This window comes from Mycolicibacterium neoaurum ATCC 25795, from assembly GCF_000691525.1.
GTDB lineage: Bacteria > Actinomycetota > Actinomycetes > Mycobacteriales > Mycobacteriaceae > Mycobacterium > Mycobacterium neoaurum.
Map to the genome: position 1 here is coordinate 737,062 of NZ_JMDW01000008.1, position 56,212 is coordinate 793,273.

Consider the following 56,212-nt stretch of genomic DNA (forward strand, 5'->3'; position numbering starts at 1 on the left):
CCCGATGCCTGGAGTTCGACGACCCGCTCAGCGGTGCATCCCGCCGGTTCGTCAGCCTGCGGGAGTTGTCAGTTCGCTAGACGGGTGAACTGGGCGATACCGCCGTAGTGCTCCAGCGAGTGGGTCTGCGCGAGCGGGTTCTCGTCGAAGAGGTACTCGACGTAGAGCTTCTTGATCTTCGCCGCGACATCGACCGGGATGTTGTCGATGACGGCCGCTTCCAGTCCTTCGATATCGATCTTCAGGATGTCGATGTGCCCGTGCTTGTCGATGACATCGCGAAGCACCTGTTGTGATTCCACACAGGTCACGGTCAGCGAGTTGCCGAAGTGGGCGTTGACGCCGCCGTAGCGCCCGGTCTCCTCGAACCCGAACTCGACCTCGCCTGCGGCCGCTCCCACCGCGACCTGCTGCAGGGTGTACCGATCCTCGAAGGGGCGCAGGTTCTCCTGTAGGCGCGTGACGTTCCGCGGCAGCGGCTCGAACAGATAGGTGTAGGCGTCCTTGCTGCGGGAAAGGAAGTATGCCGCCGAGATGCCGATATTGGAGCCGTAGTCGACGATGACGCGGTCGTCGGCATCGGCGTGGTAGTCCGACCGGCAGAAGATCTCGTTGACGGTGAGCAGGTCGTGCGACGAGTAAAGGCGTAGCTCGAGCCAGCCCATCGGGCTGCGCAGGCGCATCGTGGTGGGGTAGCTCCCGCCGCCGGTCAGATACTGCTTGAAGACCGCGATCGGATGCTCGTAGACGCGGAACATGTTCCGGGCTGCGATGTAGTTCCGGCGATGCAGCACAGAACTGGCAATCTTGCCGGCCCCGCGTCCAGCGATCTGCATTACACCTCCAGGTTCGCGGGCCCGCCCGATCGGCGCGGCACCCGGTTCGGATCGAGATTAGCTGCCGAAACAGATGTTCACAGCCTAGGTGCGCCCCTCGAAGGGGTCCGCGTAGAGCGTAGGCGACCGGTCCGAGGGGCGCGCGGTCGGTTGCTGGGGTCCAGTTTCCCGCACGTCAGCGGGGCGATCTGATCTACTACTGGCGTGGATCGCGCAGCTTTTGACCGATTGTTCGACATGACTGATCGCACCGTGATTGTGACCGGGGGCACCCGCGGAATCGGTCTTGCGCTGGCCGAGGGGTTCGTGCTGGCCGGTGCCAGGGTGGTCGTCGCCAGCCGTAAACCGGAGGCCTGCGCGGCCGCTGCGGAGCATCTGCGCGGCCTCGGTGGGCAGGCCATCGGGGTGCCGACGCACATGGGTGACGTGGACGACCTGGGCGCCCTGGTGGAGGCGACGGTTGCCGAGTTCGGCGGCATCGATGTGGTGGTCAACAATGCCGCCAACGCGCTGGCCCAGCCGATCGGCCAGATGACGCCGGAGGCGTGGCAGAAGTCGTATGCGGTCAATCTGCAGGGACCGGTGTTCCTGGTGCAGCACGCACTGCCGCATCTGCAGCGCAGTACGGCCGCGGCCGTCCTGAACATGGTCTCGGTCGGCGCGTTCATGTTCGCGCCGGCGTTGTCCATCTACGCATCGGGCAAGGCCGCGTTGATGTCGATGACCCGATCGATGGCCGCCGAGCTGGTGTCGGCCGGTATCCGGGTCAATGCCATCGCGCCCGGACCTGTGGACACCGACATGATGCGCAACAACCCGCAGGAGGCCATCGATGCGATGACCAACGGGACCTTGTTGGGCAGGCTGGCATCCCCTGACGAGATGGTGGGGGCTGCGCTGCTGTTGTGTTCGGCGGCCGGCAGTTACATCACCGGGCAGGTCGTGATCGTCGACGGCGGCGGGACGCCCCGCTAACCCTGCTTGCGGGCGGCGAATGCATCGGTGAAAGCCTGCATCGCGCCGCTGCCGGCGGCCAGGATCTGGCTGCGGTTCTCGACCTGCAGCGCGGTTTCCAGGCAGCCCGCGTCGAGATTGGCCCATAGCACCTGTTTGGTCGATTCGAGGCCGAATGTGCCGAATCCGCACATGGTTTCGGCGATGTCGAGTGCTTCGGCCAGCGGGTCCGTCGCGATCCGGGACACCATGCCCAGGCGCAGCGCCTCGGCGGCGTCGACGGTGCGCGCGGTCAGGATCAGGTCGAAGGCGGGGCCCGCACCGATGATGCGCGGCAACGTGTAACTGACCCCGATATCGCAGCCGCCGAGGCCGAGCTTGATGAATTGGGTGCAAAAGCGCGCGGCCTCCGAGGCGACGCGGATGTCACTGGCCATGGCGAGGGCGAACCCGCCGCCGTAGGCCGCGCCGTTGACCGCGGCGATCACGGGCTGGCGCAGCCGGTGCAGTTTGACCGTCAACGCGGCAATACGTTCCTGCCAGCGCATCCCCGCCCGCGGCTTCTCCAGTCCGTCCGAGACCGGTGGCGTGCTGCTGTCGGTGAGGTCCAGCCCCGAGCAGAATCCGCGACCGGCGCCGGTGAGCACCACCACCCGGCAGTCGTTGTCCGCTGCGATCGTGTCCAGGGTGGCGTGCAGATCCTCGACGAGTTCGGGGGACAGCGCGTTGAGCTTGTCCGGCCTGTTCAGGGTCATGACGGCGATCTCGGGGCGTGGACGGGAGAGCTCGAGGGTCGGCATGAGCCGACTCTAGGTGGTCGCGCTGTTCCAGCCCCGGACCCCGATGGTGATCATCGACATCTGTTTGATGGCGGTCCGTTTGATCTCATCGAGCGCGGTCTGGTCGGCGGCGTCCTCGGCCAGTTCGGCGACCGAGATCATGGCGTTGACGAACAGGCTGGCCAGGATGTTGAGATCCTCGCTGCTCCAGCCCTTGAGGCCGGGGAAGCGGGCCAGGTCGATGGCGAGCTCAGAGGTGAGCAGTCGGAGCTCGGTGCGAATGGCGTACCGCAGCACCGAGACTCCGCTCGAGCGTTCGCGGGTGATGAACCGCCAGTGCTCACGGCGTTCGCTGATGCTCGCGATCAGGATCTCGGCCGACGAGTCGATGACGTGGTTGGGGTCGAGCTTGCCGGCCCGCGCGCCGCGCAGCATATCGCGCAGTGAGCGGAAGGACTCGTCGATGAGCACCAGCCCGAGCGCTTCCATGGATTCGAAATGCCGGTAGAAGGCGGCGGGCACGATCCCGGCTTCGCGGGTCACCTCGCGCAGGCTCAGTGCGGTGAAGCTGTCCTGCTCCAGCAGGTGCAGGGCGGCGGCGACGATGGCTCGGCGGGTGACCTCTTTGCGCTCTTCGCGCGACAAGGTGTCCTTTGCCGGCCGGCTGGACCGGCTCCGGCCGGAGCGGCCCGACCGGGACCTTGGCGTGTCGCTTTCCACAACCATCGAGCCTACAACTGTGCTCATCGGGCCGTGCCCGTCATTGCGTCTCCACTTGTTAGTGATTTGGGAGTACATGTGTTCACCGTGTTATGGCCATCACAACCTGCAGATATTGGTTGACGGGACCGGCGGTACTGTTTCAGAGTGTACATATGTTCACCGAAACGTTGACGCACAGGCTGCGGGACCGGGTGCTCCGCTCGCCGCTGCTGGATCTGTTGACCGGACCGCATGGTGTGGACCGGTACACCGAGATCGTCGATCCGGTGTGGATCAAGGGCAATGCCCGCGCAAAGGTGGTGGCGGTACGCCGCCAGACGACCCGCAGCGTCACGCTGACGCTGGAACCCAACCAGGCCTTCACCGGCTTTCGGGCGGGGCAGCACATCAACCTGTCGGTGGAGATCGACGGCCGCCGCCGGACCAGGCCGTACTCGCCGGCCAGCGCCGAGGGCAGCCGGCTCATCGAGCTGACCGTCGGCCTGCACGACGGCGGGCTGGTGTCGACCTACCTGTACGAGAACGCCAAGCCGGGCATGGTGGTCGGACTGGACTCCGTCGGCGGTGACTTCACCATGCCGGCCCAGCGTCCCGAGCGCATCCTGTTCGTCTCCGGCGGCAGCGGTATCACCCCGGTGTTGTCGATGCTGCGCACCCTGAAGGCCGAAGGGTTCACCGGTGAGGCGGCCTTCATCCACTATGCGCGCTGCGAGCAGGACGCCTGCTATCGCGATGAGCTCGATCGGATGCCCGGTGTGCGGGTACTGCACGGCTACACCCGAGACGATCAGGGCGCTGACCTCGACGGCCACTTCGCCGCCCACCACCTGTCGGCGGCTATGGCCGAACCCGATGCCGTCTACGTGTGCGGTCCACCGGCGCTGGTCGAGGCCGTCCGGGAACTGCGTCCGGATGCGCGGTCCGAGAGTTTCGTCCCGCCGGTGTTCGCCGTTCCTGCCGAATCGACGGGCGGCACCATCAGTTTCACGACCAGCGGCGTCGAGGTCGCCGACAGCGGCCAGACGCTGCTCGAGCAGGCCGAGGCCGCCGGGCTGAACCCCGAGAGCGGCTGCCGGATGGGCATCTGCTTCAGCTGCACTCGACCCAAAACCCGCGGCGCGGTGCGCAATCTGCTCAACGGAACGGTATCCACCGACGATTGTGAAGACATCCGGATCTGCGTCAGCGCCCCGGTCGGCGATGTCGCCATCGACCTCTGAACACCTGAATCCCTGAAGTTTTCGAGAAACGAAAGGCAATGTCATGACGACCTTGGATTTGCCCCGTAGCTCCACCCCGACCCCCGCCAAGCCCCGCAGCTCGGCAAAGTACAGGCTCACCCCGGAACAGTTCGAGGCCTTCGGCGCCGAACTCGACGCCATCCGTGAGCGCCAGCTGGCCGATCTCGGCGAGCGCGACGCCAACTACATCCGACAGATCATCAAGTGGCAGCGCGGTCTCGAGTTCGGCGGCCGGGTGCTGCTGTTCCTGCCGCCGGCCTGGCCGGTCGGGACCGTGATGTTGGGTCTGTCGAAGATCCTCGACAACATGGAGATCGGCCACAACGTCATGCACGGCCAGTACGACTGGATGGGCGATCCGGCGTTGCGCGGGCAGAACTTCGAATGGGATTCGGCCTGCCCGTCCAACCAGTGGCGGCACTCGCACAACTACATGCACCACACCTACACCAACATCGTGGACCTGGACCGTGATATCGGCTACGGCATCCTGCGGATGAGCGAGGACCAGAAGTGGCATCCGTACTACCTGGGTAACCCGGTCTACGCCTTCCTGCTGATGGTGTTCTTCCAGTACGGCGTCGCGCTGCACGAGTTGGAGACCGAGCGCATCCGCGCCGGTGAGATCAAACTGCGCGACAAGAAAGAGATGCTCACCGAGATGTGGGCGAAGGTCAAGAAGCAGACCGTCAAGGATTACGTGGCCTTCCCGCTGCTGGCCGGACCGTTCGCACCGTTCGTGTTCGCCGGCAACATGACGGCCAACCTGATGCGCAACGTGTGGTCCTACGCCATCATCTTCTGCGGTCACTTCCCCGAGGGCACCCACGAGTTCACCGTCGAGGAGACCAAGAGCGAGACCCGCGGCCAGTGGTATTACCGGCAGCTGCTGGGTTCGGCGAATCTGAGTGGCGGCAAGTGGTTCCACATCTTCAGTGGCAACCTGTCCTTCCAGATCGAGCACCACTTGTTCCCGGACATCCCGGCCCACCGCTACGCGGAGATCTCCGGTGAGGTCCGCGAGATCTGCCAGCGTTACGGCCTGCCCTACAACAGTGGACCGCTGCCCAAGCAGTTCTTCTCGGTGGTCAAGAAGATCTGGCGGCTGGCGCTGCCGAATCGCAAACCCGCCGAGGAGTCGCAGGCCAGGGCCGCTGCCTGACGCGCTCAGCGTTGGCAGTTGGGGCACCAATACCGGATACGGTCGCCGCTGTCGTCCCTCCTGATGGGGGTTCGGCAGCGGCGACACGGTTCTGCGGCCCTGCCGTACACCCAGAACTGTTGGCCCCTGCGGGTATTGCCGGTGATGATGCGATTGGCACGGTTGCGGTTGAGCCACAACATGTCCCGCGCGCGCTGGACGACGCGTAGCGGATCGGCAACCTCGCCGACGGGGGAGTCGGGTCGCTTACCGAGCACGAAGCACAGTTCGTTGGCGTACACGTTGCCCACACCGGCCATGACCCGTTGGTCCAACAGCACATCGGCGAGTTCACGATCCGGCTCGGCCATCAGGTTCTGCCTGGCCAGTTGCGGATCCCAGTCCGGGCCGAGCAGGTCGGGGCCCAGATGGGCGACGGCGTCCTGGTCGGCGGCGCGCTCGAGCACTTCCAGCACGCCCAGGTCGATGCCGAAGGCCACGGTGTCGGCGGTGCCCAGCACGATCCTGATCCGATGCTGGGGACCACGGAACGAGCCGATCACCCAGCTGCCGTCCATCTTGAGGTGGGAGTGGATGCTGGCCGCGCCGACGCGGATGAACAGGTGCTTGCCGCGGCTGAGCACCTCGTCGACGTGCTCACCGGTCAGGTCGACCGCCGCATACCGTGGGACTCGGACGTCGCAACGGGTCAGGGTGCGGCCGACGAGCGCTTCCCGCAGTTTCGTGGCGGTGCGATAGACCGTGTCACCCTCGGGCATGAGTTCAGTATCGTGCGCTCAGCGAAGTCGCAGGCCACGGGGGGTGCGGGCGAAGCCTGACTCCAGCAGCGCGTCCTGGACGGCGGTGAGGGTCGCGTCGCCGGCGAGTTCCAGCACGCTTGTGCCGTTGATCTTCTCGACCAACAATGATGGCACCCGGCCTGTGCTCACCAGGCCGGACAGGGCCGCGGCGGCGGCCTGTTGGGTGCCGGGGTCATCGGTGAAACTGAGTAGGGTTCGCCCGCCGCGTTCGACGAACCAGACCAGGGCGCCGTCGACCAGGACGACCAGCGCGCCGGCCTTGCGGCCGGGCCGATGCGTCAGCTCGGTGTCATCGGGCCACGGCAGCGCCACACCATAGGGGTTGGCCGGATCGGTGGCCGCCAACGCCACGGCGTGGAGTTCGGGGCGCTGCGGGTCCACCCCGTCGAGATAGGAGCGCAGCCGGTCCACCGTCGAGGCGGCCGCGAACTGCGCCCCGCCAAGGGATTCCACGAAGTAGCCACGCTGGCAGCGACCGGCGTCCTCGAAGGCGGTCAGCACCTTGTACAACATCGCGAACCCGCCGGGTATCCCGTCTGCGGCACCGCGGGTGAGTACGCCATAGCGGTTCAGCAGCAACTCGGCCTGGAAGTGTGCGCGCACCGTGGAATCCGGTGTCGCCGTGGGTAGGGCAGACCAGCGGCCGGCCACCATCGGGTCGGCTCGCTGCTGGCCCTGGGTCAGGCTGTAGCGACTCAACCGGGGCGGACGTTGACGCTGCCGATGCGCGGGCGCGCCAGAGCGTCGCGAGCCGGCCAGCACAGCACGCACCGGGGCGAACGTGTCACCGGTGACCCAGCCCGCCCAGATCAGATCCCAGAGGGCAGTTTTGAATTCGGTCCCGGTCGAGCCGTCGGTGAGCTGGCGGAAAAAGAATGCGCCACCGTGCCCGAGGGCATCCAGGATGGCTCGGTGTGTGTCGGTGAAGTCGATATCGATCGGCGCTGCCAGTGTCAGTGCCGCCGTCTCACCGAGGTGGAACGCGATCCACCCGTCGCTGCCGCCGATCTGCCCGGCGCCCGACCAGGTGACCTCACCGGAGGCCAGTAGCTCGTCCAGCATGGCCGGCTGGTAATCGGCGACGCGTTGGCCGAATATCAGCGGTTCGATCGCCGACGCGGGAAGTGGGTGTCCGGCCAGCTGCTCGATGACCGCGGCCACGCCATCCACGCCGCGCACCTGCTCTGATCCCAGGTGCTGCCAGGCGGGCAGGAAGCGTCCGTATGCGGCGGTGCTCACGGGCTCGACCGCGGCCCGCAACGCTGCCAGTGACCGACGGCGCAGGATTTTCAGAACGGTGGCGTCACACCATTGTTCGGAGGGACCCGGCGCGGCGGTGAACTCGCCGCGGATCAACCTGCCGTCAGCAGCCAGGCGGCCGAGCACATCGGAGGTCACCCGGATGCCCAGACCGAACCTGGCCGCCGCCTCGTCGGTGCTGAAGGGACCGTGGGTGCGCGCGTATCGGCCCAGCAGATCGGAAAGCGGATCCTTGACCGACTCGCTGAGGCTTGCCGGCACCCACACCGGGACCGCGACGCCAACACCGTCACGCAGCAATCCGATGTCCTCGACCGCCGCCCACCACGTCCGGCCGGCGAAGGAGACGGTCAGCGCCCGGCGTGCTTGCCGCAGCCCCTCCAGCCAGCCGCCGATATCGGGTGTCGTTGCCCGAGCGGCGATTTCCTCCTGGGTGAGCGGTCCCAGCAATCGCAGCAGGTCCGCGACGCCCTCCGCATCGCGGGCGGCGCGATCGGGCTCGAGGTGCTGGAGTTGGCGGGCGGTGGTGGCCACCACATCCGGATCGAGCAGATCGTGCAGTTCGACACGGCCGAGCAGCTCGGCGAGCAACACCGTGTCCAGCGACAGGGCAGCCGCACGGCGCTCCGCGAGCGGGCTGTCACCCTCGTACATGAACGCGCCGACATAGCCGAACAGGGCGGCGGCGGCGAAGGGCGACGGGGTGGCGGTCTCGACCTCGACGAGCCGGACGCGGCGCTGAGCGACCTTGCTCATCAGGTCGGTCAGCGCGGGGACGTCATAGACATCCTGGAGGCATTCCCGGACGGCCTCCAGCACGATCGGGAACTCCGGATACTTGCGGGCCACGTCGAGCAGCTGTGAGGCCCGCTGCCGCTGGTGCCACAGCGGGGAGCGTTTACCCGGGTGGCGCCGCGGCAGCAGCAGCGCCCGAGCGGCGCACTCGCGGAACCGCGAGGCAAACAGTGCCGAACCGCCGACCTCCGCGGTGACGATGGCATCCAGTTCGTCGGGCTCGAAGACGAAGAGGTCGGCCCCCGGCGGATCTTCCCCACCGTCGGGAAGGCGCACGATGATGCCGTCGTCGGAGGCAGTGGGTTTCTCGTCGATACCGTAACGCTCGCGCAGCCGGCGTCCCACGGCCAATGCCAGCGGACCGTGGACGCGCAAACCATAGGGGGAGTGCAGGATCACGCGCCAGTCACCGAGTTCGTCGTGAAACCGCTCCACCACCAGCGTGCTGTCACTGGGGACCGCGCCCGTGGCCTGACGCTGCTCGTCGATGAGGTGCCACAGATTGTCGGTGGCGTAATCATCGAAGCCGACATCGCGGCAACGCTGCCGGAAACCCTCGGAATCCATCTTGGCGAGTTCACCGGTGAAGGCGCCGACCGCGGCGCCGAGTTCGGCGGGCCTGCCCACGCTGTCCCCCCGCCAGAACGGCAGCCGTGCAGGCAATCCCGGCGCGGGTATCACCAGCACCCGGTCATGGGTGATCTCGGTGATCCGCCAGCTGGTGGCACCCAGTGAGATGACGTCACCCGGGCGGGATTCGTAGACCATCTCCTCGTCGAGCTCACCGACCCGGGACGGCTTCTCGTCTTCGGAGGCCAGATACACGGTGAACATGCCGCGATCGGGGATCGCACCGCCGGAGGTGACGGCAAGCCGCTGCGCACCAGGGCGCGCGGTCAATGAGCCGGCGTCGCGGTCATAGACGAGGCGTGGGCGCAATTCGGCGAACTCGGTGGACGGGTACTTGCCGGACAGCAAGTCCAGCGTGGCCTCGAAGGCCGTGCGCGGCAATGTCGCGAAGGGCGCGCTGCGCCGCACGGTGTCGAACCAGGCGTCGGCGTCCAGCGGCTCCAGCGCCGCCGCGGCGACGGTGTGCTGAGCCAGCACATCGAGCGGATTGGTGGGCACCCGCATGGTCTCGATCTGGCCCGCCCGCATCCGTTGGACGGTGACCGCGCAGTCGATGAGATCGGTGCGATGTTTCGGGAACAGCACACCCTGGGAGATCTCACCGACCTGGTGTCCGGCACGGCCGATGCGCTGCAGACCGCTGGCCACCGATGGCGGCGCGGAGACCTGGATGACCAGGTCGACCGCGCCCATGTCGATGCCGAGCTCGAGGCTGGAGGTGGCCACGACCGCCTTGAGGCGTCCGCTTTTCAGGTCATCCTCGACGAGCGCGCGCTGCTCCTTGCTCACCGAACCGTGGTGTGCCTTCGCCAGTTCGGTGGGAGCGCCGAAGCTCTGCCCGCTGGCCATCACGTACGCCGGGGCACCACCGGCCACCTTCTTGTTCGCACCACCATCGTCGGCCGAGCCTGGCAACTCCACACCGTTGCGTTCGGCATGGATCTCGTTGAGCCGCGAGGTGAGTCGTTCTGCGAGGCGCCGGGAATTGGCGAAGACGATGCAGGACCGGTGCGTCTCGATCAGGTCGACGATGCGTTCCTCGACATCGGGCCAGATCGATCCCTCGGCCAGATTGGTCATATCCGGCACCGGGACCTGTACCTGCAACTCGAAGGTCTTGTCCGCGGGCGGGCAGACGATGGTCGCGCCGCTGCCGGTGAGGAAACGGGCCACTTCTTCGGCCGGACGCACGGTGGCCGACAGGCCGATCCGCTGGGCGGGGCGGTCCAGCAACGCGTCGAGCCGCTCAAGCGAAACGGCCAGGTGCGCACCACGTTTGGTGGCCGCGACCGCATGCACCTCGTCGACGATGATGGTGGTGACGGTGGTCAGCGTCTCGCGAGCCGACGAGGTCAGCATGAGGAACAACGACTCTGGCGTGGTGATCAGGATGTCGGGTGGACGGGTGATGAGATCACGGCGCTGTTTGGGCGTGGTGTCCCCGGAACGCACACCGACGGTGATCTGCGGGGCCGTACTGCCCAGTCGCTCGGCCACCCTGGTTAGGCCGGTCAGCGGCGTGCGCAGGTTGCGCTCGACGTCGACCGCGAGCGCCTTGAGCGGTGAAACGTAGAGCACCCGGGTGCCGGTGGACTCCGCCGGGGATCGGGCCAGGTCGTCGATCGCCCACAGGAAGGCGGCCAGCGTCTTACCCGAGCCGGTGGGCGCCACCACGAGCGTGTCGCTGCCGTCGGCGATCGCCGCCCAGGCCTGGGCCTGAGCATTGGTGGGGGCCGGGAAGGTGCCCGCGAACCACTCCCGCGTCAGCTGACTGAAGCGGGCGAGCGGGTCGACGACGGGCGGCATCCCACCATGGTGCCCCCAACCACCGACAACCAATCCTGAGCAGGGTAAATCCCCTGGTGCGCGGTGTCGGAGAGGGTTACGATCTAAGCGTTCAGCTCGCCATGGGTTCGCTCATGACGTGAGGTGAGGGAGTCGTCGGATGCGACTGTTGAAAATGCTCATCGTCCCCGCTCTGATCGGGGCGGGTCTCTCCGCGACACCATCGCCGCACGCAGGCGCCGATTGCACCAGTGCCGGCGGAACCACCATCTGCTCGCAGGGTGATGTGCGCGGCAGCAACTCGGGCGACGGCCCCAGCGGTTCATCGGGGCCGTATGTGCCCTACGCGTGCGACCTCGACTGGTATGCCTGCGACGACTACTACTGGGGCATCGATGTTGACTTCGTCCCCGGCGTGGGCAGGCCGGGCGTACCGGTCGACCCGGGCTTCGGCAGACCCGGCGGCGGAAACGTCGGTGGGGGAAACCGGGGAGGCCGTCGATGACGAAACGGAGGAGGACCAGATGACCTGGAAAGTGGCGTCGACACCGCGGATGGTCGCGACGATCGCAGGCGTGTTGGCCGTTCTCACCGCGTCGGCGGGCGCCGCATCGGCATCACCGGCACCACCTCCGCCGCCGAACTGCACGGCTGCCGACCTTACGGGGGTGCTGGCCGGAGTGTCCGCCGCAACCTCTGCATATCTGTTCACCCATCCACCGGTGAATGACTTCTTCACCTCCCTCGACGGCCTCGACAAGGATGAGCGGCGGGCCGCGATGGAGAAGTTCCTCACCGACAACCCACAGGTGCGCGATGAACTGAGGGGGATCAGGCAACCCGCCAAGGATTTCCGCAACCGCTGCGGCGGCTGACTTGGCACTCGCGTCAGGAGGCGAGACGAAACGCCTTGACGACCTTCGTCGGGGTGATCCTGACGACCAGTTCGCCAGGGACGCCGTTGCGGCGCCCGTACTCCTCTGCTCGGTCCGCGCCCATGTAACGGCCGCCGGCACGGGTGGCGACCGACCTGACCTCGTCGAGATCATCGGAAACAACGACCGTGCCCTGGATCTGGACGAACGAGAACGGCGGATGCGGATCATCCACGCACAGAACCACTCTGGGGTCGCGGGCGAACGCACGCGCCTTGGCCGAACCAGAATCGGTGTTGAAGAGCACGTCGTCACCGTCGAGGACAAACCACACCGGGGCGACCAATGGTCGCCCGTCTGCCGCGACGTACCCGAGCATGCCGGTGCGGGTACCAGTCATCAGAAACTCGGCTACCTCAGGTTCCAGTGTCGCCATGGTGTCGCGTCCTCTCGTATCAGCGTGCTGTGTGCGCATTCTCGTGCAGCGCGCGCCGGTAGCGGCGCATTCCGGCGATCCAGCGGTCGTAGTCGGCGCCCTTTCCTCGGTACATGTCCAGCACCTCGGGGTGAGGTAGCACCAGGAATGTGCCGTCGCGCACCCCGGCCAGGGTCGCGGCGGCGACATCGTCGGCCGAGAGCACCTCGCCCGCCGTGGTGATGGAAGCCGCGGCCACCCGGGCGGTGTCATCGGTCGAGTCGACGATCGCGTCCAGCAGCGGGGTGGCCACCCCCATCGGGCAGACCACGGTCACTCCGATGCCGTTATCGCCGTGGGTGATCGCCAGCCACTCGGCGAACCCGACCGCAGCGTGCTTGGTGACGGCGTAACCGGCGGCACCGATCTGGGTCAGCAGGCCGGCAGCCGAGGCGACCGCCACGAAGTGGCCGCTGCCGCGGGCCGTCCACTCCGGGATCAACGCGTCCGCGGCGCGGATGTGCGCACGCAGGTTGACGTCCAGCACCCGGTCCCAATCGGCGTCGGTACCCAGTTCTGGTGCACCGATGATGCCTGCGTTGGCGACGAAGATATCGACCGGTCCGAAAGTCGAGCGTGCGGCTTCCAGCAGTGTCGCGATCCCGTCGACCGTCGCGGCGTCGGCGCCGACTCCGATCGATCTGCCGCCGATCTCGGCGGCGGTCGCGGTGGCCGCCCGCGCGTCGATATCACCAGCCACCACGGAGGCGCCCGCACCGGTGAACGCCGAGGCCAGTGCCTTCCCGATACCCGATCCCGCTCCGGTGATGGCGACGACGCTGTCTTCGATCTGCATGTGTCGTGTCTACCAGCGCTCAGCGCACGAGTTCGCGCAACTCTCGCTTGAGCACCTTGCCGTAACTGTTCTTGGGCAGTTCGGGCACGTGGACGTAGCGCTTGGGACGTTTGAACCTGGCGATCCGCTCCAGCAGGTGGGCGTCGAGGTCCGCTTCGGCGGCCGTCCCGACGATGAAGGCCACCACCACCTCGCCCCAGTCCGCATCCGGGGCGCCGACGACGCAGGCCTCGTCGACCCCGGGATGGGTGATCAGCACTTCTTCGACCTCGCGCGGATAGATGTTGCTGCCGCCGCTGATCACCACGTCCTTGGATCGGTCGCGCAGGGTCAGATACCCGCGACTGTCGAAGGAGCCCATGTCGCCGGTGTGCAGCCAACCGTCGACGAGGGTGGCAGCGGTGGCCGCCGAGTTGTTCCAATAGCCGGACATGACAACGTCACCACGGCAGGCGATCTCGCCGATCTCACCGACACCGGCCGGATTGCCTTGGGCGTCGAGCACAGTGACCTCGACACCGGAGCGCGGATAGCCGACCGAGCCGAGGACGCTGTCATCGGCATCGCAATGGTCGCGCCTGCGCAGACCGGTGATGGTCATCGGCGCCTCGCCCTGCCCGTAGAGCTGCACGAAGATCGGACCGAACGCCGCCATCGCCGACTTCAAGCTGTCGACGTACATGGGTCCGCCGCCATAGACCACGGTCTGCAGATTCGTCGGTCGCGACCGACCGGTGGCGATCAGGCGGCCCACCATGGTGGGCGCCAGGAAGCAGCTGACACCCGGGTGATGGGCACACAGGTCCAGGAACTCGTCGGGGTCGAAGCCCGCCGACTCGGGGATCACCTGACGCGCACCGCGCAGCACATAGGGTGCGATGTAGAGGCCGGAACCGTGTGACATCGGTGCGCCGTGCAGCAGGCTGGAGTTCTCGTCCGGGGAGTCGAAATCGGCCAGGTGGGCCACCGTCATCGCCATCAGGTTGCGGTGACTGAGCATGGCGCCCTTGGATCGGCCGGTGGTGCCGCTGGTGTAGAACAGCCACGCCAACGCACTCGGATCGCTGTCGGCGGGTGTCGCGGGAACGCACTCGAATCGCGCTGCGTAGGAGGACGTCTCGACGTCCTCGACCGTCGTCTCGATGACACCGGCGAGCCCGGCGGCGATCTTGGGGGAGGCGAAGACGATCGCGGCGCCGGAATCGTCGATGATCTGCGCCATCTCACGGGGGTGCAGCTTGAAGTTGATCGGCACCACCGCGCAACCGGCCGCCCATACGGCGAACATCACTTCGATGATCTCCGGCCGGTTCTCGCTGGCGATGGCGATGCGTGCGCCGGTGTCGTGCCCGGCCGATATCGAGGTGGCCAGCCGCAGCACCCGCTCGCGCAACTGCGCCCAGGTGTGTACCTGCCGGGTCCCGCGATATACCGCGCCGCGCTCACCGAAACGCGTTGCGGCCTGGTCCAGTAGCCCGTACAGGTTCACTTGGCGACCCAGTCGGAGGTGAGCGCGAACTCCGAGAGGTACTTGGTCGAACTCCACCCGCCGTCGACCACGATGGTCTGCCCGTTGATGAATGCACCACCGGGGGAGCACAGGAACGCCACGGTGGCGGCGATGTCGTCGACCGTGCCGAGCCGGGTGTGCGGCGTCATCTCGGTCTGCATCTTGCGGAAACCGGGGTCGTCGAGGCGTTTCTCCACCATCGGTGTCAGCGTCACCCCCGGGGCGACGGCGTTGCACCGAATGCCCTGGGCGCCATACTGACACGCGATGTGCCCGGTGAGGGCGGTGAGCCCACCCTTGGCCGCCGAGTAGGCGCCACCGCGCAGGCCGCCGACCACCGCGAACGTCGACGTGACGTTGATGATCGCCGAGCCAGGTCCCATGTGGCCGATGACATCACGGGCCAGCCGGAACGGTGCGCGCAACATCAGGCCGAGGAAATAGTCCAGCGATTCGTCGTCGGTCTCGTGCAACGGTTTCGGACTGCCGACCCCGGCATTGTTGATCAGGAAGTCGACGTGCCCCCACCGGGTGACGGCGGTGTCGATGATGCGGGTCGGCGCGTCGTCGGCGGTCAGGTCGACAGCCAGGGTGGCGACGCGGTCCGGGTCGCCGATCGCCCGCTCCAGATCGGCCAGCCGGTCCGGGTCGCGACCGACACCCAGGACCGCCATTCCGGCCGCGGCGAGCGTTGTGGCGCAACCGAAACCGATACCGCTGCTGGCGCCCGTCACGATCGCTACCTGCATGTCAGTGCGACTCCTTCGTCAGTGTGGCGCGAATCTGGTGTTTGAGGATCTTGCCGGCATCGTTTCTGGGCAGCGACTCCCAGGCGACCACCCGTTCGGGTGTCTTGAACCTGGCCAACCCGTGCCGGTGCAACAGCGCGGCCAGATCGGCGATGTCGGGCGGGTCGGCATCGGCGGCCACGATGACGGCGCAGGCTCGTTCACCCGTGCGGGCATCGGGGATGCCGACGACGGCGACCTCCGCGATACCGGGGTGGCCGATCAGGATGTCCTCGATCTCCTTGGGCGAGATGTTCTCGCCGTTGCGGATGATGATGTCCTTGGCGCGGCCGGTCACCACCAGGTAACCGTCCGGCGTGAGCATGCCCAGATCGCCGGTGCGGAAGTAGCCGCTCGCGTCGAAAGCGGCGGCGGTGTCCTCGTCGTGCAGATAACCCACCAGCATCTGCGGACCACGAACCCGGATCTCACCGTCCACCAGCACGATCTCGGCAATACCCGGTCGCCCGTCGGTATCGGCGGCCCGCGCGGGGTCGTCGGGTGAACCGACGGTGGTCACCGGCACCTCGGTCGACCCGTATACCCGGGTGACGACAGCCTTCTCGAAATAGCCGCCCGCCCGGGTGATGAGTGCGGGCGGAACGGACGCACCACCACAGATGAACACCTTGAGATCGGGTAACCGGGTGCCGGCTCGTTCGGCCGCACCCAGCAGACCCTCCAGAAAGGGTGTGGCGCCGGCCATGTGGGTGCAGCGGTACTGCCGCATGAGTTGCACCGCGACGTCCGGGTCCCAGTGTTGCATCAGCACGGCCGTAGACCCGAGCAGTAACGGGCATTCGAACGCGTAGATCGAACCGCCGATGTGGGCGACCGGTGAGGGCACCAGGAAGGTGTCGCCCGGGTCGACGCGCCAGTGCGCCCCGATCTGACGGATGAGTGCGTGGATCGACTCATGGCTGTGCAGAACGGCTTTGGCCCGGCCGGTGGTACCCGAGGTGTACATGATCATGCGGACCGCTGCCGGGTCCGGTCGGGTCGGCGGTGCGGCTGGGGTCTGCAGCAGGTCGGTGAACGATGTGTCCCCGGCGCCACGGACGACCACCACCTCGGGTGGGTCGGTCAGATCGGCGCTGACCCTGCGCAGCATCGCGGCATGGTCGTGGCCGCGGAACTGCTCCGGGACGAAGATCATCCGCACATCGGCGTCACTCAGGATGAACCGTAACTCGCTGTCGCGCAGGGACGGCAGAATGGGGTTGACCACCATCTGCGACAGCGTCGCCGCCAGGTATACGATGGCCGCCTCGTGCCAGTTGGGCAGCATGAACGACACGACGCTGCCGGCCGGCATGCGTGCCGACATCGCCGTGGCCAGTGCCGTGGCCTGCCGGTGCAGTGTCGCGGCGTCGACGGTGGTGTCACCGTCGACGATCAGCACCCGGTCGGGGGTACTGCGGGACGCCTCGAGGAGCGCGTCGGCCAGTGTGCTCACACCGAGCCCTTGACCCGGCGCATGGTCATCGAGTGGCGGTAGTGCTGGGCCGGATGGGTGTTGACGGTGACCTGGGCGACGTCCCCGTCGGAGGTGGTGTAGGTGCGCTGCAGCTGTAGGGCGGGCGCACCGACGGGGATTCGCAGCAGTGCGGACAGGTCGTGGTCCACCGGGACCGCCGAGATCTCCTGGCGCACCTCGACGATGCTGACCCCGAACAGATCCTCGATCAGCGGGAAGATCGGACCGGTGTGCCGGTGCAACATCCGCCCGACCGCGGCGAACGCGCGGTTGATGTAGTACTCGGTGCGGCAGATCGGGACACGCGTCTCGGCATCCAGGCGGTGTCCGCGTACCGCCAGCCACTGTTCACCGAGCCCCAGACCGGTGCGACCGGTCAGTTCGGCATCGATGGTGACCATGGTGTTGGACTCGATCTCCAACTGGGCCCCGGCGGCGAAGGCGAGCAGATCGTTGATCGACATCACGTCCTGCGCATAGGAACTCGTCGTCGGCCGCGGTACCACCTGGGTGCCGGTACGCGGGCGGGAGGAGACAAGGTTGTCCTCGCGCAGCCGGCGCAGCGCTTCCCGCACCGTGTACCGGCTGACGGCGAACCGCTCGCACAGTTCGTGTTCGGTGGGCATTTGCGAGCCCACCGGGTACACCCCGTCGACGATCTCCTTGCGCAGGGTGCGCGCCACCTGCAGGTAGCGGTGTTCGGCGGCGGTATGGGTGGTCATGAACGCTGCAGCGCCAGCACGCTGCCCTCCCCGTCGGCGGAGATGTAGAGCGTGCCATCTGCTCCGGCGGCGATCCCCGCGAACGGCCCCTGCGGGCCCGAGAACGGCGGCATCCCGCGCAGCGGTTTGGGGGTGACACCGGGTGGCGCCCCCACCGGCAGGCCGGCCGCGATGGTCCGCCGGGTCCCGGTCGTCAGATCGACCGCGATGACCGCCTTGGTGCCGGCGTCGACGATGTACAGGGTGTCGGCGCGCACCAGGATTCCCTGCGGGGTGACCAGATCGTCGACGACGGTCTCGGTGCCCGAACCGGTCACCTGCAGCACCGCACCGGCCACCGACACCAGAACCGCTCCGTCGTGATCGGTGGTCACGCCGACCGGGGTGTCCAGACCGGTGGCGAGCACCTCGGTGTCCGTGCCGGCTAGCCGCAGCACCCGGCCGGTGCCCTGTTCGACCACGACCGGGCTGCCGTCGGACAGCAGGGCGACACCGTAGAGCTGGTCGAAACCAGCCGCGAGATAATCGGTTTCGTTGTCCGCGGGCCGGTACCGGGCCACCTGGCCACCGGAGGTGGTCACCACGAATTCGCCGGCTCCGGCCTGCGCCAGCCCGCGCACGAATCCCGGATAGCCGGGGCTGAACAGCATGCCGACGGTGTGTAGTGATCCGTCGGCGCCGAGGCTGTACAGATAGGTGCCGTCGGCGATATGGACGACGCCATCGGTGCCCACGGTGATGTCCAGCGGCCAGTTCAGCCCGCCGGGCAGCACGGCGGTGGTGGCGCCGCCGGGCTGGATCTCGGTGATGGAGCCGGTGAAGTTGGAGACGAACAACCGTCCGTCGACGAAGGCACAGTTGTCCAGTCCCGGTGTGAGCGTGGCCAGCACGGTCCGGGTGCCGCTGCGCGGGTCGATGCGCAGCACCTGGCCGCTGGCCACCTGGGTGGACACGATGGTGCCGTCGGCGTCGAACTTCACCGAGTCCGGTACCCCGAGATCGCCGGCGACCACCTCGGGTGCGCCGCCGGCGGGATCGACCCGCCAGATCTGGTTGGCGGTCATCACCGGGAAGTACAGCAGCCCGTCGGGTCCGAACTCCATGGCATTGGGCGACGGCAGATCCGACAGGATCAACCGGGGCTCGCCACCGTCGACATCGAGTTCGAACAGCCGGCCCCCGTCCCGACATTCGTTGACGAACAACCGCCCCTGATGGACGGTGATCCCATTGGCCGACGGCAGATCATCGCGCAGCACCCGGGTGGTGCCTGCGGTGTCGCGCACGCTGACCCGGCCGTCCATCACCTCGGTGGCGTAGAGCGCGCCGTCGGGCCCGAAGGCCAGGTCATCCGGGGCGACGATGTCCCCGCCCTTGGCGCTGATGGTCTCCAGCGCGCCGGTGGACACGTCGAGCGCGCTGATCTGGCTGCCCGTCACCTGCGCGATGTGCAGCCGTCCGTCGGGGCCGGTGCGCAGACCGTTGGCGCCGAACAGCCGGCTGGGCGCGGTCAATCGGGTCACGGTCCACCCTGCCGCCGCCTCGGGCTCCGCCGCGCCGTATCGACCGGTCTCGAAGGTCGTCATGACTGGACGCTATCAAGGTCGAACTGGTCCAGACAATAGAAACGGCATCTGTCAAAGCCGGCCTTGACGGCATAAAAGCCCTGCGGAATAGTGTTCTGCAATATGAAGAACGTCGATATTTGTACGGACAATTGACGCCGTGACCGAGCTGCTGAGTCTCGTGGGACGCATCGTCGTGGTCTCCGGCGCCGGCGGCGGCGGGATCGGTACGACCGTCACCCGGCTCGCCGCCGAGGCCGGTGCCACCGTGATCGCCGTCGGCAGGTCGCGGGAAAACCTCGACACCCATGTCGGCCCGCTGGCTGAGCAGGGGCTCGCGGTACAGCCGGTCGTCGCCGACGCCGCCACCGACGAGGGCATCGCGACGGTCCTTGAGGCGGCCCGCGCGGCGCAGGGAACCCTCTACGGCCTGGTGAACATCGCCGGCGGTGCGGCCCCGGCGACCTGGATGCCGGCCACCCGGGTGTCCCGGGCGGACTGGCGGGAGCTGTTCACCGCCAACCTGGAGACCATGTTCTTCATGAGCCAGGCGGTGGCCGCTGAAATCCGCGAACAGGGCAACCTCGGCTCGATCGTGTCGGTTTCGTCGATCAGTGGGATGAACACCGCACCGTTCCACATCGCCTACGGCACCGCGAAAGCCGCCATCGTCGCGGCAACGCGAACGCTGGCCGTCGAGCTGGCCGCCAGTGGTATCCGGGTCAACGCGGTCGCACCGGGGGTCACCGAAACAGCCGCCTCGGCCACCTACGTCGACGAGGATCCCGAACGCGATCGCACCGCAATCGCCATGGGTCGCAGGGGAACCCCCGCCGAACAGGCCGGCGCGATCCTGTTCCTGCTCTCGGATCTGGCGGGATACGTGACCGGACAGACGCTGTTGGTCGACGGTGGACTGAACCTGAAGTGGACCCACCTGGGTGCCGACAACACCTCCCTGTTCCTCAAGGACGAGAACTTCCGCCGAGCGATCAGTCGGATCTGAAAGGACCAGCACGTGACCCATACCGAATCCGACCTCGACGCTGCCATCGAGATCGACGCCGAACCCGACGATTCGACGGGTGTGATCGCCGAGGACCTGTCTCAGCCGACCACCATCCCGGTGGACGCCTACATCTCACCCGAGTACGCCCGTAACGAGCGGAACCGGTTGTGGCGCAAAGTCTGGCAGCAGGTCGGCCGGGTCGAGGAGATCCCCGAGATCGGCAGTTACCTCACCTATGACATCCTCGACGACTCCATCATCATCGTGCGCACCGGCCCCGAGCAGTTCACCGCGCACCACAACGTGTGCATGCACCGCGGCCGCAGGTTGATCGACAACCCCGACGGCGCCAAGAACGCCGTCGGCCGCGCCCGGAAATCGTTCGTCTGCGGATTCCACGGCTGGACATACGGACTCGACGGTGCCTGCACCCACATCCGCGAACAGGACGACTGGCAGGGCAAACTCACGCCCGCCAACACCCATCTGGCGCCGGTGCAGGTGGACACCTGGGGCGGTTGGTTGTTCGTCAACATGGACCCCGAGGCCGAGTCGCTGGCCGACTACCTGTTCCCGGCGTCGAAGATCCTGGACCCCTTCGGGTTGGAGAACATGCGCTACAAGTGGCGCAAGTGGTTGTACTTCGACTGCAATTGGAAGGTCGCGATGGAGGCCTTCAACGAGACCTACCACGTGTTCACCACGCACCCGGAGTTCAACAAGTTCGGTGAGTTCAAGGGCTGGGCCAAGGCGCAGGGCAAGCACAGCAACATCGGCTACGACGCGCCGAAGGGCATGGACGAGACCAAGTCCAAGATCCGACTCGGCACCGGTGACCCGCGCATCTCGACGGCCGAGATGCAGGTGTACACCATGGAGGAGACCAACGCGACCACCACGCGGACGCTGGTGGAGGCGGCCAAGCGGCTGGTCGACGAACTGCCCGAGGGCACTCCCGCCGACCAGGTTCTGCAGCACTGGCTGGCCTCGGCCCGCCGGGACGACGAGGCCCGCGGGGTGATCTGGCCGACCATCCCGCCCGACATCCTCGGGCAGAGTGGCACCGCCTGGCAGATCTTCCCGAATTTTCAGGTGGGGCAGGGGTTGACCAGCGCGCTGTGCTATTCGGCGCGGCCCGACCCGAGCTATGACCCGAACAAGTGCATCTTCGAGGTCGCGGTGTTCGAGTTGTACCCCGAGGGCCAGGCGCCACAGACCGAATGGGCCTACACCCCCAAGGATTCGCCCAACTGGCTCTCGGTGCTGCCGCAGGACTTCTCGAACATGGCCGCCGTCCAGCAGGGGATGAAGTCGGCCGGCTTCCCGGGCACGCTGCCCAACCCGTACCGCGAGCGCAGCACCGTCAATCTGCACCATCAACTGGCCAAGTACATGGGCATCGGAGAACCCCAGGATATCTAGCGATGTGTGGAGCCGTGCTTCCGCAGATCCCGAGCAAGGAGACATAATATGAAGGTCAATCTCGGTACCGGTGCGCAGAACTCGCGTGACTGGGAGCGGGTGATGGCGGGTGATTTCAGCACCCCGCCGGTGACCCCGGACCACGAGTGTGTGCAGGCCGCGCTGGCGTTGGGTGATCTCGCCGAGCCGCTGGGTTTCGACGGCATCTGGTTCCCCGAACACCAGGGAACGCCGTATGGCATGACACCCAACCCGATCCAGGCGCTGACGTACTTCGCCGGACGTACCGAGCGGGTCAGCCTGGGCACGTTCGTCGCGGTGGCGCCGTGGTGGAACCCGGTGCGACTGGCACATCAGATCGCCTACCTCGACATCGTCTCCAACGGCCGGTACAACACCATCGGCATCGGACGAGGGGTGTCCAAGAGCGAGTTCGACGCCGTCGGCGTGCCGCGCGAGCAGAGCCGGCAGCGTTTCAACGAAACCCTCGACGTGCTGGAGCTGGCGTTCAGTGGGGAGCGCTTCTCCTATGACGGTGAGATCTTCACGTTCCCGGAGATGTCGCTGCGTCCCGAACCGATCAGCAAGGACCTGTTCTCCCGCATCTACAGCTCATCGTCGACGGCCGAGTCGCTGGAGATCCTGTCGCGGCGCGGCATGGTCCCGCTGTTCGTCGGCAACAAGCCGATCTGGGACGCCGGTGAAGAGGTCCGCAAGGTCAACACCTTCCGCGCCGAGGAGGGCTTCGAGCCCTGTCAGCCCAAGAACGTGATGTTCATGTACTGCACGGCCAAGGAGGACGAGAAGCTCGCCGCGCTGACCGAGGAGTGGATCTGGACGGCCAACCGTGATGTCAACGTGCACTACGGTTTTGCCGATGCCTCCAATTTCCGCGGGGTCAAGGGATATGAGGCCTACGCCGCCCGGGAGGCGACCGCCACCGCGGTGCTGGCATCACAGGTCGGCGACCAGAAGAAGGGCGGCCCGCCCGGATACCACGCGTCCAACCTGCTGATCGGCACGCCGGAGGTGGTGTTCGAGAAGCTCAAGGCCGCCCAGGAGGCGTGCTCGTTCTCCGAGGTGACCATCGTGCCGCAGTTCGGCACCATGCCCTACGAGGACGCTTTTGCGAGCACCCGGCTGTTCGCACAGGAAGTGCTGCCCGCGGTGCACGAGATGACCGCCCCGCTGCATCCGGCGGCATTGCCGGAGAACGCCACCGTATGACGACGCCGGAGACCTCATGCGAGCCGACCGACACCCCGACCGATATCGACATCCCGGCTCTGCGTGAGAAATACGCCGCGGAGCGGGCGAAGCGGCTGCGTCCCGACGGCGGCGACCAGTACCTGGAACTCGAAGGGGAGTATGCCGAGTTCGCCGAGGTGGACCCCTACACCACCGTGACCGGGCGGGACCCGGTCATCGAGGACGTCGACGTCGTGATCCTCGGCGGCGGGTTCGCCGGGTTGTTGGCCGGCGCATACCTGAAGAAGGCCGGTGTTGAGGGAATCCGCGTCATCGAGATGGCCGGTGACTTCGGCGGGGTCTGGTACTGGAACCGGTTCCCCGGGATCCAGTGCGATAACGATGCCTACTGCTACATTCCGCTGCTCGAAGAGCTCGACTTCATGCCGAGCAAGAAGTTCGCCGACGGTGCCGAGATCTTTGAGCACTGCCGCAACATCGGAAAGCATTTCGGCCTGTACGACGGTGCGCTGTTCTCCACCCAGGTGCGCGAACTTCGTTGGCAGGACGGGGTGCAGCGCTGGCAGATCAGCACCGACCGCGGGGACGAGATCCGGGCCCGATTCGTTGTGATGGCCCAGGGCTCCTACAACCGGCCCAAGCTGCCCGGTATCCCCGGTATCAAGGACTTCCGGGCTGCCGGCGGGCACGTCTTCCACTCGGCGCGCTGGGATTACGACTACACCGGCGGGAGCGCCGACGGCGGTTTGCGCAAGCTCGCCGACAAGCGCGTCGCACTGGTCGGCACCGGAGCGACCGGTGTCCAGCTGGTGCCGCATCTGGGCCGTGATGCCGAGCAGCTCTTGGTGTTCCAGCGCACCCCGTCCTCGGTCGACGCGCGCAGTAACACCCCGACCGACCCGGACTGGGCAGCCACCCTGCAGCCGGGGTGGCAGGAAGAGCGCAAGCGCAACTTCCACAACTGGTCCCCGTTCGTCGGTGTGGTGTTCGGAGAACCGGATCTGGTGTGTGATTTCTGGACCGAACTCGGCCGCAACCTGACCGCGCGGATCGCCGGCAGCGAGGATCCGACGTCGGTCGGCATCGACCAGATCATGGCCTTCCGCGAGGAAGAGGACTACAAGATCATGGAGCGGCTGCGCCGCCGGGTGGCCGAGATCGTCGACGACCCGGCCACCGCCGAGGCCCTGAAACCGTACTACCGCTTCATGTGCAAGCGGCCAACGTCCAGTGAGCACTACCTGGCGACCTTCAACCGGCCCAACGTGACGTTGATCGACGTGTCGGCGTGCAAAGGTGTCGAACGGCTCACCGAGAACGGCATAGTCGCCGACGGCCTCGAATACGAGGTGGACTGCGTGATCTTCGCCAGTGGCTTCGAGATCTCCACCGAGATCCACCGGCGCTTCGCCATCGACGCGATCACCGGCCGGGACGGGCTGTCCCTGTTCGATCACTGGCGCGACGACTACAAGACGCTGCACGGCATGACCAGCCGCGGGTTTCCCAATCAGTTCTTCATGGGATTCATCCAGGGTGGGGTGTCTGCGAACACCACCGCGATGTTCGAGCAACAGGCGAAGCACATCGCCTACATCATCGCCGAGGCGCAGAACCGCGGTGCGACGACGGTGGAACCGAGCCAGGAGGGACAGGACGCCTGGGTGTCCACCGTCCGTGAATTGTCGATCGACAACTCCGCCTTCGAACTGTCCTGCACGCCGGGCTACTACAACAACGAGGGGCGCGGCGGCGCGGTGCGCAACGGTGCCTTCCTCGGTGAGTTCTATTCGCCCGGGTTCTACGCCTTCGACGATCTGATCGCCGACTGGCGGACCAACGGTGACCTCGCGGGGTTGGAGCTCTCTTGAGCGCTGCCCTCAGATTCGATGACCGGGTGGCCGTCATCACCGGTGGCGGTCGGGGGTTGGGGCGTGAGTACGCGTTGCTGTTGGCATCCCGGGGCGCGAAGGTCGTGGTCAACGATCCCGGTGGCAGCCTGAGCGGGGACGGCAACGACGCCGCTCCCGCACAGCAGGTCGCCGACGAGATCACCGCCGCCGGGGGAGTGGCGGTGGCCAACACCGATTCGGTGGCGACCCCCGAGGGCGGCCGCGCGATCATCGATGCCGCAGTATCGGCGTTCGGTCGGGTCGACATCCTGATCCACAATGCCGGCACCGTTCGCCGCGGTTCGCTGCGCGAGTTGAGCTACCAGGACTTCGACGCCGTGCTCGATGTGCATCTTCGGGGCGGTTTCCACGTCGTCCGCCCGGCATTTCCGCTGATGTGCGACAACGGGTTCGGTCGGATCGTGCTGACGTCGTCGATCGGCGGGTTGTACGGAAACCACAACGTGGCCAACTACGGGGTGGCGAAGGCGGGACTGATCGGGCTGTCCAATGTGGCCGCTCTTGAGGGTGCGGCGCATAATGTGACGTGCAATGTTGTGGTTCCCAGCGCGGTCACTCGAATGGCCGAAGGTATCGACACCTCGGCCTACCCGCCGATGGGGCCGGAGCTGGTGGCACCGACTGTGGCCTGGCTCTCCCACGAGAGTTGTTCGGTGACAGGGGAGATGTTGGTCGCCATCGGGGGCCGGGTGGCCCGCGCGTTCATCGCCGAGACGGCGGGGGTGTACCGCCCGACCTGGTCGGTCGAGGATGTGGCGGCGAACATCGATGTGATCCGCGACGATACTGTGCCGCTGGTATTCCCGCCCGTGCCCGACGGTCACACCGACCACATCAGGTATTCATTCGCCATGGCATCCCAAGGCGCTCAACATGAGTGACCGCAATGGGGCATTGGACGGGGTGCGTGTCATCGATGTGACGTCGGTGGTGATGGGCCCCTACTGCACCCAGATCATGGCCGACATGGGCGCCGACGTCATCAAGATCGAGCCGCCCGAGGGTGATATCACCCGCAACGTGGCGGTGGGTCCGTCCCCCGGCATGAACGGTGTCTTCGTCAACGTGAACCGCGGCAAGCGCAGCGTGGTGCTCGATCTGCGTTCCGAGGAGGGTGTGGCGGCGCTGCGAGCACTCATCGCGACGGCGGATGTGTTCATCCATTCCATGCGGGCAAAGGCGATCGCCCGGCTCGGGTTCGACTACGCTGCGGTGTCGGCGATCAATCCGAACATCATCTACACCAACTGCTATGGCTACAGCCGACGCGGGCCCGATGCCGACCGTCCGGCGTATGACGACACCATCCAGGCCGAATGCGGGCTGCCGGCAGTGCAACGTCAATTGACCGGCGATGCAACGTATGTCGCGACGATCATGGCGGACAAGGTCACCGGTCTCACCGCGCTGTACGCCACCATGATGGCGCTGTTCCACCGGGAGCGCACCGGAGAGGGGCAGGAGGTAGAGGTCAGCATGTTCGAGACCATGGCCTCCTTCATGCTGGTCGAACATGCCAACGGCGCCATGTTCGACCCCCCGCTCGGGCCGGCGGTATATCCGCGCACGGTGGCGCCGAATCGGCGGCCCTACGCCACCAAGGACGGGCACGTCGCCGCGCTGATCTACAACGACAAGCACTGGAAGGCGTTCATCGACGCGGTGCGGCCGGCCTGGGACACCCCGGAGTACGCGACGTTGGCGTTGCGTGCCAAGCAGATCGACACGGTGTACGGGTTGGTGGCGCAGACCATGCTGGAGCGCACCACCGCGGAGTGGTTGGCGCTGTTCGCCGAACTGGAGATCCCGGCGACGCCGATCAACAGCCTCGATGCGCTGTTCGATTCGCCGCAACTCAACGCCGTCGGCTTGTTCGAGACGGTGCAGACGCCGGACGGCCCGGTGCGATTCCCCGGCGTGCCGACCTGGTTCTCGCGGACGCCGGGCCGTGTTCGTGGGCCGGCGCCGCGGTTGGGGGCCGATACCGATGCGGTGCTCGGGGAGTTGCAGGCCGACCTTCGGCGCTGAGAGGACACGCGGCTTGGTCTCGTTGCTCAACCTCAGCAGGTGCGAATTCCGTCCGGGAACAGTTCGAGTCGATCGTGGTCCGGCACAGCCTCGATTAAAGGGGTCGGCCCTGGCTGACCACAAGACGGTGGTGGGCCGACGCGCGCATTTTCGATGAGTCAACCCAGGAAGGGCTTGCGCAGTTATTCGAACACGTGTACGATAGAACACAAGTTCGAATGCAGCATAGCTCCCGATCTCCACCCGGTGAGCGCCAGACCGTGGCCCCGGTCGCGGCGAGGTTGCCCTGGTCCTGCGGGATCAGGGATGTGTTGCCTCATCGTGCCCTCGGGCACCGAGTGTGAAAGCCGGTATCCACTATGGACGCCACCCATTTCGACGCGTTTGTCGATGCGCTGATCGATGACCTTGCTCCGGTTGAGGTCCCGGTCGATGACGCTGATCGGACGTTGTGTCATCTGTTGGAGTGCCCGCGGCCGGTTGTTGATGACGCGGCGCTGTTGGCGGTGTTGGCTGCGGCGGTGACGGCGGGCAATCTGCTGGCGTTCGTTGTCGCGTCGGCGGTGGCCGCGGCTGAACGCGCGGGGGTGCCGGCGCGGCGGCATGTGAAGACGGGCACCGATCTGCTGTCCCTGCTGGGGATGGCGCCGGGTGCGGCGGTGCGCGCGGTGCGGGTGGGCCGGGCGGCGCACCTGTTACCGGCGTTGACCACCGCGCAACGGCTGGGTGGGGTCGGGATCGAGTTCGCCGACGCCGTCGGCAAAGGTGTCACCCACATCAATGCCAGAACCGAGCTCTCCGAGCAGGATCGGGCGAGCGTGGTCACCAAGCTGATGACCCAGACCACCCCGGCCGAAGTCGGCAAGAAAGCCCGGGCGATCGGCATCGACCGCGCTGCAGACCTACCCCAGGACCAGCGGGCGGTACCCGTCGCCGAGGACACCGACCTCAACACGATGACGCTGGTTTTGGGCGAGGAGGGCCGATACGAAGCCACCCTCAACCTGGACGTGGGGACCGGCGAAGGGCTGTGCGCTGCGCTGGACCCGCTCTGTCGGCCGGTCCCGCTACCGGATGGATCGCCGGATCCCCGGCCGATCGAGAAACGCCGGGGCGATGCGGTCGGGCAGATCCTGCGCACCTATCTGTCCCAGTCGACACGACCCATGTCCGGCGGGGTGCTCCCGCACGTCACCCTCATCCGACCGGGGCAGCGCGGTCAGGAGGCGGTGGACCGGCTCGGCTTCGGCGGACCCGTCAGCGCGGCGACCGCCGATCTGATTGCCTGCGATTCCACGCTGACCAATGTGATCGTCGATCACTCCGGGGTGCCGCTCGATGTCGGCCGCGCCGAGCGACTGTTCACCCCAGCGATCCGCAAAGCCCTCGGGGTGCGCGACGGAGGCTGCGCTCACCCAGGCTGCGGTCGACCGGTGTCCTGGTGCGACGCCCACCACATCCACCCCTGGAGCCACGGCGGGACAACGAGTCTGGACAACGGTGTGCTGCTGTGTCGGCTACACCACAGCCTCATCCATCACGGTGGTTGGCAGGTCTACCTCGGCCGCGACCGACACCCCTGGTTCATCCCACCGCAGAAGCCAGGTGAGCCCGAACCCGAGCATCTGCGATCGCACAACCGACGCACCATGACCGACCTACCGGCCGCCGCATAGTCAGTCGGACAGGAGGCGGTCGCAACGAACCTCACGAAGCACCTTGACAACTACACAGTGAAACGGCCCGGCGACCCGGGGCGGCTAGATGGTCTTGGCCAACCGATCGGCCAGGATGGCGGCAAAGCGAGCCGGGTCGTCGAGCGACCCGCCTTCGGCGAGAAGGGCTGTGCCGTAGAGCAACTCGGCGGCATCGCTGAGCCCCTCGGCGCCCGAAGCCAGGCCGTCCCGCAACCCTTTCACGAGGGCGTGCTCGGGGTTGAGTTCCAGGATGCGCTTGCCGACCGGCACATCCTGGCCGGACGCACGGTACATGCGCGCCAGCTGCGGGGTGATGCCGAAGGTGTCGGTGATCAGGCACGCCGGCGACGAGGTCAACCGCGTCGACAATCGCACCTCCTTGACGTGCTCGTCGAGGGTCTCCTGCAGCCAGGTGAGCAACTCGGCGAAATCACCGGTGTCGGGCTTGTCGGCCTCGTCACCGCTGAGGTCGACCTCACCCTTTGCTACCGATTGCAGCGTCTTCCCGTCGAACTCGGGCACCGACTCGACCCATACCTCGTCGACCGGATCGGTGAGCAGCAGCACCTCGTAGCCCTTGGCCTTGAAGGCTTCCAGGTGCGGTGAGCGCTCCAGCAGTTGGCGCGACTCGCCGGTCGCGTAGAAGATCTGCTCCTGGTCGTCCTTCATCCGGCTCACATACTCGGCCAGGGTGGTAGGGCTGTCCTCGGAATGAGTCGAGGCAAACGACGACAGCGCCAGCAGGGTGTCGCGGTTGTCGGCGTCGGACAGCAGGCCCTCTTTGAACGCGCGGCCGAATTGCGTCCAGAACGTCGCATAGTCGTCGGGACGGTTGGCCTGCAGGTCCTTGATCGCCGACAGCATCTTCTTGGTCAGACTCCGGCGGATCACCTTGATCTGGCGGTCCTGCTGCAGGATCTCGCGGGACACGTTGAGCGACATGTCCTGGGCGTCGACGACACCCTTGACGAAGCGCAGATACTCCGGCATCAGCTCGTCACAGTCGCCCATGATGAAGACGCGCTTGACGTACAACTGCACGCCGGTGTTGCCGTCGCGGTTGAACAGGTCGAACGGCGCCTGCGACGGGATGAACAGCAATGCCTGATACTCGAAGGTGCCCTCGGCCTTCATCGCGATGACGTCGAGGGGGTCGTCCCAGGCGTGCGCGATATGCCGGTAGAACTCCTTGTACTCCTCGTCGGACACCTCGCTCTTGGGCTTGGCCCAGAGTGCGATGCGGGAGTTGATGGTCTCGATCTCGGTGGTGACCGTCGGTGGGGTGCCCTCCTCGGCGCCCTCGGGTGCCGGGACGGTCTTCTCGACCTCCATCCGGATCGGCCAGGAGATGAAGTCGGAGTACTTCTTGACCAGCTGCCTGATCTTCCACGGTGCGGTGTAGTCGTGCAGCTCGTCGTCGGCGTCCTCGGGCTTGAGGTGCAAGGTGACCGAAGTGCCCTGCGGGGCGTCATCGACGGTCGCGATGGTGTATGTGCCGTCCCCGCTGGATTCCCAACGCGTCGCGGTGCTTTCGCCGGCCTTGCGAGTCACCAGGTCGACCTTGTCGGCGACCATGAACGTCGAATAGAACCCGATGCCGAACTGACCGATGAGATCGGCGACATCGCCCGTCCCGCTTCGCCCGCCCGCGGCATCGCCGGCCTGCTTCGCCTCGCTCAACTTGCGGCGTAGCTCACCGGTGCCGGACTTGGCCAGCGTGCCGATCAGGTCGACGACCTCATCGCGCGACATGCCGATGCCGTTGTCGCGGATGGTCAGCGTGCGTGCCGAGGCATCGGGATCGATGTCGATGTGCAGATCCGACGTATCGACATCGAGATCCTTGTCCTGGTAGGACGCCAGCCGCAGCTTGTCCAGCGCATCGGAGGCATTCGAGACCAGTTCCCGCAGGAACGAGTCCTTGTTCGAGTAGATGGAGTGCACCATCAGCTGAAGCAGCTGCCGCGCTTCTGCCTGGAATTCTCTCTGTTCGACCTGCTCGCTCACGCGGTCATACTAAAACCTGCCGACTCAGCCGAACCGGACCCCCTGTGCAAGGGGGAGTTCGGAGGAGTAGTTGACGGTATTGGTGGCCCGACGCATATAGGCCTTCCACGAATCCGAGCCGGACTCGCGGCCCCCGCCGGTCTCCTTCTCGCCGCCGAACGCGCCACCGATCTCCGCACCGGAGGTACCGATGTTGACGTTCGCGATCCCGCAATCGGAGCCGTCGGCGGCCATGAACCGTTCCGCCTCGCGGATGTCGGTGGTGAAGATCGCCGACGACAGGCCCTGGGGTACCGCATTGTTCATCGCGATGGCGTCGTCGAGATCGTCGTAGGTCAGCACGTACAGGATCGGGGCGAACGTCTCGGCGTGCACCACCGCGGTCTGGGCAGGCATCCGGACCACGGCAGGTCGCACGTAGTAGCCGTCCGCACCGAGGTCGACACGCTCACCGCCGGTGACCTCGCCGCCGTCTTCGCGGGCCTGCTCCAGCGCACCCACCATGTCCCGGTAGGAGCGCTCGTGGATCAGTGGACCCACCAACGTGCCCTCGGTGGCAGGATCGCCGACCGGCAGGCTGGCGTACGCGGTCGCGATCCGCTGCACCAGGGTGTCGGCGATCGAACGGTGCGCGATGACCCGGCGCATGGTGGTGCAGCGCTGGCCGGCGGTACCTGCGGCCGAGAACACGATGGCCCGTACGGCCAGGTCCAGGTCCGCCGACGGGGTCACGATGGCGGCGTTGTTTCCGCCCAACTCCAGGAGCACCTTGCCGAATCTGGCGGCCACCCGCGGTCCGACCTCGCGGCCCATCCGCACGGAGCCGGTGGCGCTGACCAGTGCGACGCGCGGGTCGTCGACCAGCTGCTCGCCGATCTCGCGGCCGCCCTGGACCAGTCCGGCCAGCCCGGCCGGTGCGCCGACATCGGCGGCTGCCCGCTCGATCAGCGCCTGGCAGGCGAGGGCGGTCAGTGGTGTCAGCTCCGAGGGCTTCCACACCACGGTGTCGCCGCACACCAGTGCGACCGCGGTGTTCCACGCCCACACCGCCACCGGGAAGTTGAAGGCGGTGATGACGCCGACCACACCGAGCGGATGCCAGGTCTCCATGAGCCGGTGCCCGGGCCGTTCGGAGGCGATGGTCTTGCCGTACAGCTGTCGGGACAGCCCCACGGCGAACTGGCAGATGTCGATCATCTCCTGGACTTCGCCGAGCGCCTCGGAGGTGATCTTGCCTGCCTCGACGGTGACCAGCGTGGCCAGTTCTGCCTTGTGCGCGGTGAGCAGTTCGCCGAGCCGGGCCACCAGGGCGCCACGCACCGGCGCCGGGGTGGTCCGCCAGGCAGCGAAAGCCGCTGCGGCGGCGGCGATGACGGAGTCGGTATCGGCCGAGCTGGAGACCGGGACGGTGAAGAGCACCTCACCGGTGACCGGCGTGCTCGCAGGCAGTCCCGGCGCGCCCGGGCCGGCCAGCTCGGTGGTGCAGCCCAGTGCGTCGAGTGCGGCGCGCACCCGGGCGCGCAGTTCGTCGGCGGTCGGCAGGGAGGACGTCAGGACGCTGGTCATGTACACGCGACTTTCTCGTAGAGCTCGTAGGGATCGTGGATGTGGTGGCCGATCCGGTCGGCCATCCAGTGCTGGCTGTACTGCGTATCGTCGGGACGGTCGGGGGCGTGAGCGTCCCCATCGAGGTTCGACCGGAAGATCCCCGCGGCAGATGCCGGCAGAAAGTCTTCGTAGACAACGGGTCTGCTGGGATCGCCGCCGTGGTAGTAGGCGAGTCCCTCGGTGCACATCTGCTCATCGGTGGCCGGGAAATGGCGGTGCCAGCTAGCAGCCGGGTCGACCTCGGCCATTGCCGCGTCGTAGCGCGAACGCCCACGCGGTGTCAGCGCCACGCCGCGCTGTTCGACCTCACCGAAGCGCACCCGCAGCGATCCCTCCGAGATTGCACCGTCCGCGGCGCGGAAACGGCGCGGCTCGGCCAGCGCGCGGAAGGAGGTCTGCCGCAACAGGACTTCGGGACCGTCGACGGCCGGCGGTCCCTGAATTGCCTCGATCATCGTGATGCCACGTTCGGTCATGGCGCGCTGCAGGGCATCGATGTCCAGCACCCGCGGCGTCAGGTGATTGATGTGGGTGCTGCGCACGCCGGCGATATCGGCCGCCACCGCCGAGACGGCCGACAACTCGTCATACCAGCCGCGGTCGATCGGTTCGCGGGACAAGGCGAAACAGGCCACGGCGGCGGCGACGAAGTCTTGGGCCTCATCGGCCGGGCACCCGCCATCATCGGCGATCTGGCGCGCAGTCGTCAGCAGCTCGGCGCTGAACAACCGGCGCCCGCCCAGGAACGTCTCCACCCTGGTGCGCAGATCGGGTGTGAAGAAGCGGGTGTCGGCGCAGGCCAGCATGGAGGTGAAGACCCGGAACGGATTTCGCGCCAGCTCATCGGCATGGATCGGCCGGAAGGCGGTGGACACCACCGGGACGGGGGAGACGGCGGTCCGCAGGTCGTAGAAGCCCACCGGGTACATGCCGAAGGCGGAGAACAGATCGGCGACCTGGCGCATCTCGTCGGCGTTACCGACCCGGATGGCCCCGTGCCGTTCCGCGGTGACGCGTTCCAACGAACCCAGTCGCCGGTCCTGCGGATGACGCCGCAGGTGGTCGGCGTTGACCTCGGCGCTCACCTCCACCAAGGTGTCGTAGGCCGGCACCTCCGCGCCGTACATCCGGGACAGCGCCGCGGCGAATTGTGCCCGCAGCTGCCAGGTTTCAACGGTGCTCATCGCGGGCCCGGACGTGTTGCGTACAGTGCGGCCATGACCGACATCGAGCATCTCGACGAGATCGACCGGCTGCTGGTACGGGAGTTGGTCGCCGACGGGCGTGCGACGCTGGCGCACCTGGCTGCCACCGCGGGCCTGTCGGTGTCGGCCGTGCAGTCGCGGGTGCGTCGGTTGGAGTCCCGTGAGGTGATTCTCGGATACACCGCGCGGGTGAACCCCGAGACCGTGGGGCACATGCTCTCGGCGTTCGTGGCGATCACTCCGCTGGACCCCTCTCAACCCGATGATGCTCCTGCCCGACTGCGCCATATCGACGAAATCGAGTCGTGTCATTCCGTCGCCGGCGACGAAAGCTATGTGCTCCTGGTGCGCGTCGCCTCGGCGCGGGCGCTGGAAGACCTGCTGCAGCGAATCAGGACAGCCGCCAACGTCCGCACCCGAAGCACCATCATCCTACAGACATTTTACGACGGACGCGCATACCTGCCGAAATAGTTCCTGTTCTGAGATGCTCATACCGTAAATATTGCGTTAGGATTGCGGCATGACCGCTGTTCTGACTTCACCTGCCACCGGCGACCAGGTCGTCACGCCCGACCGGGTGCACGATGTTCTGCGCGCCAGCGTGCTCACCGACGGCATGGATCTGGTGCTCGACCTCGAAGCCTCGCGCGGCTCGGTGCTCGTCGATGCCAGAAACGGCAACCGATACCTGGACATGTTCACGTTCTTCGCGTCCTCGGCGTTGGGGATGAATCATCCCGCCCTGGCCGATGACCCGGCGTTCTGCGCCGAGCTGGCCCGGGCGGCAGTGAACAAGCCGAGCAATTCGGACGTGTACACCGTTCCGATGGCGCGATTCGTCCAGACCTTCGCACGGGTACTGGGCGATCCGGCCTTGCCGCATCTGTTCTTCGTCGACGGGGGAGCGCTGGCGGTGGAGAACGCGCTCAAGGTGGCATTCGATTGGAAGAGTAGGCACAACGAGGCCAACGGCCGCGATCCGGAGCTGGGCACCCGGGTGCTGCACCTGCGCGGCGCCTTTCACGGGCGCAGCGGCTACAGCCTCTCGCTGACCAATACCGATCCGAACAAGGTGGCGCGATTCCCCAAGTTCGACTGGCCGCGCATCGACGCCCCCTATGCCCGGCCAGGTGCCGATATCGCGGAGCTGGAGGCCGAATCGCTACGCCAGGCCCGGGCCGCCTTCACCGCGCATCCCCATGACATCGCCTGCTTCATCGCCGAACCGGTGCAGGGCGAGGGCGGTGACCGGCACATGCGGCCGGAGTTTTTCGCCGCCATGCGCGAGCTGTGCGACGAGTTCGATGCACTGCTGATCTTCGACGAGGTGCAGACCGGCTGCGGTATCACCGGAAGTGCCTGGGCTTACCAGCAATTGGGGGTTTCCCCGGATGTGGTCGCGTTCGGCAAGAAGACCCAGGTGTGTGGGGTGATGGCGGGTCGCCGTGTCGACGATATCGCCGACAACGTATTCGCCGTCAGTTCCCGCATCAACTCGACCTGGGGCGGCAACCTGACCGATATGGTGCGGTCGCGGCGCATCCTCGAAGTCATCGAGGCCGAGAATCTGATCGCGCATGCCGCCGACGCCGGAAGGCACCTGCTCGGCAGGTTGCACTGGCTGGCAACCGAATTCCCCGACATGGTGCTCGATCCACGCGGTCGGGGACTGATGTGCGCATTCAGCCTGCCGACGGCGGCCCTGCGCGACGAACTGGTGCGCAGGTTGTGGGATCGGGGGGTGATCATGCTCGCCAGCGGGCAGGATTCGGTGCGCTTCCGGCCTGCCCTGACGGTCTCGCTATCCGAACTCGACGCCGCGGTCGAGGCCGTGCGTGAGGTGTTGTCGGGACTCTAGTCAGCGGATGGGCGCGGCACGTTGGCGGATCAGAGTTTTCAACCGCGGCAGATCGGCGCCGCCGACCAGGGTGCAGCCGTGGCGTTCGGCCAGTTTGCGGGCCGCCGGGGTGAAGTCGTTGTTCGTGACGACCATGGTGTGCGTGCAATCCTGCATGGCGGCACCGGCCACCACCTCCTGGACCGCCCCGGTGCCCACCGGCCGCGCCACCCGCTTGCACTGGATGGCGAGGCGGTCCGGGCGCCTGCCGACGATCAGGTCGACACCCCAGTCCCCGGTGGCCGAGGTCATGATCACCGATACACCGCACGATCGTGCGACCCGGGCCACATAGTCCTCGAATTCCACGCCGGACATGGTGTCGATCGGATTCTCACCGACCGCGGGTGTGCGCAGGCCGGTCAGGAAATGCGGCACCGCAGCGGCCAGCAGTGGAACGGCCATCCCCGCACTGACCGCCGTGATCGCACCGGCGCCGCAGAGCAACGCCGCCCCGCCGGTGAGGATGCCGATGGTGAGAAAGGTCGTCAGTCGCACGCCCGGATCCTAGGAGGACGTGCCGACATGCAACTTGGGGGTTGCAGGTTGACGCAACTATGTGCAACTCTTGAGTTGCACATAGTTGGAGCGAATCGAGGAGCACAGATGACCACCGCACTGGAGATCACCCGAACCGTAGACATCGCCGCGACTCCGGCCGCGGTGTGGGCCGCCCTCACCGAACAAGACCTGATCGCCCAATGGTTCGGCGACAGCGCTGAATTCGACCCGGCGCCCGGGGGCGTCGGGTACTTCGGCTGGTCGACGCACGGCCGTTTCCGGGTGGTGGTCGAGCAGATCGAGGCGCCGCGACTGCTGGTATATCGGTGGGCCCGCGAGGCCGACGTGGACCCGGTGCCGGGAAATTCCACCGTAGTGCGCTTCGAGCTCACGCCGATCGCCGGCGGAACGCGACTGGCGCTGTTGGAGAGCGGATTCGACGAGCTCGACGACCCCGCGACCGCGCATGCCGACAACACCGGAGGCTGGCAGACCGAACTCGACGACCTCGTCCGGATGTTCGGAGTCGCAGCGTGACGGGTGCACCTCCGGTCATTCTCGCCGTGTTGGCCGACGAAACGCGTTGGCGCATCCTGACCGAACTGGGCTCGTCCGACATGTCCGCCAGCGCCCTGGCATCCAGGTTGCCGGTGAGCAGGCAGGCGATCGCCAGACATCTTTCGGTGCTCTCGGAGGCCGGCTTGGTGGAGGCGGTCCCGGTCGGGCGGGAGATCCGCTATCGCGCCCTCGGGGCGAAATTGAGCGCGCTGGGTGCGGAGCTGACCGCAATCGGTCAGCAATGGGATCGTCGCCTGATGGCGATCAAGCGCATCGCCGAAGGGCTGTCGTAGCGGGCATAATCCGATGTGAGATGACCGATGACGCGCCAGACGGGCAACCGGCGGTCGAGCGTGTGCTCGCCGACGACCGAGTTGGTGCTCGCCCACAAACATCCCGACGACTGCGGTCAGGTCGCCGCGACATTGGACGAGGTTCGCCGCACCGCAACGGCTTTCAGCACCCGGCACCGCATCGTCGACACTCGCGGCGATACCCATGACGTCGTGGTGGTCGGTGACCGGCTGTTCGACGAATCGGGGTGCACCGTCATCGGCAGCCACGGGTCTATATAGATCTGACGCCGCCGCGGGCAACCGGCTCGCGCGAACACCAGAACAAGGTGAGCGAGGCCGTCGCCGAGATCAGCGAGGCGCGCAGCGGTATAGAACAGGCCAAGGGCATGCTGATGCTCATCTATCGGATAGGTGAGGATGCCGCCTTCGAACTGTTGAGATGGCGCTCGCAGGAAACCAACACCCGACTCAAGTCGTTGGCGCAGCAGCTGGTCAAGGATTTCCTCGAACTCGACTACCACGAACAGCTGCCACATCGCAGCGTGTATGACCGGCTGTTGCTGACCGCACACCTGCGCGCCGATTCCTGACGTTTGCCGCAAGCGGTGGTGGGCAATCCGGCGGCATGTCCATGCGCGATGCCCCGGAAACCCGATCAGCGATCCGATTCGGCGTCATCGCCGCGGTCGTGGGGGTGCTGTTCCTGATCATCGCCGCGGTGCTTGCCCGCGGTTGCGACGGTCTCGTCACCGATTCGGCCGCGTGCGGACGTCCGCAACGGCTGGCGCTGGCGCTCGGGGCGCCGGTCATCCTGTTCGCGGCGGGTGTCCGCGCATTCGTGCGTACCTATCGGATATGGAAGAGCAACGGCTCGTGGTGGGCGTGGCAGGGGGCCGGGTGGTTCCTGATGCTGTTGATGCTGCTCGTTCTGACGATGGGGCTTCCGGCAATCGGCGGATTCGGCAGCTGATCGTCGCCCACTCGGCCCTCGGACACGACCGAGCATCGGCGTTTGACGCCGTCGTCAGCAGGGTATTCCGCCGGTGCGATCGATCAACCTGCAACCGATATGCGACGGAGGATCCCATGGGGCGTGGACTCATCGGCACGGTGGTGCTGGTCTGGTTGTTGATCGGAGTGTTCGCCGCCTGGCAGCGCGATTACTTCGCCGGTGGTGAAACGAATTGCGCTACTGCGGGTTCCATCGCACTGACCGTTGTTGCGGGCCCGCTCAACTACGCCGGGGTCAATCCGAAGGTCACGGATTGCCGGCTGCCGCAACCGAGTTCGATGGGAACCATGGAAGTGAGGGTGTCATGATAATTCTCGGAGCAATACTGCTGATCCTGGGATTCGTACTCAACGTCTACCTGCTGTGGGTCGTCGGGGTGGTCCTGCTGGTCGCCGGCGCGGTGTTCTGGCTGCTGGGTTCCATCGGTCGCCCGGTGGCGGGTCGGCGCGCCTGGTACTGACGCCGGCGCGGTTGACTGCGGTGGCCGGAGATGGACAGCCTGGAGGGCGACCGGCGCTGGAATGAGGTGGCTCGGCACGAGACGAGCATGCAAAGGCTGGACCGTAACTGGTCCAGCCTTTTGCAGGAGTTGCGGGTGGTGCAGACCGGTGTCCAGTTGCTCACCGGCCTACTGCTGACGCTGCCGTTCCATGACGGATTCGAAAATCTGCGCGCCGAACTGCGGATGGTCTATCTGGCCACGGTGTCGTGCTCGATCGTCGCCACGGTGCTGTTGATCGCCCCCATCGGAATCCACCGGGCGATGTTCCGCAGACATCGGCTCGACATCGTGGTCAGCACCGCGCACCGTCTGGCCTACGCCGGAATCCTCTTCCTCGCACTGACTTTGGCCGGCGTGATGGTGCTGATCTTCGGAGCGGTGGGTGATCTGCGAGCCGGTATCGTGGCCGGATCGGTCACCGCGCTGGCCATCGCGATCTTCTGGTTGGGCCTGCCGCTGTGGTTACGGATGCGGGCCGGGCCACCGCACTGAGTGCGCGGCAGTTTGTCGGTCTGGACGCTCGGGTATGCCGACGCGCATGACGCGATTCGGATACACCTTGATGACGGAGCAGGCCGGACCGAAAGAGCTTGTCAGGTATGCAGTTTCTGCCGAACAAGTAGGTTTCGATTTCGAGGTCTGCAGCGACCATTTCAGCCCGTGGTTGACCAGCCAAGGGCACGCGCCGAATGCGTGGGCAGTCCTGGGGGCGGTTGCGGCGATGACCGAGCGGGTGGGTCTCTATTCCTTCGTGACCTGCCCGACCATGCGCTATCACCCGGCGGTGGTCGCCCAGCAGGCGGCGACCGTGCAGATCCTGGCCGACGGCCGGTTCACCCTGGGCCTGGGCAGCGGTGAGAACCTCAACGAGCACGTCGTCGGCGCGGGGTGGCCCGCAGCGCCGCGCCGCCTGGACATGCTCGCCGAAGCCATCAAGATCATCCGCGAACTGCTCGGTGGTGAGCTCGTGGACTTCCACGGCGACTACTTCTCGGTGGACTCCGCGCGCATCTGGGATCTTCCTGACGACCCCGTCGAGATCGGGGTATCGATCACCGGCGACCGGACGATCGAGGTGTTGGGGGTGCTCGCCGATCATCTGATCAACACCGCCCCCGACAGCGATGTCGTCGAGAGCTGGAAGCGGGTCCGGCAGCCGATGGGTCTTCCCGAGGGCAGGGTGGTCGGACAGCTGCCGATCTGTTGGGATCCCGACCGCGATACCGCGATAGCGCGCGCCCACGATCAGTTCCGGTGGTTCGCTGGCGGCTGGTCGGTCAACGCCGATCTACCGACACCGGCCGGATTCGCGGGGGCTACCCAGTTCGTGCGGCCGCAGGATGTCGCCGAGGCCATCCCGTGTGGACCCGATCTCGATCCGATCGTGGAAGCGGTGGGCGAATATGCCAAGGCCGGCTTCACCGATGTGGCGCTCATCCAGATCGGTGGGGACAGCCAGGACCCCTTCTTCGCCGACGCCGCGGGACCCCTGCTGTCGGCATTGCGATCCCAATGGGGCGACTGACCCACCAGAAGGCCCACAAGACAGATCCGGCCGGATGCGCGTTCAGCGCATCCGGCCGGATTTCGTTGTGCTCTCGTGCATCACACCTTGCTGCGCGCCCACCGCCACCGCGACTTGACCTCGTCGCCGCCGCGGTCCAGTGCCGTCTCGGCCAACTCCGCGCTGCGCCGGCGGGCCTCGGCGGCCAGCGGTGCACCGCGCTCGGCGGCCCGCTCGAGTGCCGCGGTGCTGCGGTCCAGGGCGGTCTCGGCCAGTTCGGCGCTACGTTCCCTGGCCTTCTTGGCCACCGGCGCGCTCTTCTCGGCACCGCGCTCCAGGGCCGCGGCGCCGCGGTCCAGGGCGGTCTCGGCCAGTTCGGCGCCGCGCTTGCGGGCTTTCTTGGCGATCGGCGCGCTCTTCTCGGCACCCTTGTAGAGGGCCGCCGCTCCGCGATCGTAGGCCGTTCCCAGCGACTCCGCCGCGGTCTCGAACGCCGACGCCGCCAGCGGCACGCCGCGCTCCAATGCGGTGTCGGCGAGCTCGCGGCCCCGCTCGACACCGATGTGGAGACCGTGCCCGAGCCGGTCGGCGAGTTCGGAATCCAGGATCGAGTCATCGGATCCGGGCAGCCGTTCGGAGACCGCCTGGACGACCTTGCGCCCGGCGCGACGCCCGCGCCAGCCAAGGGACGGCTTGCCTGCGGTGTCGGCCGAGGCAAGCACCAGCCCGCCGATCAGGCTGACATCGGTCAGGAATGCCCGCCGCTTCTCGGCCTTGAGGGCGGGGTCGGTTTCCTCCCAGAACATGTGCCGGCCCAGATTGGCCGGGATCACCGTGGCCGCCAGCACCGCGGCGGCGACGCGCGGCACCTTGCCGGTCGCGAGCAACAGACCGCCACCGATCTGGGCGGCCGCGGTGATCCGGGCCACCGTCATCGGGTCGTCGGGCACCTTCTGGGACACCGACTCGGGCAGCGACTGCAGACCGTCCAATGTGGGCTGGACGACCTCGGCCGCGGGTTTGACGTCCCGGAGGGCCTCGATTCCCTGACCGATGAACGCGGCGGACAACAACGGGCGGGCAATTCTGCGTACCAACATGCCGGTCAATGTTCCCACCACACCTGGGTGGCAAACCACCACGAGCTCGGTGACGTCACCTGCTCAGTGGCCATCCCGCTCTTCGTCGTCGAGGTCGACATCCATCGACTGCTCCTGCCAGTCCGCGTCGGGGGTCTCCAGCGCTGGCGCGGCGATCGATCCTGCGGTGTCGACGTCGGTATCCGGATCGGCGTCCACGATGTCGCGGGATTGCTCGACAGCATCGGCAACGGGTACGTCATCGGGCACATGAGGAGTACTCATGCGTGCCGATTACCCATGGTGCGCAACGGGAAACCGGGTGCGGCCCTGGTTTGGCGACGAGTGCCCGCCGGGTACTGCCCACCGCATGCGTTACTCACGTGAACGAGGAGCCGAGCTCACCGCGGGTCAGCATGACCGCTCCCACGGCGCCCTGGTGGGAGGTGGTTCCGTTGGTTAGCCACCGTCCCGCGTGGGGTAACCTCCCAGCGGACATGCCGGGAGGTCAGATGGTGCAGCAGGGTACGGACGCGGATGCAGCCGCGACAGATGGTGATCGGTCGGTGGAGCTCCGGGTTGCCGCAACCCTGGAAAACCTCGCGGTGCTGCGCGTGCTGATCGCCGCGGCGGCCACCTTCGAGGATCTCGACTTCGATGCCGTGTCTGACCTCCGACTGGCGGTCGATGAGGCCTGCACCCGGCTGGTGAAAGCCGCGATACCGCACTCGCCGCTCGTGGTGTCCGTCCAGCCGCGCGATGATGCCGTCGTCATCACCGCGTCGGCGACCTGCGGCAGCGACGAGGACGCCATCGTCGCGCCGGGCAGCTTCAGCTGGCATGTGCTCAGCTCACTGACCGACGAGGTCAGCACGTTCTCTGATGGCCAGCACGCCGACGGCGGCCAGATATTCGGGATCTCGCTCACTGCACGGCGAGCGAGTCTGTTGCAGTGAACTCGGAATACGCCGACGTCATCGAGATGTTTCGCGTACTCGGCGAACTGCGCGATGGGTCGGCAGAGTACGAGCGGCAGCGCGAACGCATCGTCACCCGCTGCCTGCCACTGGCCGATCACATCGCCCGGCGCTTCGAAGGCCGTGGCGAGGCGCGCGACGATCTCGTCCAGGTCGCCAGGGTCGGTCTGGTCAATGCCGTGAACCGCTTCGACGTCGAAGCGGGTTCTGACTTCGCGTCCTATGCGGTGCCCACGATCATGGGCGAGGTGCGCAGGCACTTCCGGGACAACGGTTGGTCGGTCAAGGTGCCGCGCCGGCTCAAGGAACTGCACCTGCGCCTCGGCGCCGCGACGGCGGAGATGTCGCAGCGGCTGGGCCGGGCGCCCACCCCCTCGGAGCTAGCCGCCGAACTGGACATGGACCGCCAAGAGGTGGTCGAGGGCCTGATCGCGGGCAGCTCGTACAACACGCTGTCGATCGACAGTGGTGGTTCCGGCGATGACGAGGCGCCGGCTATCGCCGATACCCTCGGCTCACAGGACGATGCGCTGGATCAGATCGAGAACCGCGAGGCGCTGCGTCCGCTGCTGTCGAAGCTGCCCGAACGCGAGCGTACGGTTCTGGTGCTGCGATTCTTCGAATCCATGACGCAGTCCCAGATCGCCGAGCGGGTCGGCATCTCGCAGATGCATGTGTCTCGGCTGCTGGCTCGCTCACTGGCCAAACTGCGGGACGAGCTGCAGTAGCGGCTGTCCCTGGAGGCGGCCGGCGGCCTCGGTGGTGGTGTCGGCGGTGGGCAGAACACCGTCGGGATCGCAGATCCGTAGCAGACGCCGCACCGCGGCGCTGGGAACCAGCACCCAGCGGGCATCCTTGCCCGCGGCCGTCACGCTGATGGTGTGCAGCATCGAGAACGCCTCGGTGCCAAAGAAGTCGATACCGGAGAGGTCGACGATCAGCTGGTCGGTGTGCGCCAGGTGGGTGAGGGCATACCCGCTGAACTGTCGTGCGTTGGCGGCGTCGAGTTGCCCGAAAACCTCGACGACGGTCATGGACGGCGGCATATGGCGAACGGTGTAGACGGCTGTGCCACGCGCCGCGCGCGGCGCGGACATCGCAATGGCGATGTTGTCTGGCGTGGTCATGGCGGCTCCGACAGTCGGAATCGGTAGGCTGCGGGCTCAACCTGACCTGACACTACGCCTGATTTGGCTGGTCGGACACTTCCCCGCCGAATCCGGTGGTAGCCGGTACCGGCAGACTGGACGGATGGCCTTGCAATGCGCAGCCGGAGTGGTGCTTGCCGCCGGTGCCGGCGCACGTTTCGGGATGCCGAAAGTGCTTGCCGCCGAAGGGGCGTGGTTGGCCGCCGCGGTCACCGCGTTGCTCGACGGTGGGTGCGATGAGGTGCTCGTGGTGCTCGGAGCCGCCCGCGCGAGTGTGCCGGCACCGGCACACCCGGTTCTCGCACCGGACTGGGCGCAGGGGCTTTCGGCATCGCTGCGCGCCGGGCTGGCGGCGGCATCGCGCTACGACGTCGATCACGTTGTCATCACGCTGGTCGACACCCCGGACGTCGGCGCCGATGTGGTGCGTCGGGTTCTGGATGCCGCCGCCGGCTCGACATCGGGATTGGCCAGGGCGGTCTTCGGCGGTCGGCCGGGGCACCCCGTCGTCATCGCCGAGAGGCACTGGCCGGCGCTGATCGAACAACTCGACGGGGACGTCGGCGCCGGGCCCTTCCTGCGGTCCCGCGACGATGTCGTCGAGGTCGAATGTGGTGACCTGGCCACCGGCACCGATATCGACGTCGTTCAGCGGAAGGTGTAGCCACCGTCGGGGTATAGCGTCGAACCGGTCGTGACCCGACTGCTCAGCAGATAGACGATGGTGTGGGCGATCTCGTCCTCGGTGGCCAGCCGCCCGATCGTCGAGGCGGCGCGATAGCTGTCGAAGGCGGCGTCGCGGTCGGCGGCCGACCGGGTGCGCCAGAGGTGTCCGTCGACGGTGCCGGGTGCGATGGCGTTGACCGTGATCGGGGCGAGTTCGACGGCCAGGCCGCGGGCCAGACCCTCGATGGCCGCGTTGACCGCGGAGTAGGCGGGTGCGACGGCGGCGGGCCGGGCACCGGCGGCCCCGGACATCAGCACGATCGCGGCGTCCGGTGCCAGGATGGGCAGCGCCGCCTTGACGACGCGGTACTGACCCCAGAACTTGGATTCGAACGCCGTTCCCGCCTGTGCGACGGTCAGGGTGCGCATCGGTCCGGTGACGTAGTCGGCGGCCGTGGTGAGCAGACCGTGTGCCAGGTCGACGTGGTCGAAGAACTCCTCGACCGAGCGTTGGTCGGCGGTGTCGACCCGGTGCCACCGGGCCGCCGGGCCCAGCGCATCGGCCGTCGCGGTGAGCCTGTCGATACTGCGCCCGCCGAGGACGACCGTGCCGCCACCGGTGACGACCCGCCGCGCGGTGGCAAGTCCGATACCTGATCCGCCGCCGACCACGACGATGGTGCGGTCGGTGAAGTCCGCGTCCGACATGCCTCGACCGTATGACCCGGTGCGGGCCCGACTCGCCTGCCGCGGGATGCGGGGCAATGCCTGCCAGCGCAATTCCTGGCGAATCATCCTGCGCCGAAGGTCAGGTGTGCACTTCCAGACCGAGCGCGGCCGAGGCGTAGCGGCGCACGGTGTCCTCGGAGATGGCCGCGACATCCTCGAATCCCGGCCTGGCCCGGCTGGACATGTGGCCGGAGACCGGATCCAGGGCGATCTCGGCAAGCATCTCCCCGGTCGTGGGTTCACATACCGCCCAGGTGTAGCGGGTGTCGTCGGCCCAGCCGTCGGCCGCATCGTGGACGTAGTCGAGGTCGTCCTCGCCCATATCGGTCAAAGCGGGTCGATCGTCGACGCGGTCGTCACAACGCAGTCCGCGTAGGTACCACTGGCCGTTGTTGATCTCGACGGGTTCCATTGCAGCCTCCCGGAAAAGCCGAATGGCCACCTGCTGCACAGGATCGGTGAGAATCCGTGCAACAAGTGGCCACTGGGCGGGTTGTCTAGTCCTTGATCTCGGCGATCACGGTGCCCTGCGTGATGGCCGCGCCGGCCTCCACCGACAGGCCGGTGATGGTGCCGTCCTTGTGCGCGGTCACCGGGTTCTCCATCTTCATCGCCTCCAGGACCACGACCAGGTCGCCGGCGGAGACCTGCTGGCCCTCCTCGACGGCCACCTTGACCACGGTGCCCTGCATGGGTGCGGTCACCGAGTCGCCGGAGGCCGCCGCACCGCTGCCACCGCCACGCTTGCGGGGCTTGGGCTTCTTACGGACGGCACCGCCGGCGCCTCCACCAGCGCCGCCGCCGAGGGCCAGGTCGCCGGGCAGCGAGACCTCCAGGCGGCGGCCACCCACCTCGACGACGACGGTCTGCCGGGGCAGGCTGTCGTCCTCGTCGATGGGCTCGCCACCGGTGAACGGCTCGACGGTGTTGTCCCACTCCGTCTCGATCCAGCGGGTGTGCACGTCGAACTTCTCGCCGTCGCCGATGAAGGCGGGGTCGGCGGTGACGGCGCGGTGGAACGGGATGACCGTCGCCAGGCCTTCGACATTGAATTCGGACAGCGCGCGGCGGGACCGTGCCAGTGCCTCTTCGCGGGTGGCGCCGGTGACGATCAGCTTGGCCAGCATCGAGTCGAACTGGCCGCCGATGACCGATCCGCTCTCCACGCCGGAGTCCATGCGGACACCGGGGCCGGTAGGCGGTTCGAACTTGGTGACCGGGCCGGGGGCGGGCAGGAAGCCGCGGCCGGCATCCTCACCGTTGATACGGAACTCGAACGAGTGACCGCGCGGGGTGGGGTCCTCGGTGATGTCGAGGGCATCGCCGTTGGCGATCTTGAACTGCTGCAGGACCAGGTCGATGCCCGAGGTCTCCTCGGTGACCGGGTGTTCCACCTGCAGGCGGGTGTTGACCTCGAGGAAGGAGATCAGGCCGTCCTGGCCGACCAGGTACTCCACGGTGCCCGCACCGTAGTAACCGGCTTCCTTACAGATGCGCTTGGCGGACTCGTGGATCTCCTTGCGCTGCGCCTCGGTCAGGAACGGCGCCGGGGCCTCTTCGACGAGCTTCTGGAAGCGGCGCTGCAGCGAGCAGTCACGGGTGCCCGCGACGACGACGTTGCCGTGGGTGTCGGCGATGACCTGGGCCTCGACGTGGCGCGGCTTGTCCAGGTAGCGCTCCACGAAGCACTCGCCGCGACCGAAGGCCGCCACGGCCTCGCGGGTGGCCGAGTCGAACAGCTCGGGGATCTCTTCGAGGGTGCGGGCGACCTTCATGCCGCGGCCACCGCCACCGAAGGCGGCCTTGATGGCGATGGGCAGACCGTGCTCCTTGGCGAACGCCAGGATCTCGTCGGCGTCCTTGACCGGGTCGGGGGTGCCGGGGACCAGGGGAGCGTTGGCGCGCGCGGCGATGTGGCGCGCGGTGACCTTGTCGCCGAGGTCGCGGATGGACTGCGGGCTCGGGCCGATCCAGATCAGCCCGGCGTCCAGGACGGCCTGGGCGAAATCGGCGTTCTCCGAGAGGAAGCCGTAGCCGGGGTGGATGGCGTTGGCGCCGGACTTCTCGGCGGCTTCGAGCAACTTCTCGAAAACCAGGTAGGACTCCGCCGAGGTCTGGCCGCCCAGTGCGAAGGCCTCGTCGGCCAGCCGTACGTGGGGTGCGTCGGCATCCGGCTCGGCGTACACGGCCACGCTGGCGAGGCCGGCATCCTTGGCGGCTCGGATCACACGGACGGCGATCTCACCGCGGTTGGCCACGAGGACCTTGGAGATCTTCGAGCTGGCGTGACTTGGCACTGCGCCTCCTGGTGGCATCTTCTCTAAGAAACGTCTTTAAGAATGTATCGGGCGAAGTTTAAGTGTCCAATCCCGGGGGTGGTGAGTCGGACCCCCAATTTTGCGGCGGCCCTTTGTTACCGGTCAGTACGTTTGACGTGCGGTATCGCTGCGCTGGGCGAACGCCCGACATGCAGGACGGCGGCGTCCCACAAGGGGGCGCCGCCGTCGTTGACAGCTGTCGAGACGTCTCAGCCGAACAGCGTCGGGATGCCCTTCATCGACGGCGGTGGCTCCACTCCGAGTGCGTTGGCCAACAGTGACGGGGCGACATCGAGGATGTCGACCTCCTTGCGCGAGGGGTCGGCGGAGATGCCCGCGCCCGCGGCAAGCAGGATGCCCTCGGGGATGTGATAGCCGGTGTTGACCCCACCGATCCGAGAATGCACGCTCAGGCCCAGATCGGTGGCGGGTACATCGGTGTCGGCCGCGGCGCCGAACGGCCGGATCGTCACCTTCGTGGTGTCTTCGCCCGGCACGGTGTAATCGATGCCGAAGGTGACCGTCTTACCCTCCACGCGCAGCCGAGCGAACAACCGGTCGGTGCCGTTGACCAGGACCGATTCCAACGGTGCCACCGCTTCGGCGGCGTCGGCCTCGGACTCGAAGACCAGCGAGAGCATCGGGTACATGGCCAGCGCGACATCGGCGGGCTTGAGACCCAGCGCGGCGATGAGTTTGCCGTGGTCGTCCAGGACGAAGCGTCCGCCGTCGAGCTTGGGCACCGCGACCGGTCCCTGTCCCATGCTTGCCGAGATCACCAGCATCGACTGCGGGTTTTTGGCCAGATACTTGCGGATGCGGCCTACCTGGCGATCGGTGATGTCCATCGCGGCGACGATGAAGCTGCCGTACACCTCGTCGGCGTCGTACTCGTACTTGTCGGTGTAACCGGGCATCCCGTCACCCCAGAACCGGTGCATCATGCCCGCGACGTGGTTGGTGAAGAACACCGAGAGGCGCGGTCGGTTCTTGCGATGCTGGCGCCAGTACAGGTCGAAGCTCAGCGGAGCCTGCATCGCCGAACGGAATGCCTTGTAACGCGGGTCGATTCGTTCCTTCACCAGATGGGTGGCCAACGTCGCGGTCGATCGCGGGGTCAATCCGAGCCGGACCAGATCCACCGCCGTGCCGGCGAGCGCCTTCGGGCTCAGTGCCGAATCGGGGGAGAACCCGTTCTCACCGGTCATCGCCAGGTTGAACGCCTGAAAACGTTCCAGCGCCGGGGGATAGGTCTTGGCATCGGAGGCGAAGGTGTCCGGTACGTAGAAGCCGCCGTGCGCGAATGGGCGGGCGGGCCAGCTCTGCATCGGACCGAACAGGCCCACCGAGAGGCCGGCGCGTTCGGCCACGTTCCAGATCGGGTCACCCTTGAACGTCGACGGGTCCTGACCGAGGTCGAACGAATTGTGCTCGTAGCTGGAGGTGTGCAGTGTCGGCCAGGTGCGCCACGGCTGCAGGCCCTGCAGTTCCTCGCGATCCTCGTGGATGGTGGTCAGCGACTGCCCGTCCTTGAGCAGCGCGGCCAGATGCGAATCGGGGCGATTCTTGACGTAGATGTCGACGACAGCCCACGGCACCTCGTTGAGTTCGTAAAGAATGACGTCCCTGGCCTGCCGATTCATCGAACCGGGCCCCTTTCCTCTTTCTCGTTTGCTCCCCCCGAGCTGAAATATGTGGTGAAACGCATCGATGCGTGTTCGAGCTGCTAGCTGCTCGCTGCAGGCCGCAGGTGCCATTCTGGCATGGATCCCAGAAAAAATCCGTGGCCGCCGTCATTGACGAACGCGCCAGTAACTTCGGGCTAGCCCCGTAAGCGGCGTTTGATCCGGGCCAGCATCGCCGACATCCCGCGCAATCGCAGCGGACTGATCAGCGCGGCCAGACCCAGCGCGGAGTAGAAGTCGTCGGGCACGGCCAGGATGTCCTCGGCGGACTGCCCGTCCAGCCCGGCGGCCAGGATCGACGCGAAGCCGCGGGTCGTCGGGGCCTCGGCGGGTGCGCTGAAGTACAGCCGGACGTGCTCGCGATCGGTGGCGTCGACATCGAGGAAAAGCGGCGACTGGCATTCGGGGACCGGCTCCATGGCCGCTTCTTCCAGATGACCGGGCAACGCAGGAAGCTCATTAGCGAACTCCAGCAGCAGCTGCAGCTTGTCCTGCCCGGTGACCTCGCCGAACTCGCCGACGACCTCGGCGAGCGCCGCGGGCATCGTCATCGCGCTGCGGGTGCCGCGCCGGGCTCGGGGCCGGTGGCCACCGGGACCCGCACCGCGTTGCCCCATTCGGTCCACGAACCGTCGTAGTTGCGCACGTTCGGCAGGCCGAGCAGATGGGTCAGCACGAACCAGGTGTGGCTGGAGCGCTCACCGATGCGGCAGTACACGATCGTCTTGTCGTCGGCGGTGAGGTGGCCGTACAGCGCGTCGAGTTCGGCCCGGCTACGGAACCGGCCGCTGTCCTCGGCGGCCTTGGCCCACGGGATCGACACCGCGGTCGGGATGTGTCCGCCGCGCAGCGCACCCTCCTCCGGGTAATCGGGCATGTGGGTGCGCTCACCGGTGTACTCCTGCGGTGAGCGGACGTCGATCAGCGGCTGCTCGCCGAGCGCGGCGAGCACATCCTCACGGAAGGCGCGGATCGCGCTGTCATCGCGCTCGACCACCGGATAACCCGAACTCGGCTTGTTCGGCACGTCCAGGGTGGTGTCGCGGCCGTTGCTCACCCACAGATCGCGGCCACCGTCGAGCAACCGGACATCGGGGTGGCCGAACAGCGTGAACACCCACAACGCGTAGGCCGCCCACCAGTTGCTCTTGTCGCCGTAGATCACCACCGTGTCGTCACGCGAGATGCCCTTACGGTCCATCAGCTCGGCGAACTGGGCGCCGTCGATGTAGTCACGCACGGCCGGATCGTTCAGATCGGTGTGCCAGTCGATCTTCACCGCGCCGGGGATGTGGCCGGTGTCGTAGAGCAGCACATCCTCGTCGGATTCGACGATGGCCAGCCCGGGGCGGCCGAGGTTGGCGGACAACCAATCCGCGGTCACCAGGCGTTCGGGATGCGCGTAGGCGGCGAGGGCAGGGTCTGGATCGGCAGGCAGCGACACGCCAAAGAGCCTACTCATGTCATGCCCGGAGGTCGCATGCTCGGGTGACCGATCACCGGTCGCGCAGACAGTCCTGCGCCGCGACCAGCTCGGCACGCATGTTCCGGCGCATCATCTGGCATGCCGCTTCGGCCAGCGCGGGGTCGATGTGGGCCACGGCATCGGGCGGCACGATGACGTCGTAGTGCCGTACATAGGCGTCCAGCGCGGTGTAGAGCACGCACTGTTCGGTGACCTGTCCGGTGATGATCACCTTGTCCACGCCAAGCCGGTTCAGCAGGTGATCCAGCGGCGTGGCGTAGAAGGCGCTGTGTCGAACCTTGTGCAGCCGCAGGCAGTCCTTGGTGGGCAGGATCGGTTCGACCAGTTCGGGATGCGCGCCGTCGCGTGCGTCGCGCACGATATCGTCCCAGACCGCGGTGAAGTCCCCGTAGTTGTCGTTGACGTAGATGACGGCGGCGTCATCGCGGGCGCGGGCCCGGTGGATGAGGTCGCCCAACGGTTCGATGATCTGGGCGGCGCTGGCGGCCAGCGGCTCGGCATCGGGATGGCGATAGTTGTTCATCATGTCCGTGACAAGGACGGCGGTGTCAGGCATGGCGGGGTGATACCCGAGGCCGCGAGATCCAATACAGGCGATTCCGGCTGTGCGCTAAGCGCCCAGGTTCGCGATGGCGGCGTCCAGTGCCGCGGCCTGTTCGGTGAGCTCATGCTCGGAGGGATCCGCCGAACCAAGCGTCTCCACGAGCTGCGGGCGCGACGTGCAGGTCAGCCCGCCGCTGAATTCGTCGGAATCCAGCGCCGCGCGCGAGATCACGGCGGTGCGGCCTTCGACGAGGACCAGCAGGGCCTCGGCGTCAGCGGAATCGAGCAGTCGGCGGATGTCATCGGGGGTGATCGTCATGACAGGGCTATGCCCGGCCCGCCGCCGATCATGCATGCCAGATATGCCGGCGGCCGAGGGGGTTCAGGCGTCCACGTCAGCTTCGGCCGGTGAATCCGTTGTCCCGCCACAGCGCGGCCACCGATATACCGAGCCCGGCCAACAGTTTTCGCAACAGCGGCAGGCTGATGCCGATCACGTTCGACGGGTCACCCTCGATCCGGTCGACGAACCAGCCGCCGAGCCCGTCGAGGGTGAAGGCGCCGGCGACGTACAACGGTTCTCCGGTGTCCAGGTAGGCCTGCAGCTCGGCATCGGTGGGCGAGCCGAAATGCAGTGTGGTGGTCCCGGTCCGTTCTGCCCGGCCTGCCACCGCACCAGCGACAACCCGCAGCACGGTGTGGCCGGTGTGCAACAGACCGGTCCGGCCCGCTGATGCCTGCCACTGCCGTCGAGCGGCCGCCGCGGTCCCCGGCTTACCGGTCAGCACGCCGTCGATCTCGAGCATCGAATCGCAGCCCACCACAACACAATCGGCGGCAATCGCGGGATCGAGCAGCTCGACGACACGCTCGGCCTTGGCGGCGGCCAGTGCGGCGACCACCTCAGGCGGGCCCGAATCGGACAGTGCCGCGATGATGGCGTCCTCATCGACATCGGACACCACGACCAGCGGGTCGACCCCGGCCGACCGCAGCACTGCGAGCCGGCCGGAGGAGGCCGACCCCAGGACCAGGCGCGTCGTCACCTGCGCATGTGGGTCCGCTCCAACAGCGTGATCCGCTGCCAGGAGTGGCTCTGGTACCGCAGCTTGTCCACCGGGTGGCCCCACAGATTGAGCTCCTGCGGGCCCGGTTCACCCGGACCGGTTCCGCCGGCCGCCGACAGCACCGCGACCAGGGCCGCCAGCTCCTCGTCGGACGGCTCGCCCTTGACCACCCGGAACTCCGGCACCGGGGGCGCCGGGTTGTCGATGGTCATATCGCGCGGATCGCTGACTTCGACGATATCGACGTCGTGGCTCATGAAAGTCCTTCTCGCAGAGGGCGTGTCGCGGGTTGGTCCGAAGACTCTACAGCGGGATGTTGCCGTGCTTCTTCGGCGGCACCTGGCTGATCTTGCGCTCCAGCAGGCGCAGCGAGGTGGCCACGTAACCGCGGGTGTGCGACGGTGGGATGACCGCGTCGACATAACCGCGCTCGGCGGCGATGTACGGGTTCACCAGGGTGTCCTCATAGGACTGCTGCAGCTCCAGGCGCAGGGCGTCGACATCCTCACCCTCTTGGGCCGCCTTCTTCAGCTCCTGGCGGTAGACGAAGCCGACCGCGCCGGAGGCGCCCATGACGGCGATCTGGGCCGTCGGCCAGGCCACCACCACGTCGGCGCCCATGTCCTTGGAGCCCATCACGCAGTACGCGCCGCCGTAGGACTTGCGGGTGATCACGGTGATCTTGGGCACGGTCGCCTCGCCGTAGGCGTACAGCAGCTTGGCGCCGCGGCGGATGATGCCGTTGTACTCCTGGCCGGTGCCCGGCAGGAACCCCGGCACGTCGACCAGCAGCACGATCGGGATGTTGAAGCAGTCACAGGTCCGGATGAACCGGGCGGCCTTCTCCGAGGCGTTGATGTCCAGGCAGCCGGCGAACTGGGTCGGCTGGTTGGCCACGATGCCGACGGTGCGCCCGTCGACCCGGCCGTAACCGACGATGATGTTCTGCGCGTAACCGGCCTGGATCTCCAGGAACTCGTCGTCGTCGAGGATGCGCGAGATGACCTCGTGCATGTCGTAGGGCTGGTTCGGCGAGTCGGGGATCAGGGTGTCGAGCTCGATGTCCTCATCGGTGAGGTTGTCCTCGATGGCGCCCGGGTGCGGCGGCGCCGGGTAGCGCGGCGGATCGGCGTAGTTGTTGGCGGGCAGGTAGCTCAGCAGGTCACGGACATAGTCCAGGGCGTCCTGTTCGCCGGAGGCCACGTAGTGCACGGTGCCGGACTTGGACATGTGGGTCTGGGCGCCGCCCAGCTCCTCCATGGTGACGTCCTCGCCGGTGACGGTCTTGATGACATCGGGACCGGTGATGAACATCTGGCTGGTCTGGTCGACCATGATGACGAAGTCGGTCAGCGCGGGGGAGTACACGTGGCCGCCGGCCGCGGCGCCCATGATGAGCGAGATCTGCGGGATGACGCCCGAGGCCTTGATGTTGTTGTGGAAGATCCGGCTGTACAGGCCGAGGGAGACCACGCCCTCCTGGATGCGCGCGCCCGCGCCGTCGTTGATGCCGATCAGCGGGCGGCCGGTCTTGATGGCCAGTTCCTGGACCTTGACGATCTTCTCGCCGTAGACCTCACCGAGGCTGCCGCCGAAGACGGTGGCGTCCTGGCTGAAGATGCAGACCTCGCGGCCGTCGATGGTGCCGTAGCCGGTCACCACACCGTCACCGAGCGGGCGGTTGGACTCCAGTCCGAAGTTGGTGCTGCGGTGGCGTGCCAGCGCATCGAGTTCGACGAAGGAATCCTCATCCAGCAGTGCGTAGATGCGTTCGCGGGCGGTCAGCTTGCCCTTGGCGTGCACCTTCTCGACCGCGGCCTCACCGACCGGGTGCAGCGCCTCTTCGGCGCGCTTGCGCAGGTCGGCCAGCTTGCCGGCCGTGGTGTGGATATCGATTACGTGCTCTGCCGCCGGCTCGATAGTGCTCGTCATGGGTAGCGATGCTAGCTGTACTTCTAAGAACTGCATAAGAGAGGTCGCAGTTAGGCCATCGTGTCTCCTCCGGCGGCGAAGCTGATCCGGTGCCGACGACCGATCAGAACCGTGACTGCATCGCCGCCATGCTGCTCGATCGCCGCGGCGATACCCACCCCGGCCTGCGCACTCGTGAACAGGACTGGACCTGGGACGAGGTGGTTGCCGAATCGGTTGCCAGGGCCCGGCTGGGTCGGGCGCTGTTGGCCGACAAGCCCGACATGGCGCCGCATATCGGGGTGCTGCTGCCCAATGTCGCCGACTTCGTGTTCTGGTTGGGCGCCGCGGCGCTGGGCGGGATGACCGTGGTGGGAATCAACCCGACCCGCGGGGACGCCGAGATGGCGGCCGAGATCGCTCACGCCGACTGCCAGCTGATCATCACCGACTCCGAAGGCGCCACCCGACTGGCGGCGCTGGGTCTGGAGCTGCCGGCGGACCAGATACTCGTCGTCGGCGACGCGTCCTACCGCGCCATGCTCGATGCGCATCGGGGCGACCCGGCGCCCACCGGTCCCGACACCGTGGGCGCAGACACCCTGATGCTGTTGTTGTTCACCTCCGGGACCACCGGTGCGTCCAAGGCGGTGCGCTGCACGCAGGGTCGGCTGGCCCGCATCGCCTACGCCGCTCGCGACAAGTACGGCCACCGGCGTACGGACGTCGAGTACTGCAGTATGCCGCTGTTCCACGGCAACGCGATCATGGCGCTGTGGGCGCCCGCGCTGTCGGTGGGGGCGACGGTCTGCCTGGCGCCGTCGTTCTCCGCGTCCGGATTCCTTTCCGACGTGCGCTATTTCGGAGCCACCTTCTTCACCTATGTCGGCAAGGCGCTGGGATATCTGATGGCCACACCCGAGCGTGACGATGATGCCGACAACCCACTGGAGCGTGGATTCGGCACCGAGGCCTCCCCGGACGATCAGGTCCGGTTCCGGCGTCGGTTCGGCGCCGAACTCCACGAGGGTTACGGTTCCAGCGAGGGTGGCGGGGCGGTGGTCCTCGCCCCAGACGCTCCCGCGGGAGCACTGGGCCGCCCCGCGCACGACGGCGTGGCCATCGTCGACCCCGTGACGCTGCGTGACTGCGCGCCCGCGCTACTCGACGGCGTCGGACGCGTACGCAACCCCGACGAGGCGGTCGGCGAGATCGTCGACAAGTTCGGCACCCGCAGCTTCGAGGGCTACTACAAGAACGACGCGGCCGATGCCGAACGCATCCGACACGGCTGGTACTGGACCGGGGACCTCGGCTACCTCGACGAAGCCGGGTTCATCTATTTCGCGGGCAGATGCGGGGACTGGATCCGGGTGGACGGCGAGAATCTGTCCGCCCTCACCATCGAGCATGTACTGCGCCGCCACCCCGCAGTGATCGCTGCGGCGGCCTATGCGGTGCCCGACCCGCGCTCCGGCGATCAGGTGATGGCCGCCGTCGAGGTGGCCCGGCCCGCGGATTTCGACGCCGCGGCGTTCGCCGAGTACCTGAGCGGCCAGCCCGATCTCGGGGCGAAGGCCGTCCCGAGACTGCTGCGGGTCTCGGCCCGGCTACCGATGACCGGTTCCAACAAGATCGTCAAACACGAGCTCCAGCAACAGTGTTGGCGTACCGACGAGGATGTGTACCGATGGTCGGGACGCCGGCCGGTGGTGTTCGAGCTGCTCGACGCAGAGGGCAGACATGCCCTGGATGCGGAGTTCGGCGACCACGGCAGGCAGGCGCGCGCCTGAGCGGTGTCGGGCGATCTCGCCGCAGCCGGGAAGCGAACGTGCTAGGCAGATCTGATGACCGATATCCGCGAGATCGACGCCGGCGCCGCGATGACGAGGTTCGCCCGTGGCTGGCACTGCCTCGGGCTGGCCGAGACCTTCCGCGACGGGCGACCGCACGGTATCGAGGCGTTCGGTTCCAAGCTGGTGGTCTTCGCTGATGCCGCCGGGGCCCTGCACGTGCTCGACGCGTACTGCAGGCATATGGGCGGTGACCTCTCCCGCGGCTCGATCAAGGACGACACGCTGGCCTGTCCGTTCCACGACTGGCGCTGGCGTGCCGACGGTAGATGCGCGCTGGTGCCCTACGCCAAGCGGACCCCGCGGCTGGCGCGCACCCGCGCCTGGGAGACCCGCGAGGTCAACGGGCAGCTGCTGATCTGGCACGATCCCGAGGGCTCGACGCCGCCCGCGGAGCTGCTGCCGCCGACCATCGAGGGCTATCCCGAGGGGCAATGGTCGCCGTGGCAGTGGAACTCGGTAGTGATCGAGGGTTCGCACTGTCGCGAAATCGTGGACAACAACGTCGACATGGCGCATTTCTTCTACATCCACCACGCCTATCCGACGTACTTCAAGAACGTCATCGAGGGGCACACCGCAAGTCAGTTCATGGAGTCCAAACCCCGACCGGATTACATCGCCGACCCCGAAAAGATCTGGGAAGGAACGTATCTGCGATCGGAGGCCACCTACTTCGGTCCTGCGTACATGATCAACTGGTTGCACAACGACCTGGCGCCAGGATTCACCGTGGAGGTGGCGCTGATCAACTGCCACTACCCGGTGTCCCATGATTCGTTCGTCCTGCAGTGGGGTGTGGCGGTGCAACAGATGCCCGGCCTGTCCGCCGACAAGGCCGCCAAGCTGGCCGGCGCGATGAGCCGGTCCTTCGGCGAGGGGTTCATGGAGGATGTCGAGATCTGGCGGCACAAGACCAGGATCGAGAACCCGCTGCTCACCGAGGAGGACGGTGCGGTCTATCAACACCGCCGCTGGTACGAGCAGTTCTACGTCGACTCCGCCGATGTCACCACCGATATGACCGACCGGTTCGAGCTGGAGATCGACACCACCCACGCCTATGGGATCTGGGCCGAGGAGGTGGCCGAGAATCTGGCCGGGCTGGCGCAGGCCGGTCGCGGTTCGACTGCGTAACGGGGCATGCACCGGCCAACGGCCCTGTCTTTGCCGACCCGATCGGGTCGGCTGGCGGGTGCCGGGTCT

Annotated in this window: 57 protein-coding genes and 1 pseudogene (1 of these 58 cut by a window edge); 28 read left to right on the top strand and 30 right to left on the bottom strand. The window is 67.0% G+C overall.

Annotated elements, in window-relative coordinates:
* Positions 1-80 carry the final stretch of a pseudouridine synthase gene (locus IC40_RS0110950; protein WP_030134753.1) on the top strand. 772 nt of this gene lie to the left of the window's left edge, so only the last 80 of its 852 coding nucleotides appear in the window; the start codon falls outside the window, past its left edge; its stop codon occupies positions 78-80.
* On the opposite strand, the gene IC40_RS0110955 is transcribed toward IC40_RS0110950, so the two are convergent.
* Positions 69-836, bottom strand: a complete 768-nt coding sequence (locus tag IC40_RS0110955; RefSeq protein ID WP_030134754.1) for an FkbM family methyltransferase — start codon at positions 834-836, stop codon at positions 69-71. The genes IC40_RS0110950 and IC40_RS0110955 overlap by 12 nt on opposite strands.
* A gap of 204 nt (positions 837-1,040) precedes the next feature.
* Here IC40_RS0110955 and IC40_RS0110960 point away from each other — a divergent pair, with 204 nt between their 5' ends.
* Positions 1,041-1,811: an SDR family NAD(P)-dependent oxidoreductase gene (locus tag IC40_RS0110960; protein ID WP_030134755.1), complete on the top strand. Its 771-nt coding sequence runs from the start codon at positions 1,041-1,043 to the stop codon at positions 1,809-1,811.
* Here IC40_RS0110960 and IC40_RS0110965 read toward each other — a convergent pair.
* Together IC40_RS0110965 and IC40_RS0110970 are read right to left on the bottom strand one after the other, a co-directional pair.
* Positions 1,808-2,590 carry an enoyl-CoA hydratase-related protein gene (locus IC40_RS0110965; RefSeq protein ID WP_030134756.1) on the bottom strand — a complete coding sequence of 261 codons (783 nt, stop codon included), beginning with the start codon at positions 2,588-2,590 and terminating at the stop codon, positions 1,808-1,810. The genes IC40_RS0110960 and IC40_RS0110965 overlap by 4 nt on opposite strands.
* A gap of 9 nt (positions 2,591-2,599) precedes the next feature.
* The gene (locus IC40_RS0110970; RefSeq protein ID WP_420896601.1) at positions 2,600-3,316 is read right to left on the bottom strand and encodes a TetR family transcriptional regulator; all 717 of its coding nucleotides are present in this window, start codon (positions 3,314-3,316) and stop codon (positions 2,600-2,602) included.
* Between the two features lie 128 nt (positions 3,317-3,444).
* Between IC40_RS0110970 and IC40_RS0110975 the strand changes: the two genes are divergently transcribed.
* Positions 3,445-4,512: a ferredoxin reductase gene (locus IC40_RS0110975; protein WP_030134758.1), complete on the top strand. Its 1,068-nt coding sequence runs from the start codon at positions 3,445-3,447 to the stop codon at positions 4,510-4,512.
* A gap of 43 nt (positions 4,513-4,555) precedes the next feature.
* Entirely contained in the window at positions 4,556-5,695 is a 1,140-nt protein-coding gene (locus tag IC40_RS0110980) for a fatty acid desaturase family protein (protein WP_030134759.1), read from the top strand.
* A 5-nt stretch (positions 5,696-5,700) separates the two neighbouring features.
* On the opposite strand, the gene nei2 is transcribed toward IC40_RS0110980, so the two are convergent.
* Both nei2 and IC40_RS0110990 read right to left on the bottom strand, forming a co-directional pair.
* Entirely contained in the window at positions 5,701-6,453 is a 753-nt protein-coding gene (gene nei2 / locus IC40_RS0110985) for an endonuclease VIII Nei2 (RefSeq protein WP_030134760.1), read from the bottom strand.
* Between the two features lie 18 nt (positions 6,454-6,471).
* Positions 6,472-10,986 (bottom strand): ATP-dependent helicase, encoded by a 4,515-nt coding sequence (locus IC40_RS0110990; protein WP_030134761.1) that lies wholly within the window; start codon positions 10,984-10,986, stop codon positions 6,472-6,474.
* A gap of 139 nt (positions 10,987-11,125) precedes the next feature.
* On the opposite strand from IC40_RS0110990, the gene IC40_RS0110995 reads away from it, so the two are divergent.
* Both IC40_RS0110995 and IC40_RS0111000 read left to right on the top strand, forming a co-directional pair.
* Positions 11,126-11,470 (top strand): hypothetical protein, encoded by a 345-nt coding sequence (locus tag IC40_RS0110995; RefSeq protein ID WP_030134762.1) that lies wholly within the window; start codon positions 11,126-11,128, stop codon positions 11,468-11,470.
* Positions 11,471-11,489: 19 nt separating this feature from the next.
* Complete coding sequence (locus tag IC40_RS0111000; protein WP_030134763.1) at positions 11,490-11,840, top strand: heme-binding protein; 351 nt, start codon at positions 11,490-11,492, stop codon at positions 11,838-11,840.
* 13 nt (positions 11,841-11,853) lie between these two features.
* Here the strand turns inward: IC40_RS0111000 and IC40_RS0111005 are convergent, their stop codons facing one another.
* From IC40_RS0111005 to IC40_RS0111035, 7 genes are read right to left on the bottom strand one after another with little or no spacing between them, the layout of a single operon-like run.
* On the bottom strand, positions 11,854-12,276 hold the full coding sequence (locus tag IC40_RS0111005; protein WP_030134764.1) for a PPOX class F420-dependent oxidoreductase: 423 nt from the start codon (positions 12,274-12,276) through the stop codon (positions 11,854-11,856).
* A 19-nt stretch (positions 12,277-12,295) separates the two neighbouring features.
* Positions 12,296-13,111 (bottom strand): SDR family oxidoreductase, encoded by an 816-nt coding sequence (locus IC40_RS0111010; RefSeq protein ID WP_030134765.1) that lies wholly within the window; start codon positions 13,109-13,111, stop codon positions 12,296-12,298.
* 19 nt (positions 13,112-13,130) lie between these two features.
* Positions 13,131-14,600 carry an AMP-binding protein gene (locus tag IC40_RS0111015; protein ID WP_030134766.1) on the bottom strand — a complete coding sequence of 490 codons (1,470 nt, stop codon included), beginning with the start codon at positions 14,598-14,600 and terminating at the stop codon, positions 13,131-13,133.
* Positions 14,597-15,370, bottom strand: coding sequence for an SDR family NAD(P)-dependent oxidoreductase (locus IC40_RS0111020; protein ID WP_030134767.1), 774 nt, complete (start codon positions 15,368-15,370; stop codon positions 14,597-14,599). The genes IC40_RS0111015 and IC40_RS0111020 overlap by 4 nt, the downstream gene beginning before the upstream one ends.
* A 1-nt stretch (position 15,371) precedes the next feature.
* Complete coding sequence (locus tag IC40_RS0111025) at positions 15,372-16,865, bottom strand: AMP-binding protein (protein WP_030134768.1); 1,494 nt, start codon at positions 16,863-16,865, stop codon at positions 15,372-15,374.
* Positions 16,862-17,608, bottom strand: a complete 747-nt coding sequence (locus IC40_RS0111030) for a GntR family transcriptional regulator (RefSeq protein ID WP_030134769.1) — start codon at positions 17,606-17,608, stop codon at positions 16,862-16,864. The genes IC40_RS0111025 and IC40_RS0111030 overlap by 4 nt, the downstream gene beginning before the upstream one ends.
* On the bottom strand, positions 17,605-19,194 hold the full coding sequence (locus tag IC40_RS0111035; RefSeq protein ID WP_030134770.1) for an SMP-30/gluconolactonase/LRE family protein: 1,590 nt from the start codon (positions 19,192-19,194) through the stop codon (positions 17,605-17,607). Before IC40_RS0111035 ends, IC40_RS0111030 begins: the two co-directional genes overlap by 4 nt.
* A 139-nt stretch (positions 19,195-19,333) precedes the next feature.
* On the opposite strand from IC40_RS0111035, the gene IC40_RS0111040 reads away from it, so the two are divergent.
* From IC40_RS0111040 to IC40_RS0111070, 7 genes are all read left to right on the top strand, one after another.
* Positions 19,334-20,179, top strand: coding sequence for an SDR family NAD(P)-dependent oxidoreductase (locus IC40_RS0111040; protein WP_030134771.1), 846 nt, complete (start codon positions 19,334-19,336; stop codon positions 20,177-20,179).
* 12 nt (positions 20,180-20,191) lie between these two features.
* Positions 20,192-21,604 (top strand): aromatic ring-hydroxylating oxygenase subunit alpha, encoded by a 1,413-nt coding sequence (locus tag IC40_RS0111045; protein ID WP_030134772.1) that lies wholly within the window; start codon positions 20,192-20,194, stop codon positions 21,602-21,604.
* Positions 21,605-21,652: 48 nt separating this feature from the next.
* A complete protein-coding gene (locus IC40_RS0111050; protein WP_030134773.1) occupies positions 21,653-22,831 on the top strand; it encodes an LLM class flavin-dependent oxidoreductase in 1,179 nt (392 codons plus the stop codon).
* The gene (locus tag IC40_RS0111055; protein ID WP_030134774.1) at positions 22,828-24,684 is read left to right on the top strand and encodes a flavin-containing monooxygenase; all 1,857 of its coding nucleotides are present in this window, start codon (positions 22,828-22,830) and stop codon (positions 24,682-24,684) included. Before IC40_RS0111050 ends, IC40_RS0111055 begins: the two co-directional genes overlap by 4 nt.
* A complete protein-coding gene (locus IC40_RS0111060) occupies positions 24,681-25,607 on the top strand; it encodes an SDR family NAD(P)-dependent oxidoreductase (RefSeq protein WP_030134775.1) in 927 nt (308 codons plus the stop codon). Before IC40_RS0111055 ends, IC40_RS0111060 begins: the two co-directional genes overlap by 4 nt.
* Positions 25,600-26,754, top strand: coding sequence for a CaiB/BaiF CoA transferase family protein (locus IC40_RS0111065; RefSeq protein ID WP_030134776.1), 1,155 nt, complete (start codon positions 25,600-25,602; stop codon positions 26,752-26,754). The genes IC40_RS0111060 and IC40_RS0111065 overlap by 8 nt, the downstream gene beginning before the upstream one ends.
* 359 nt (positions 26,755-27,113) lie before the next feature.
* Positions 27,114-28,430, top strand: coding sequence for an HNH endonuclease signature motif containing protein (locus tag IC40_RS0111070; RefSeq protein WP_030134777.1), 1,317 nt, complete (start codon positions 27,114-27,116; stop codon positions 28,428-28,430).
* An 84-nt stretch (positions 28,431-28,514) separates the two neighbouring features.
* On the opposite strand, the gene htpG is transcribed toward IC40_RS0111070, so the two are convergent.
* From htpG to hglS, 3 genes are read right to left on the bottom strand one after another with little or no spacing between them, the layout of a single operon-like run.
* On the bottom strand, positions 28,515-30,458 hold the full coding sequence (htpG, locus tag IC40_RS0111075) for a molecular chaperone HtpG (RefSeq protein WP_030134778.1): 1,944 nt from the start codon (positions 30,456-30,458) through the stop codon (positions 28,515-28,517).
* A 24-nt stretch (positions 30,459-30,482) separates the two neighbouring features.
* Positions 30,483-32,024 (bottom strand): L-piperidine-6-carboxylate dehydrogenase, encoded by a 1,542-nt coding sequence (amaB, locus tag IC40_RS0111080; protein WP_030134779.1) that lies wholly within the window; start codon positions 32,022-32,024, stop codon positions 30,483-30,485.
* Positions 32,021-33,250 carry a 2-oxoadipate dioxygenase/decarboxylase gene (hglS, locus tag IC40_RS0111085; RefSeq protein ID WP_030134780.1) on the bottom strand — a complete coding sequence of 410 codons (1,230 nt, stop codon included), beginning with the start codon at positions 33,248-33,250 and terminating at the stop codon, positions 32,021-32,023. Before hglS ends, amaB begins: the two co-directional genes overlap by 4 nt.
* Positions 33,251-33,283: 33 nt before the next feature.
* Here hglS and IC40_RS0111090 point away from each other — a divergent pair, with 33 nt between their 5' ends.
* Both IC40_RS0111090 and lat read left to right on the top strand, forming a co-directional pair.
* On the top strand, positions 33,284-33,745 hold the full coding sequence (locus IC40_RS0111090; RefSeq protein WP_019514775.1) for an Lrp/AsnC family transcriptional regulator: 462 nt from the start codon (positions 33,284-33,286) through the stop codon (positions 33,743-33,745).
* Positions 33,746-33,794: 49 nt separating this feature from the next.
* A complete protein-coding gene (gene lat, locus IC40_RS0111095; RefSeq protein ID WP_030134781.1) occupies positions 33,795-35,132 on the top strand; it encodes an L-lysine 6-transaminase in 1,338 nt (445 codons plus the stop codon).
* Here lat and IC40_RS0111100 read toward each other — a convergent pair whose 3' ends face one another.
* Entirely contained in the window at positions 35,133-35,669 is a 537-nt protein-coding gene (locus IC40_RS0111100) for a restriction endonuclease (protein ID WP_042509967.1), read from the bottom strand.
* 108 nt (positions 35,670-35,777) lie between these two features.
* Here IC40_RS0111100 and IC40_RS0111105 point away from each other — a divergent pair, with 108 nt between their 5' ends.
* The 8 genes and pseudogenes from IC40_RS0111105 to IC40_RS0111140 all read left to right on the top strand — a co-directional run bounded on the left by IC40_RS0111105 (position 35,778) and on the right by IC40_RS0111140 (position 39,565).
* On the top strand, positions 35,778-36,209 hold the full coding sequence (locus IC40_RS0111105; protein WP_030134783.1) for an SRPBCC domain-containing protein: 432 nt from the start codon (positions 35,778-35,780) through the stop codon (positions 36,207-36,209).
* Positions 36,206-36,523, top strand: coding sequence for an ArsR/SmtB family transcription factor (locus IC40_RS0111110; RefSeq protein WP_030134784.1), 318 nt, complete (start codon positions 36,206-36,208; stop codon positions 36,521-36,523). The genes IC40_RS0111105 and IC40_RS0111110 overlap by 4 nt, the downstream gene beginning before the upstream one ends.
* 66 nt (positions 36,524-36,589) lie before the next feature.
* Positions 36,590-37,116: pseudogene (locus tag IC40_RS26500) on the top strand (ANTAR domain-containing protein); the annotation flags it as partial.
* A gap of 35 nt (positions 37,117-37,151) precedes the next feature.
* Positions 37,152-37,496: a membrane protein gene (locus tag IC40_RS0111120; RefSeq protein WP_030134785.1), complete on the top strand. Its 345-nt coding sequence runs from the start codon at positions 37,152-37,154 to the stop codon at positions 37,494-37,496.
* Positions 37,497-37,612: 116 nt separating this feature from the next.
* A complete protein-coding gene (locus tag IC40_RS0111125; RefSeq protein ID WP_030134786.1) occupies positions 37,613-37,846 on the top strand; it encodes a hypothetical protein in 234 nt (77 codons plus the stop codon).
* The gene (locus IC40_RS28020) at positions 37,843-37,998 is read left to right on the top strand and encodes a DUF6131 family protein (RefSeq protein WP_019514767.1); all 156 of its coding nucleotides are present in this window, start codon (positions 37,843-37,845) and stop codon (positions 37,996-37,998) included. The genes IC40_RS0111125 and IC40_RS28020 overlap by 4 nt, the downstream gene beginning before the upstream one ends.
* A gap of 30 nt (positions 37,999-38,028) precedes the next feature.
* Positions 38,029-38,532, top strand: coding sequence for a DUF6328 family protein (locus IC40_RS0111135; protein ID WP_030134787.1), 504 nt, complete (start codon positions 38,029-38,031; stop codon positions 38,530-38,532).
* A 46-nt stretch (positions 38,533-38,578) separates the two neighbouring features.
* Positions 38,579-39,565, top strand: a complete 987-nt coding sequence (locus tag IC40_RS0111140; protein ID WP_030134788.1) for an LLM class F420-dependent oxidoreductase — start codon at positions 38,579-38,581, stop codon at positions 39,563-39,565.
* Positions 39,566-39,645: 80 nt separating this feature from the next.
* Here IC40_RS0111140 and IC40_RS0111145 read toward each other — a convergent pair whose 3' ends face one another.
* Both IC40_RS0111145 and IC40_RS0111150 read right to left on the bottom strand, forming a co-directional pair.
* Complete coding sequence (locus IC40_RS0111145; RefSeq protein ID WP_030134789.1) at positions 39,646-40,644, bottom strand: DoxX family protein; 999 nt, start codon at positions 40,642-40,644, stop codon at positions 39,646-39,648.
* A gap of 63 nt (positions 40,645-40,707) precedes the next feature.
* A complete protein-coding gene (locus tag IC40_RS0111150) occupies positions 40,708-40,908 on the bottom strand; it encodes an Rv3202a family protein (RefSeq protein ID WP_030134790.1) in 201 nt (66 codons plus the stop codon).
* A gap of 212 nt (positions 40,909-41,120) precedes the next feature.
* Between IC40_RS0111150 and IC40_RS0111155 the strand changes: the two genes are divergently transcribed.
* Together IC40_RS0111155 and IC40_RS0111160 are read left to right on the top strand one after the other, a co-directional pair.
* The gene (locus IC40_RS0111155; protein WP_396867981.1) at positions 41,121-41,579 is read left to right on the top strand and encodes an ATP-binding protein; all 459 of its coding nucleotides are present in this window, start codon (positions 41,121-41,123) and stop codon (positions 41,577-41,579) included.
* The gene (locus IC40_RS0111160; protein WP_030134792.1) at positions 41,576-42,328 is read left to right on the top strand and encodes an RNA polymerase sigma factor SigF; all 753 of its coding nucleotides are present in this window, start codon (positions 41,576-41,578) and stop codon (positions 42,326-42,328) included. The genes IC40_RS0111155 and IC40_RS0111160 overlap by 4 nt, the downstream gene beginning before the upstream one ends.
* On the opposite strand, the gene IC40_RS0111165 is transcribed toward IC40_RS0111160, so the two are convergent.
* A complete protein-coding gene (locus IC40_RS0111165; protein WP_051644312.1) occupies positions 42,296-42,727 on the bottom strand; it encodes an STAS domain-containing protein in 432 nt (143 codons plus the stop codon). The genes IC40_RS0111160 and IC40_RS0111165 overlap by 33 nt on opposite strands.
* A gap of 124 nt (positions 42,728-42,851) precedes the next feature.
* Between IC40_RS0111165 and IC40_RS0111170 the strand changes: the two genes are divergently transcribed.
* A complete protein-coding gene (locus IC40_RS0111170; RefSeq protein ID WP_030134794.1) occupies positions 42,852-43,412 on the top strand; it encodes a nucleotidyltransferase family protein in 561 nt (186 codons plus the stop codon).
* Here IC40_RS0111170 and IC40_RS0111175 read toward each other — a convergent pair.
* From IC40_RS0111175 to IC40_RS0111225, 11 genes are all read right to left on the bottom strand, one after another.
* On the bottom strand, positions 43,397-44,122 hold the full coding sequence (locus IC40_RS0111175; RefSeq protein ID WP_030134795.1) for an SDR family oxidoreductase: 726 nt from the start codon (positions 44,120-44,122) through the stop codon (positions 43,397-43,399). The genes IC40_RS0111170 and IC40_RS0111175 overlap by 16 nt on opposite strands.
* A 100-nt stretch (positions 44,123-44,222) precedes the next feature.
* Positions 44,223-44,555 carry a hypothetical protein gene (locus IC40_RS0111180; protein WP_030134796.1) on the bottom strand — a complete coding sequence of 111 codons (333 nt, stop codon included), beginning with the start codon at positions 44,553-44,555 and terminating at the stop codon, positions 44,223-44,225.
* A gap of 85 nt (positions 44,556-44,640) precedes the next feature.
* The gene (locus IC40_RS0111185; protein ID WP_030134797.1) at positions 44,641-46,440 is read right to left on the bottom strand and encodes an acetyl/propionyl/methylcrotonyl-CoA carboxylase subunit alpha; all 1,800 of its coding nucleotides are present in this window, start codon (positions 46,438-46,440) and stop codon (positions 44,641-44,643) included.
* 230 nt (positions 46,441-46,670) lie between these two features.
* Positions 46,671-48,104, bottom strand: coding sequence for a hypothetical protein (locus IC40_RS0111190; protein ID WP_030134798.1), 1,434 nt, complete (start codon positions 48,102-48,104; stop codon positions 46,671-46,673).
* Positions 48,105-48,283: 179 nt separating this feature from the next.
* Positions 48,284-48,697: a SufE family protein gene (locus IC40_RS0111195; RefSeq protein ID WP_036469711.1), complete on the bottom strand. Its 414-nt coding sequence runs from the start codon at positions 48,695-48,697 to the stop codon at positions 48,284-48,286.
* Positions 48,694-49,590: a sulfurtransferase gene (locus IC40_RS0111200; protein WP_030134800.1), complete on the bottom strand. Its 897-nt coding sequence runs from the start codon at positions 49,588-49,590 to the stop codon at positions 48,694-48,696. The genes IC40_RS0111195 and IC40_RS0111200 overlap by 4 nt, the downstream gene beginning before the upstream one ends.
* Before the next feature lie 52 nt (positions 49,591-49,642).
* A complete protein-coding gene (locus tag IC40_RS0111205; protein WP_030134801.1) occupies positions 49,643-50,188 on the bottom strand; it encodes a cysteine hydrolase family protein in 546 nt (181 codons plus the stop codon).
* A gap of 54 nt (positions 50,189-50,242) precedes the next feature.
* Entirely contained in the window at positions 50,243-50,494 is a 252-nt protein-coding gene (locus IC40_RS0111210) for a hypothetical protein (RefSeq protein ID WP_030134802.1), read from the bottom strand.
* A 76-nt stretch (positions 50,495-50,570) separates the two neighbouring features.
* Complete coding sequence (locus IC40_RS0111215) at positions 50,571-51,221, bottom strand: Maf family protein (RefSeq protein WP_030134803.1); 651 nt, start codon at positions 51,219-51,221, stop codon at positions 50,571-50,573.
* Positions 51,218-51,499, bottom strand: coding sequence for an acyl-CoA carboxylase epsilon subunit (locus IC40_RS0111220; protein ID WP_019514751.1), 282 nt, complete (start codon positions 51,497-51,499; stop codon positions 51,218-51,220). The genes IC40_RS0111215 and IC40_RS0111220 overlap by 4 nt, the downstream gene beginning before the upstream one ends.
* Positions 51,500-51,545: 46 nt before the next feature.
* A complete protein-coding gene (locus IC40_RS0111225; RefSeq protein WP_030134804.1) occupies positions 51,546-53,174 on the bottom strand; it encodes an acyl-CoA carboxylase subunit beta in 1,629 nt (542 codons plus the stop codon).
* A gap of 128 nt (positions 53,175-53,302) precedes the next feature.
* Here IC40_RS0111225 and casI point away from each other — a divergent pair, with 128 nt between their 5' ends.
* Both casI and IC40_RS0111235 read left to right on the top strand, forming a co-directional pair.
* Positions 53,303-54,946 (top strand): steroid-22-oyl-CoA synthetase, encoded by a 1,644-nt coding sequence (gene casI / locus IC40_RS0111230; protein ID WP_036469848.1) that lies wholly within the window; start codon positions 53,303-53,305, stop codon positions 54,944-54,946.
* Positions 54,947-55,000: 54 nt separating this feature from the next.
* Entirely contained in the window at positions 55,001-56,143 is a 1,143-nt protein-coding gene (locus tag IC40_RS0111235; protein WP_030134806.1) for a 3-ketosteroid-9-alpha-monooxygenase, oxygenase component, read from the top strand.
* The last annotated feature ends 69 nt before the right edge of the window (positions 56,144-56,212 follow it).

Bases quoted from the DNA above. Each gene is read 5' to 3' on its own strand.
- IC40_RS0110955 (WP_030134754.1), bottom strand. From the start codon at position 836: ATGCAGATCGCTGGACGCGGGGCCGGCAAGATTGCCAGTTCTGTGCTG.
- IC40_RS0110965 (WP_030134756.1), bottom strand. From the start codon at position 2,590: ATGCCGACCCTCGAGCTCTCCCGTCCACGCCCCGAGATCGCCGTCATG.
- IC40_RS0110970 (WP_420896601.1), bottom strand. From the start codon at position 3,316: ATGAGCACAGTTGTAGGCTCGATGGTTGTGGAAAGCGACACGCCAAGG.
- IC40_RS0110975 (WP_030134758.1), top strand. From the start codon at position 3,445: ATGTTCACCGAAACGTTGACGCACAGGCTGCGGGACCGGGTGCTCCGC.
- IC40_RS0110980 (WP_030134759.1), top strand. From the start codon at position 4,556: ATGACGACCTTGGATTTGCCCCGTAGCTCCACCCCGACCCCCGCCAAG.
- nei2 (WP_030134760.1), bottom strand. From the start codon at position 6,453: ATGCCCGAGGGTGACACGGTCTATCGCACCGCCACGAAACTGCGGGAA.
- IC40_RS0110990 (WP_030134761.1), bottom strand. From the start codon at position 10,986: ATGCCGCCCGTCGTCGACCCGCTCGCCCGCTTCAGTCAGCTGACGCGG.
- IC40_RS0110995 (WP_030134762.1), top strand. From the start codon at position 11,126: ATGCGACTGTTGAAAATGCTCATCGTCCCCGCTCTGATCGGGGCGGGT.
- IC40_RS0111000 (WP_030134763.1), top strand. From the start codon at position 11,490: ATGACCTGGAAAGTGGCGTCGACACCGCGGATGGTCGCGACGATCGCA.
- IC40_RS0111005 (WP_030134764.1), bottom strand. From the start codon at position 12,276: ATGGCGACACTGGAACCTGAGGTAGCCGAGTTTCTGATGACTGGTACC.
- IC40_RS0111010 (WP_030134765.1), bottom strand. From the start codon at position 13,111: ATGCAGATCGAAGACAGCGTCGTCGCCATCACCGGAGCGGGATCGGGT.
- IC40_RS0111020 (WP_030134767.1), bottom strand. From the start codon at position 15,370: ATGCAGGTAGCGATCGTGACGGGCGCCAGCAGCGGTATCGGTTTCGGT.
- IC40_RS0111030 (WP_030134769.1), bottom strand. From the start codon at position 17,608: ATGACCACCCATACCGCCGCCGAACACCGCTACCTGCAGGTGGCGCGC.
- IC40_RS0111035 (WP_030134770.1), bottom strand. From the start codon at position 19,194: ATGACGACCTTCGAGACCGGTCGATACGGCGCGGCGGAGCCCGAGGCG.
- IC40_RS0111050 (WP_030134773.1), top strand. From the start codon at position 21,653: ATGAAGGTCAATCTCGGTACCGGTGCGCAGAACTCGCGTGACTGGGAG.
- IC40_RS0111055 (WP_030134774.1), top strand. From the start codon at position 22,828: ATGACGACGCCGGAGACCTCATGCGAGCCGACCGACACCCCGACCGAT.
- IC40_RS0111065 (WP_030134776.1), top strand. From the start codon at position 25,600: ATGAGTGACCGCAATGGGGCATTGGACGGGGTGCGTGTCATCGATGTG.
- IC40_RS0111070 (WP_030134777.1), top strand. From the start codon at position 27,114: ATGGACGCCACCCATTTCGACGCGTTTGTCGATGCGCTGATCGATGAC.
- amaB (WP_030134779.1), bottom strand. From the start codon at position 32,024: ATGACCAGCGTCCTGACGTCCTCCCTGCCGACCGCCGACGAACTGCGC.
- hglS (WP_030134780.1), bottom strand. From the start codon at position 33,250: ATGAGCACCGTTGAAACCTGGCAGCTGCGGGCACAATTCGCCGCGGCG.
- IC40_RS0111090 (WP_019514775.1), top strand. From the start codon at position 33,284: ATGACCGACATCGAGCATCTCGACGAGATCGACCGGCTGCTGGTACGG.
- lat (WP_030134781.1), top strand. From the start codon at position 33,795: ATGACCGCTGTTCTGACTTCACCTGCCACCGGCGACCAGGTCGTCACG.
- IC40_RS0111105 (WP_030134783.1), top strand. From the start codon at position 35,778: ATGACCACCGCACTGGAGATCACCCGAACCGTAGACATCGCCGCGACT.
- IC40_RS0111120 (WP_030134785.1), top strand. From the start codon at position 37,152: ATGTCCATGCGCGATGCCCCGGAAACCCGATCAGCGATCCGATTCGGC.
- IC40_RS0111125 (WP_030134786.1), top strand. From the start codon at position 37,613: ATGGGGCGTGGACTCATCGGCACGGTGGTGCTGGTCTGGTTGTTGATC.
- IC40_RS28020 (WP_019514767.1), top strand. From the start codon at position 37,843: ATGATAATTCTCGGAGCAATACTGCTGATCCTGGGATTCGTACTCAAC.
- IC40_RS0111135 (WP_030134787.1), top strand. From the start codon at position 38,029: ATGGACAGCCTGGAGGGCGACCGGCGCTGGAATGAGGTGGCTCGGCAC.
- IC40_RS0111140 (WP_030134788.1), top strand. From the start codon at position 38,579: ATGACGCGATTCGGATACACCTTGATGACGGAGCAGGCCGGACCGAAA.
- IC40_RS0111145 (WP_030134789.1), bottom strand. From the start codon at position 40,644: ATGTTGGTACGCAGAATTGCCCGCCCGTTGTTGTCCGCCGCGTTCATC.
- IC40_RS0111150 (WP_030134790.1), bottom strand. From the start codon at position 40,908: ATGAGTACTCCTCATGTGCCCGATGACGTACCCGTTGCCGATGCTGTC.
- IC40_RS0111155 (WP_396867981.1), top strand. From the start codon at position 41,121: ATGCCGGGAGGTCAGATGGTGCAGCAGGGTACGGACGCGGATGCAGCC.
- IC40_RS0111165 (WP_051644312.1), bottom strand. From the start codon at position 42,727: ATGACCACGCCAGACAACATCGCCATTGCGATGTCCGCGCCGCGCGCG.
- IC40_RS0111170 (WP_030134794.1), top strand. From the start codon at position 42,852: ATGGCCTTGCAATGCGCAGCCGGAGTGGTGCTTGCCGCCGGTGCCGGC.
- IC40_RS0111175 (WP_030134795.1), bottom strand. From the start codon at position 44,122: ATGTCGGACGCGGACTTCACCGACCGCACCATCGTCGTGGTCGGCGGC.
- IC40_RS0111180 (WP_030134796.1), bottom strand. From the start codon at position 44,555: ATGGAACCCGTCGAGATCAACAACGGCCAGTGGTACCTACGCGGACTG.
- IC40_RS0111190 (WP_030134798.1), bottom strand. From the start codon at position 48,104: ATGAATCGGCAGGCCAGGGACGTCATTCTTTACGAACTCAACGAGGTG.
- IC40_RS0111195 (WP_036469711.1), bottom strand. From the start codon at position 48,697: ATGACGATGCCCGCGGCGCTCGCCGAGGTCGTCGGCGAGTTCGGCGAG.
- IC40_RS0111205 (WP_030134801.1), bottom strand. From the start codon at position 50,188: ATGCCTGACACCGCCGTCCTTGTCACGGACATGATGAACAACTATCGC.
- IC40_RS0111210 (WP_030134802.1), bottom strand. From the start codon at position 50,494: ATGACGATCACCCCCGATGACATCCGCCGACTGCTCGATTCCGCTGAC.
- IC40_RS0111220 (WP_019514751.1), bottom strand. From the start codon at position 51,499: ATGAGCCACGACGTCGATATCGTCGAAGTCAGCGATCCGCGCGATATG.
- IC40_RS0111225 (WP_030134804.1), bottom strand. From the start codon at position 53,174: ATGACGAGCACTATCGAGCCGGCGGCAGAGCACGTAATCGATATCCAC.
- casI (WP_036469848.1), top strand. From the start codon at position 53,303: ATGCTGCTCGATCGCCGCGGCGATACCCACCCCGGCCTGCGCACTCGT.
- IC40_RS0111235 (WP_030134806.1), top strand. From the start codon at position 55,001: ATGACCGATATCCGCGAGATCGACGCCGGCGCCGCGATGACGAGGTTC.